This window comes from Nostoc paludosum FACHB-159, from assembly GCF_014698835.1.
Lineage (GTDB): Bacteria > Cyanobacteriota > Cyanobacteriia > Cyanobacteriales > Nostocaceae > Nostoc > Nostoc paludosum.
The window spans coordinates 1-46,343 of sequence record NZ_JACJTU010000053.1; the positions used below are offsets into that span (position 1 = coordinate 1).

36 protein-coding genes and 1 pseudogene are annotated in these 46,343 nt (G+C 41.9%); 27 read left to right on the forward strand and 10 right to left on the reverse strand.

The genetic code is table 11. From position 1 onward, the window contains the following. From H6H03_RS32105 to nifN, 5 genes are all read left to right on the forward strand, one after another. Positions 1-259: hypothetical protein (locus H6H03_RS32105; protein WP_190959120.1), on the forward strand; the 259-nt coding region annotated here is incomplete at its 5' end. A 134-nt stretch (positions 260-393) separates the two neighbouring features. Then, the gene (locus H6H03_RS32110; RefSeq protein WP_190959086.1) at positions 394-1,563 is read left to right on the forward strand and encodes a substrate-binding domain-containing protein; all 1,170 of its coding nucleotides are present in this window, start codon (positions 394-396) and stop codon (positions 1,561-1,563) included. Positions 1,564-2,356: 793 nt separating this feature from the next. After that, a complete protein-coding gene (nifH, locus tag H6H03_RS32115; RefSeq protein ID WP_190959087.1) occupies positions 2,357-3,325 on the forward strand; it encodes a nitrogenase iron protein in 969 nt (322 codons plus the stop codon). Between the two features lie 382 nt (positions 3,326-3,707). Beyond that, positions 3,708-5,087 (forward strand): nitrogenase iron-molybdenum cofactor biosynthesis protein NifE, encoded by a 1,380-nt coding sequence (gene nifE, locus H6H03_RS32120; protein ID WP_190959088.1) that lies wholly within the window; start codon positions 3,708-3,710, stop codon positions 5,085-5,087. Beyond that, a complete protein-coding gene (nifN, locus tag H6H03_RS32125) occupies positions 5,087-6,397 on the forward strand; it encodes a nitrogenase iron-molybdenum cofactor biosynthesis protein NifN (protein WP_190959089.1) in 1,311 nt (436 codons plus the stop codon). The genes nifE and nifN overlap by 1 nt, the downstream gene beginning before the upstream one ends. Before the next feature lie 44 nt (positions 6,398-6,441). Here nifN and H6H03_RS32130 read toward each other — a convergent pair whose 3' ends face one another. From H6H03_RS32130 to H6H03_RS32140, 3 genes are all read right to left on the reverse strand, one after another. Continuing rightward, complete coding sequence (locus tag H6H03_RS32130; protein ID WP_190959090.1) at positions 6,442-11,799, reverse strand: AAA family ATPase; 5,358 nt, start codon at positions 11,797-11,799, stop codon at positions 6,442-6,444. Positions 11,800-12,162: 363 nt separating this feature from the next. Then, on the reverse strand, positions 12,163-12,903 hold the full coding sequence (locus H6H03_RS40735) for a hypothetical protein (RefSeq protein WP_242057882.1): 741 nt from the start codon (positions 12,901-12,903) through the stop codon (positions 12,163-12,165). A gap of 161 nt (positions 12,904-13,064) precedes the next feature. Then, complete coding sequence (locus tag H6H03_RS32140; protein ID WP_190959091.1) at positions 13,065-13,559, reverse strand: NHLP leader peptide family RiPP precursor; 495 nt, start codon at positions 13,557-13,559, stop codon at positions 13,065-13,067. 715 nt (positions 13,560-14,274) lie between these two features. Here H6H03_RS32140 and H6H03_RS32145 point away from each other — a divergent pair. The 8 genes from H6H03_RS32145 (at position 14,275) to H6H03_RS32180 (ending at position 24,680) form a co-directional block, all read left to right on the forward strand. Next, positions 14,275-14,532, forward strand: coding sequence for a bacteriocin (locus H6H03_RS32145; RefSeq protein ID WP_190959092.1), 258 nt, complete (start codon positions 14,275-14,277; stop codon positions 14,530-14,532). Between the two features lie 502 nt (positions 14,533-15,034). After that, positions 15,035-15,280, forward strand: a complete 246-nt coding sequence (locus tag H6H03_RS32150) for a hypothetical protein (RefSeq protein ID WP_190959093.1) — start codon at positions 15,035-15,037, stop codon at positions 15,278-15,280. A 277-nt stretch (positions 15,281-15,557) separates the two neighbouring features. Continuing rightward, positions 15,558-16,562 (forward strand): radical SAM protein, encoded by a 1,005-nt coding sequence (locus tag H6H03_RS32155; RefSeq protein WP_190959094.1) that lies wholly within the window; start codon positions 15,558-15,560, stop codon positions 16,560-16,562. A 16-nt stretch (positions 16,563-16,578) separates the two neighbouring features. Next, entirely contained in the window at positions 16,579-17,634 is a 1,056-nt protein-coding gene (locus H6H03_RS32160; protein ID WP_190959095.1) for a hypothetical protein, read from the forward strand. Between the two features lie 29 nt (positions 17,635-17,663). Next, on the forward strand, positions 17,664-19,109 hold the full coding sequence (locus tag H6H03_RS32165) for an NHLP bacteriocin system secretion protein (RefSeq protein WP_190959096.1): 1,446 nt from the start codon (positions 17,664-17,666) through the stop codon (positions 19,107-19,109). Continuing rightward, complete coding sequence (locus tag H6H03_RS32170; RefSeq protein WP_190959097.1) at positions 19,096-21,357, forward strand: NHLP family bacteriocin export ABC transporter peptidase/permease/ATPase subunit; 2,262 nt, start codon at positions 19,096-19,098, stop codon at positions 21,355-21,357. The genes H6H03_RS32165 and H6H03_RS32170 overlap by 14 nt, the downstream gene beginning before the upstream one ends. A gap of 78 nt (positions 21,358-21,435) precedes the next feature. Continuing rightward, on the forward strand, positions 21,436-21,813 hold the full coding sequence (locus H6H03_RS32175) for a hypothetical protein (RefSeq protein WP_190959098.1): 378 nt from the start codon (positions 21,436-21,438) through the stop codon (positions 21,811-21,813). Then, the gene (locus tag H6H03_RS32180) at positions 21,807-24,680 is read left to right on the forward strand and encodes an NHLP bacteriocin export ABC transporter permease/ATPase subunit (RefSeq protein ID WP_190959099.1); all 2,874 of its coding nucleotides are present in this window, start codon (positions 21,807-21,809) and stop codon (positions 24,678-24,680) included. The genes H6H03_RS32175 and H6H03_RS32180 overlap by 7 nt, the downstream gene beginning before the upstream one ends. A gap of 219 nt (positions 24,681-24,899) precedes the next feature. Here the strand turns inward: H6H03_RS32180 and H6H03_RS32185 are convergent, their stop codons facing one another. From H6H03_RS32185 to H6H03_RS32195, 3 genes are all read right to left on the reverse strand, one after another. Continuing rightward, positions 24,900-25,991 (reverse strand): cyclic nucleotide-binding domain-containing protein, encoded by a 1,092-nt coding sequence (locus H6H03_RS32185; RefSeq protein ID WP_190959100.1) that lies wholly within the window; start codon positions 25,989-25,991, stop codon positions 24,900-24,902. A 76-nt stretch (positions 25,992-26,067) separates the two neighbouring features. After that, positions 26,068-26,853 carry a MinD/ParA family ATP-binding protein gene (locus H6H03_RS32190; RefSeq protein WP_190959101.1) on the reverse strand — a complete coding sequence of 262 codons (786 nt, stop codon included), beginning with the start codon at positions 26,851-26,853 and terminating at the stop codon, positions 26,068-26,070. A gap of 49 nt (positions 26,854-26,902) precedes the next feature. Beyond that, the gene (locus H6H03_RS32195) at positions 26,903-28,336 is read right to left on the reverse strand and encodes a HAMP domain-containing protein (protein ID WP_242057881.1); all 1,434 of its coding nucleotides are present in this window, start codon (positions 28,334-28,336) and stop codon (positions 26,903-26,905) included. Between the two features lie 929 nt (positions 28,337-29,265). On the opposite strand from H6H03_RS32195, the gene H6H03_RS32200 reads away from it, so the two are divergent. The 3 genes from H6H03_RS32200 (at position 29,266) to H6H03_RS32210 (ending at position 31,495) form a co-directional block, all read left to right on the forward strand. After that, complete coding sequence (locus H6H03_RS32200; RefSeq protein WP_190959102.1) at positions 29,266-30,105, forward strand: uroporphyrinogen-III synthase; 840 nt, start codon at positions 29,266-29,268, stop codon at positions 30,103-30,105. A gap of 146 nt (positions 30,106-30,251) precedes the next feature. Further along, the gene (locus tag H6H03_RS32205; protein ID WP_190959103.1) at positions 30,252-30,548 is read left to right on the forward strand and encodes a 2Fe-2S iron-sulfur cluster-binding protein; all 297 of its coding nucleotides are present in this window, start codon (positions 30,252-30,254) and stop codon (positions 30,546-30,548) included. Between the two features lie 626 nt (positions 30,549-31,174). Beyond that, a complete protein-coding gene (locus H6H03_RS32210; RefSeq protein WP_190959104.1) occupies positions 31,175-31,495 on the forward strand; it encodes a DMT family transporter in 321 nt (106 codons plus the stop codon). Between the two features lie 696 nt (positions 31,496-32,191). On the opposite strand, the gene H6H03_RS32215 is transcribed toward H6H03_RS32210, so the two are convergent. From H6H03_RS32215 to H6H03_RS32225, 3 genes are all read right to left on the reverse strand, one after another. Then, entirely contained in the window at positions 32,192-33,010 is an 819-nt protein-coding gene (locus tag H6H03_RS32215; RefSeq protein WP_190959105.1) for a type 1 glutamine amidotransferase, read from the reverse strand. A gap of 125 nt (positions 33,011-33,135) precedes the next feature. Next, positions 33,136-34,473 (reverse strand): MurT ligase domain-containing protein, encoded by a 1,338-nt coding sequence (locus H6H03_RS32220; protein ID WP_190959106.1) that lies wholly within the window; start codon positions 34,471-34,473, stop codon positions 33,136-33,138. A gap of 67 nt (positions 34,474-34,540) precedes the next feature. Beyond that, a complete protein-coding gene (locus H6H03_RS32225; RefSeq protein ID WP_190959107.1) occupies positions 34,541-35,017 on the reverse strand; it encodes a hypothetical protein in 477 nt (158 codons plus the stop codon). A 194-nt stretch (positions 35,018-35,211) separates the two neighbouring features. Here H6H03_RS32225 and H6H03_RS32230 point away from each other — a divergent pair, with 194 nt between their 5' ends. From H6H03_RS32230 to H6H03_RS32270, 9 genes are all read left to right on the forward strand, one after another. Next, the gene (locus H6H03_RS32230) at positions 35,212-36,060 is read left to right on the forward strand and encodes an STAS domain-containing protein (protein ID WP_190959108.1); all 849 of its coding nucleotides are present in this window, start codon (positions 35,212-35,214) and stop codon (positions 36,058-36,060) included. A 17-nt stretch (positions 36,061-36,077) separates the two neighbouring features. Then, positions 36,078-36,491 (forward strand): STAS domain-containing protein, encoded by a 414-nt coding sequence (locus H6H03_RS32235; protein WP_190959109.1) that lies wholly within the window; start codon positions 36,078-36,080, stop codon positions 36,489-36,491. Next, positions 36,478-36,876, forward strand: a complete 399-nt coding sequence (locus H6H03_RS32240) for an anti-sigma regulatory factor (protein ID WP_190959110.1) — start codon at positions 36,478-36,480, stop codon at positions 36,874-36,876. Before H6H03_RS32235 ends, H6H03_RS32240 begins: the two co-directional genes overlap by 14 nt. A 1-nt stretch (position 36,877) precedes the next feature. Continuing rightward, positions 36,878-37,885: an ATP-binding SpoIIE family protein phosphatase gene (locus H6H03_RS32245; protein WP_190959111.1), complete on the forward strand. Its 1,008-nt coding sequence runs from the start codon at positions 36,878-36,880 to the stop codon at positions 37,883-37,885. A 185-nt stretch (positions 37,886-38,070) separates the two neighbouring features. Beyond that, entirely contained in the window at positions 38,071-40,212 is a 2,142-nt protein-coding gene (locus tag H6H03_RS32250) for an ATP-binding protein (protein ID WP_190959112.1), read from the forward strand. After that, a complete protein-coding gene (locus tag H6H03_RS32255) occupies positions 40,205-42,193 on the forward strand; it encodes a response regulator (RefSeq protein WP_190959113.1) in 1,989 nt (662 codons plus the stop codon). The genes H6H03_RS32250 and H6H03_RS32255 overlap by 8 nt, the downstream gene beginning before the upstream one ends. A 137-nt stretch (positions 42,194-42,330) precedes the next feature. After that, positions 42,331-42,594 carry a hypothetical protein gene (locus H6H03_RS32260; RefSeq protein WP_242057880.1) on the forward strand — a complete coding sequence of 88 codons (264 nt, stop codon included), beginning with the start codon at positions 42,331-42,333 and terminating at the stop codon, positions 42,592-42,594. A 153-nt stretch (positions 42,595-42,747) separates the two neighbouring features. Then, positions 42,748-43,335, forward strand: a complete 588-nt coding sequence (locus tag H6H03_RS32265) for a thylakoid membrane photosystem I accumulation factor (RefSeq protein ID WP_190959114.1) — start codon at positions 42,748-42,750, stop codon at positions 43,333-43,335. 290 nt (positions 43,336-43,625) lie between these two features. Then, entirely contained in the window at positions 43,626-44,234 is a 609-nt protein-coding gene (locus H6H03_RS32270; protein WP_190959115.1) for a hypothetical protein, read from the forward strand. Positions 44,235-44,355: 121 nt separating this feature from the next. On the opposite strand, the gene H6H03_RS32275 is transcribed toward H6H03_RS32270, so the two are convergent. Next, positions 44,356-44,934, reverse strand: coding sequence for a Uma2 family endonuclease (locus H6H03_RS32275; RefSeq protein ID WP_190959116.1), 579 nt, complete (start codon positions 44,932-44,934; stop codon positions 44,356-44,358). Between the two features lie 333 nt (positions 44,935-45,267). Here H6H03_RS32275 and H6H03_RS32280 point away from each other — a divergent pair, with 333 nt between their 5' ends. Beyond that, positions 45,268-45,705 (forward strand): Hsp20/alpha crystallin family protein, encoded by a 438-nt coding sequence (locus H6H03_RS32280; RefSeq protein ID WP_190959117.1) that lies wholly within the window; start codon positions 45,268-45,270, stop codon positions 45,703-45,705. Between the two features lie 285 nt (positions 45,706-45,990). Continuing rightward, positions 45,991-46,343, forward strand: a pseudogene (locus H6H03_RS32285) (photosystem II q(b) protein); the annotation flags it as partial.

A 46,343-nucleotide genomic window follows, 5' to 3' on the forward strand; every position in this document is an offset into this window, starting at 1 on the left:
CACTCCCCACACTCCCCACACTCCCCACACTCCCCACACTCCCCACACTCCCCACACTCCCCACACTCCCCACACTCCCCACACTCCCCACACTCCCCACACTCCCCTCTCTCCCCACACTTCCCCATCTCCCCAGTCCCTATTCCCCAGTCCCTATTCCCCAGTCCCCAGCCCCTATTTTCAAGTCAGGTCTAATCTTCCGCAAAAAAAATTGCGCTTTGCCAGGAAAATTGCAAATTGTGTGATATTCTTTGAATAGAGGGAATCAAAACAGCGAAAGCAAAATCATGACTTCTAAGAGAAATGATATAAACTGCAAAATCATGCTTTCGCCTTGGCAGATACAAGTTAAATCCGCGCTCGGCTTTTTGAAACTTACAGAAGCTTAAGCCAATGAAGCAGGATAACGATCTCCGTAACAACTTGAAGTCAATTAGAACTCGCTTAGGCATGAGTCAACAAGATTTGGCTAACCTAGCTAGTGTGACTCGTCAGACTATTAGTGGTGTAGAGTCGGGACAATACGCTCCCTCAGTAGCCATAACACTTCGCTTAGCAAAGGCACTTGGCTGTCAAGTTGAGGATTTATTCTGGTTAGAGCGGGATTTACCTGAAATTGAAGCACTACTTTCCAAACCCGTCCCAAATGACCACCAGACGCGAGTTAGTCTGGCTAGGGTGGGAGGGCAATGGGTAGCTTATCCCTTAATTGGTAAGGATGCATTTCGCCAAGATATGATTCCCGCTGATGGTGAGGCGGTTGCCCTAAGTCACCTCATTGGTGAGGGCGAGGATGAGAGTCAGATAAATATAGATAAAGTTCGAGTCAGGCTCTTAGACGATAATCTGGAAACACTCCACAATACCGTTGTAATTGCTGGCTGTGCGCCCGTGATTTCATTATGGGCGAGGGCTACCGAACGTTGGCATCCCCAACTGCGAGTGCAATTTAACTTCGCCAACAGCATGTCTGCATTGCACAGCCTATGCCGAGGTGAGGCACACATCGCTGGGATGCACCTCTACGATACTGAAACTGGTGAGTATAATACTCCTTTTGTTCGAGATGTTCTGGCTGGAAGGCAAGCAGTTTTGATTACCTTGGGTGTTTGGGAAGAGGGACTTTTGGTTAAGTCTGGCAACCCAATGGGAATCAGAACAGTGACTGATTTAGTGTCACAGGGAGCTACTATCGTCAACCGCGAAATCGGTGCTGGTACTCGTTTACTTTTGGAACAAACACTCCAAAAAGAGCAAATACCGTTCCATGCTGTCCAAGGTTTTAACTATATTGTTCAAAACCACCAAGATGTTGCTCAAGCAGTAGCATTAGGAGCTGCTGATGCAGGAATGGGTACTGCATCTGTAGCTACTGCCTTTGGGCTGGGATTTATTCCTCTACATCAATCACGATATGATTTAGTGATTCTCAAGGAATATCTGGAAGAAGCACCAGTACAGCAGTTACTTAGTACTTTGGGACATCGGATGGTTCACTCACAATTTGAAATTCTCGGTGGCTACGATATCAGCAAAATTGGGGAAGTGGTAGCAACTGTTTAGAGTCGATCGCTTTTGTCAGGTTGGTTGTGTGGTTTCGGGAAAAGCTTTGCGTAAATTTGAATTCCTGCTGCGATCGCTTTTATAGAATTTTGGATTGTAAATTGCCTCTATTGACAAAGAAATCATCTGATATATCATGTCCGACTTCAGTTGTGATTGAAATCTTTGTGCGTCCCGATGTCTTTCCCTCATTCTAAAAAACAAGTCTTCAACTGATTTTCATATAACTGAGAGTTTGGAAATACTTGCAATATCCATTGAAGACTCGAAAAGAAGTATATCTGAACTGTTAGTGAGAGTTACAAATGTACCGTAACGCATCATCTCAAACCGTACATTTGATGCAATCTTATCATTAGACCTCTTGCAAAATTCCTTTCTTGTGTTCTCTTCTCTGTGCCTCTGCGCGACGCCACTTGCTACCCTACGGGTTCTCCGAAGGAGTACAAGTCGGGGAACCCGCCCAACGCAGTGGCTCCTCTGCGTGAGAGAAAAAAATATTTATGCAAGAGACTCCATGAACACAATTCACAACGAAGGAATGAAAATATTTCTTTCCTAGTCACCAGTCCCCAGTCCCTATTTTCAAGGCAGGTCTGTTAATCAGAACAAACGAAATCAAAAATTTCACAACAAATCGTATGTATTCAATAGTAGATGTTTTTGTTGTAGAGCGATCGCCACCGGTGCATACAACACCAACAACGACGTTCTTAACGAGTTCACATCTGTAACTTGACAGTGTGAAGCGAATCAAAAGACCCACCAAACAACAATTGCAGGAAAAATCATCATGTCCGACGACAAAATTAGACAAATTGCTTTCTACGGTAAAGGCGGTATCGGTAAATCTACCACCTCCCAAAATACCCTAGCCGCTATGGCAGAAGTTGGTCAACGCATCTTGATTGTCGGATGTGACCCCAAAGCTGACTCTACCCGTTTGATTTTGCACACTAAAGCTCAAACCACCGTGCTGCACTTGGCTGCTGAACGAGGCGCAGTCGAAGACTTAGAACTTGATGAAGTGGTACTAGAAGGTTTTCGAGGTATCAGATGCGTAGAATCTGGTGGCCCAGAACCGGGTGTAGGTTGCGCCGGTCGGGGTATCATCACCGCCATCAACTTCCTAGAAGAAAACGGCGCTTACAGCGGTGTAGATTTCGTATCCTACGACGTATTGGGTGACGTTGTGTGCGGTGGTTTCGCTATGCCAATTCGGGAGGGAAAAGCGCAAGAAATCTACATCGTTACCTCTGGGGAAATGATGGCGATGTTTGCTGCTAACAACATCGCTCGTGGCGTTCTCAAGTATGCTCACACGGGTGGTGTACGCTTGGGTGGTCTGATTTGTAACAGCCGCAAAACCGATCGGGAAGACGAGCTGATTACCACCCTCGCATCTCGATTAAGCACCCAGATGATTCACTTCGTCCCCCGTGACAACATCGTGCAACACGCAGAATTGCGCCGGATGACTGTCAACGAGTATGCGCCTGATAGTAACCAAGCTAATGAATACCGTACATTAGCAGACAAGATTATCAACAATAAAAATCTTGCTATTCCCACACCCATTGAAATGGACGAGCTAGAAGAATTGTTGATTGAGTTCGGTATTCTCGAAAGTGAAGAAAACGCTGCAAAACTAGCTGGTGTCAGCATAGCTGCTGAAGAAGTTGCTAAAAAGCAAGAAGACGCCCAAGGCGAAGCACTAGAAGCACTTGCTAAAGGCAATGTGGAAATAGTTTCTGGTAGCTAAAAAAGTTTGACTTTTGTTCTTGTTTAAGAAATAGCATAACTTCTTGAAGAACAAAGCAATTAAGTGAGTAATTAGCCCACTTTCTCTAAGTATCAAAATTATATGGAGGTTCAATCAATGAAATCAGCATAAGTTCTCTACAAATAACAGAGTGATTAATCCCAATTGCAGCTTTGCTATTTTGAGTAATTAATCTGTTACGCTTTCGTGGTTTTTTGTTTACTCCTTTTAGTAATTGGTTGGTCATTATCTAGGGAATGAAAAATTCTCTTTTCATTCCCTTTTATCTCATGCTAAAAACACCACCAATTAACTAAAAATTTTCCTCGATTATTTGGAATGCAGTTACACCTGTTCACTTCTATCTTTTTTCAGTAAAAAAATGAATCCTCAACCCAGAGAAATTAATGGTTCACTGAGTGAATCAAATGGCGAAAACCAACAGCAACGCCAGAAAAAAAAGCCTTCTACACAATTACCCCAGCCTGGAACTGCTCAAGGAAGTTGTGCTTTTGATAATGCAATGATGACTTTAGTACCAATCGTGGATGCTGCTCATGTAGTTCACGGGCCAAGCGGCTGTGCTGCTAGTATTTGGGGAAACTACACCAGTCTTTCTTCTGGTTCAATGCTCTATAAAATACGCTTTACTACTGACATAGATGAGAGTGATATTATCTTTGGTGGAGCGAAAAAGCTGTACAAAGGCATTTTAGAATTACAAAGACGCTACAAACCAAGTGCGATATTTGTCTACTCCACCTGCATCACTGCTTTAATTGGTGATGACATCGAAGGAATTTGTAAAGATGTGACTGAGAAAATAGGAATACCCATTATTCCTGTGCATTGTCCTGGATTTATTGGTAGCGAAAAAGGAGGCAGTCGTGTTGCTGGCGAAGCATTGCTAGAACACGTTATTGGAACAGCCCGACCAGATGTTACTACACCATTAGATATTAACTTGATTGGTGAGTACAATATCGCAGGTGCAATATGGAACTTTCTACCGTTGTTAGAGAAATTAGGTATCCGAGTTTTATCAAAAATTACAGGCGATGCTGTCTATAAAGAAGTTTGCTACGCTCATCATGCCAAGCTTAACGTTGTACTATCCTCAAAAGCGTTAATTAATGTAGCGAAAAAAATGGAGAAAGTCTATGGTATTCCATATATTGAGGAGTCTATTTATGGTGTTGAGCAAATTAATCAGTGCTTGAGAAATATTGCTGCAAATTTAGGAGATACTGATTTAGTAGAACGTACCGAAAAGTTAATTGCATCAGAAGCGATCGCCTTAGAAGAAAAACTCGCTCCTTATCGTAAACGATTGCAAGGAAAACGTATTCTTATTTCTATTAAAAGCTTCAAGAGTTGGTTGATTATCTTTGCATCTCAGAAATTAGGCATGGAAGTTATTGCTATCTGTACTAAAAATAATACAGAAGAAGAATTAATTACAATCAAAAGTTTGCTTGGTAAAGATAGCATCTTAAACTCAGAAACTCCTCAAAAAATATTGCAGTTAATCAATAATTATCAAGCTGACATTTTAATTACTGATGGTCGTTATCTAGAGGCTGCTTTAATAGCTAAGATTCCGTTTTTAGACATTAATATAGAACGAAATCATGCCTATACAGGTTATACAGGAATATTGGAATTGGCACGAGAATTATATACAACTTTTTATAATCCTGTGTGGGAGCAAGTACGCCAGCCTGCTCCGTGGGAAATAGAAAATTCATTGGAGGAAATCTAATGGCAATTGTTAGTATTACGAGTACATCAGTAGCAGTTAATCCTCTCAAGCAAAGTCAAGCTATAGGTGCAACTTTAGCCTTTTTAGGCGTTAAGGGAATGATGCCTTTATTACACGGTTCTCAAGGTTGTACAGCTTTGACAAAGACGGTGCTAGTACAACATTTTCATCAGACGATTCCGCTTTCTACTACAGCGATGACGGAAGTTGCAACGATTTTGGGCGGTGAGGAGAGAGTTGAACAAGCAATTCTTACTTTGGTAGAGAAATCAAAACCGGAAATTATCGGTCTTTGTACTACTGGGCTTGTGGAAACTAGAGGTGATGACATGGAACGCTTTGTCAAGGAGATTCGCCACCGCCATCCAGAATTAGATTATTTACCAATTGTGCTTGTCTCTACACCAGATTTTAAAGGTACATTACAGGATGGTTTTGCTAGTGCAGTCGAGAGTATAGTTAAGGAAATTCCTGAAAAATGCTCAAAGCAAAAGGCTTGCCCAACACAAATCACAATTTTGGTGAGTTCTGCTTTCACTCCTGGGGATGTACAAGAAATTAAAGAGATTGTTACCTCCTTTGGACTTGTACCAATTGTTGTACCTGACCTTTCTGGCATCCTAGATGGTCATATAGAAGATTCTTCTGGTGTCATGACAGCTAATGGCACGACTTTGGCACAGTTGCGCTCAATTGGCAGTTCTGCGTTCACTTTGGCATTAGGTGAAAGTATGCGCGGTGCAGCACAAATTTTAGAAAAAAGATTCAACATTCCTTATGAGGTGTTTGGCGAACTGACAGGATTAGTAGCGGTTGATACATTCTTGCAAGCATTGGCAGATATTAGCGGTGTCAGCGTACCAGAGAAATACCGCCATCAGCGCCGTCAGTTGCAACACGTGATGTTAGAAAATCACTTTTATTTTGGTTGCAAGCGAGTTGCTTTAGCCTTGGAACCAGATTTACTGTGGTCAGTAGTTTCTTTCTTGCAATCGCTGGGAGTGCAAATTCACGCCGCAGTCACGACAACGCGCTCTCCTGTACTGGAAAAACTATCTATTCCTAGTGTTACCATTGGTGATTTAGAAGACTTTGAGCAATTGGCGGTTGGTTCTGATTTGCTCGTTACTAATTCTCATGCAGTTGCGATCGCTCAACGGTTAAAAATTCCTCTAATTCGTCAAGGTATTCCCATTTTTGACCGTTTAGATGCCAATCAGTTTACCAAAGTTGGCTATCGAGGTACTATGCAGCTTTTGTTTGATATTGGCAACCTATTTTTAGAACAGGAGACAATAGTTAAACATTAAATCCAGCCAACCTCAATGTACATCTATATCTAGTGTTTAGTCCCTTAAAAGTTAACTATCTCGGTAAAAATCGATCCTGTTTGTTGTCCTAGCTGACAGCACTCAAGATACATCTTTGCGACTCGATCCCAAGGGTTTTGTTGTAAGCAATCTTGAAAATATTCGGCTGCTACTGCAAATTGTTGTTGTTCATAACACGCTAATGCTGACGCAAATATCTCTAAGGTAGCTGTTTTGCCTGCACCAATTTTTGGGGGATCGGCGGCAAACACTTCATGAACAGTCACAGCATTGGCCTTACCCTTCACCTTCACTTGGCCAACTACACGAATACCATAGCGATCGCGATGTTGTAAGCGTTGAAAAGTTTGGTCGGTAATTAGGAGTGGCGCGTTGAATGTTTTGGTCAATCCTTCGATGCGCGATGCTAGATTAACTGCATCACTAATCACTGTACTATCCATGCGATTCATCCCGCCGACTGTCCCCAAAATTAGCGAACCAGTATTAATCCCAATGCCAATTTGAATTGGTAAGTAACCCCTGGCTTGGCGTTCTTCGTTGTAGGTTGTTAAGGTCTGCAACATGGCAATTCCCGCTAGTACTGCATCATCGGCATCTCCGGCAAACAAGGCCATGATGGCATCACCAATATATTTGTCGATAAAGCCATTGTGTTGGAGAATAATCGGCTCCATGCGGCTGAGATAGGCGTTAATAAATCGGAAATTTTCGGCGGGAGTCATGCTTTCTGAAAGGGTGGTGAAGGAGCGAATGTCGGTAAATAAGACTGACATTTCCCGCTGCACCTGATCGCCTAATTGCACATCTATAATGCTTTGCTTATTGAGGAATTGCAGAAATTGACGCGGAACAAAGCGCTCGTAAGCTTTGTTGAGTGCGGCTAAATCCGTATACAAACGGGCATTTTCAATGGAAATCGCGGCTTGTGCTGAAAGCAGGTTGAGCAATTCCAAGCGATCTGGGGTAAATGCTCCTGTTGTCAAGTTATTTTCTAAATATACAATTCCGGTTAATTTTCCTTGGTTAATCAAGGGAGTACACAAAATCGATCGCGGTTGATGTTGGCGAATGTAAGGATCTTTGATGAATTCCCCAATGTCAACTGCTTCGTGGATGGCATCGTTAAGGACTACATTAGTTTTAGTACGAATTACATAGTTAACAATCGCTGTCGAGAGAGTTTGGCTATCTTCAATACTGAGTGATTCTAAAACCTGAATCCTATTTTCACCAACACTTCCTTGAGCTTCAATCAGAAATTTACCTTTGCTTTCCAACAGCAAAAACCCCCGTTGCGCTCCGGCATTTTCCATTAAAATTCGCATTAAATTAGATAAAAGTTTATCTAGGTGAATTTCTTCGGAAAGGGCTTGATAAGCTTTGATAACTGTCACTAAATCCAATGATTCTGAGCGACTGGTACTTGTAAGGCTGGTCTGGTTATAACTAGTGGTTGTTAACGATTTAATAACTTTTTCTGGAGAGCGCGTAAAAATTTCCGGATACTTGGCTTCTAAATCTTTCACCTTGGCGATCGCTCCCCACTGCAAATAAAGATAGCGGGCTTCTTGCAGATAAACTTGGGCAATCTTAAATTTGTTTTCAGCCAAGTAAAATTTAGCAGTCAATTCATTGGCGAGCGCCGCTTCATTCAAATACTGATTTGATTGGGCTAAGGCAATGGCTCGATCGTAACAGGCGATCGCCTGACTAGATTCTCCATGTACCCGATGCCATTCTGCTTCTACCAACGCCAATTTATGAGTATAGTTTACAGGAGAAAACTTTGCCCAAACTTGCAATTTTTTCTGATTTGCTGCTACTCGCTGGAGTAACTTTTGACGTTCTGCTGCATTAACAAAACAGGCTAAAGCCAGTCGTCCTAGTGAGTCATAAAAGTAGAACCATCCCACAATATATAAAGCTATAACCGCATCCAAATAAGGAATTGCCAAATCAGCATTATTGACGGCTGTGGCATAATCTTCAAACCAATAATTCAGCGTTAAGTGATTAGTATAAACATAAAAAATAGCTGTGCGATAATTACCCTCGATATGCTGGGGTAACATAACGGTTGCATCATAAAATTCTCCAACTAATTGACAGGGATTAGCATTTTTGCCCTGTAAATTAGCAACTACTTGGCGATAAAGTTGAGTGAGAGTAAAAATCGGTTGTTTCTTAAACTGGTGAACTGCCTCTCCGTAAATAGCTAAACATTCATCCAATTCAGCTAAATTCTGACCGCTAAAATAGGAATGCATAGAGCATGTATTGGCGCAAAATGCAGCATACTCAGTATCACCAGTATCGCGCCCAATCTGAAATGCGGCGTGCAGTGAAGAAATAGTATTTTGGAGTGGTTCTTGCCAGTGGCGGACAAAGGAATTAACTACAAATAAAGTTCTTGCTTGCAGATGCTTGGCATTAAAACGGTCTAGCACTTTCAAAGCTAACTCACCAAATTTATATCCCCCTGGCAAATCTCCCACAACGCCGCAGAGAATTAAGCCATAGGTAGCGTAGGCAAAGGCTGATTCCGCCGCATTGCCGTATTTAGCAGATAGTTCTACCTGTTTAAAGACGGTCAAAGGAAAAACATTCGGGGCTGCTAAGTAGGTCGCCGAGGCGATACTAGCAAGGATGCGAATTGCCGCTAATTTTGTGGGATTGGTGAGTTTTGGCAAGTCGGCTAAGGTGTGTACCTGCTTACCTCCCAAAGCGAGTTTAGTTTTTAACAATCCTAGTATAATTTGCGGTTGACCGGGGTTGTGAGCTAAGGGAATGCCCAGAAGTTGCATCACTTGTAGGCCGAGTTGAGAAGCTGCCAAAAGTCGATCGCGGGCGATGGCCGCTTGGATTTCGATGGCATAAACCTGCACCCGATCGATTGTGCTGCTGGTCTTTTGCAGTACTTCTTCTGTGAGTGCATCCATGCGCTCAAAGTCCCCACCCAGATAGGCAGCTTCGGCGGCGGCGGTATGCAATGCCAAAGCTAATTCATACTGTTCCTGCCAACAGTTAGTTGCTAAGCAGTTAATCCCCATTGTCAGATAATCCAAGGCTGGCTGATATGCTGCTGAGGCTTTGGCTTTGTTACCTGCTGTTAAGTTCAACTGAGCTAGTTCCTGTCGCTGTTGAGCATCTGTAATCAAATCGATGCCGAAATTCAGTTGGTTAACAATGTCAAAAATCTTTTCTTCTTGTTTGGAGGGGGTAATGCCTTGTAATAATAGTTGCCCAACCCGCAAGTGTACTGCCTGTTTTTCGTCAGTGGGAATCAGTGAGTAAGCTGCTTGTTGGACGCGATCGTGGAGGAATTTGTATACTACATCCAAATTTGTCAAGGCTGTTACTTCTCCATCGGCAACTTGCAAGAGTTGGTAGTCATTACCTTGGGGTGAAATTAGTCCTGTTTGCAAGGCTTCCCAGAGTTGGGCAGCTATATCTGCGAGGGATTTTGAGCTAGCGATCGCCAAAATATGCAAATCAAAAGTGTTACCAATACAAGCTGCTAATTTTAAAGCTTCTTGGGTTGCTGCTGGCAGCTTTTGAATTTTCAGCGCCATCAACTCAACTACGTTATCGGTAATCTGCGCTGCCTGGATTTTTGCCAGTTGCCACTGCCATGTCCGTTGAGTGAAATTAAACTGTAGCAATCCTTCTGTATACAGCGACTTCAAAAACTCATTCATGAAGAAGGGATTGCCGTTGGTCTTCTGCTGAAGCAGTTCTGCTAAAGGAGTAACTTCTGCTAAATCTGCATTGTTGAGGGTATCGCTCAAAAGTTGTTGAATTTGGGGCAATGCTAGGGGCGTTAAGGTCAGTTCGTGAATAGTTACCCCTGCTTGTTCTAAGGATGCGATCGTTGTCCGCAGGGGATGGGTTTTATCTACTTCATTATCGCGATAAGCACCAATCAGCAATAGATATTGACTGTCTGCTTGACTAATTAACAACTCAATCAGTTGGAGTGATGCACTATCCGCCCATTGCAGGTCATCCAAGAACATCACTAAAGGATGTTCTTTTTGGGTAAACACCTTAATAAAGTTTTGCAAGACTAAGTTAAACCGAGCTTGTGCTTCCTTGGGTGATAGTTCTACAACAGGTGGCTGAGTCCCAATAATCAGTTCCACCTCTGCAATCACTTCAATAATTACCCGACCATTGACACCAAGAGCATTTAATAATTTTTCGCGCCAAGTGGTAATTTCTGCTTCGCTGGTAGTTAACAGCTGGCGAATTAAAGCTTGAAATGCTTGAATTAAAGAACTGTAGGGAATGTTACGTTGCAACTGGTCAAACTTCCCGGAAATAAAATATCCCCGCTGTTGGGTAATTGGTTTATAAATTTCTTGCACCAGGGCTGATTTGCCAATTCCAGAATAACCTGCAATTAGCATCACTTCGCTTTGTCCGTAACTGGCTCGCTCAAAAGCTGCGAGCAAATGTGCCACTTGTGCTTCTCGTCCGTACAGTTTTTGCGGAATTTGAAATCTACCGGAGCGATCTTGCTGTCCTAGTTCAAATAATAGAATTTGCCCTGTACTATTGAACATCTCAAGGCATTGCTTTAAATCTGCCTGCAATCCAAAAGCACTTTGATAACGTGCTTCGGCGGTCTTTTCCAGCAGCTTCATCACAATTTGCGAAAGCGCTGGCGGAATTTGGGGATTGATTTGATCGGGCGGAATCGGCTGTTTGGCAATATGGCTGTGAACTAGTTCTACAGGATCGTCGCTAATAAAAGGTAATTGCTGGGTCAATAGTTCGTAGAAAGTAACTCCTAAAGAGTAAAAGTCTGTGCGATAATCAAGCGATCGATTCATCCGTCCTGTTTGTTCAGGAGAAATATAAGCCAGAGTCCCTTCTAAAACATTCAGATTTCGCAAGGTGGGATTTTCCCGTGACAGCCTAGTAGCAATCCCAAAGTCAATTATTTTCGTTTGTTGAGTCTTGGGATTGAGCAGAATATTGCCAGGATTAATGTCTTTATGAATAATCTGTTGCTGGTGAATTTCTTCTAAAGCTGTTGCTATTTGTATAGCCAATGACCAAAAATTTTGTATTGGTAAAGGCGATTGATTAAGTAACCCACGCAGAGGTTGTCCACCAAAATCCTCTAAAACTAACACGAAGGTGTTTTGATATTTTTTCAAGTCGTAGGCTTGAATAATTCCAGGCGCTTGAAAGCAGCGCGTCAGATCGTATTCAAGTTTAAACCGGGCGATCGCTTCTGGGGGTGGGTATTCTTGCCGCAGAACTTTCAGGACTACTGGTTGTCGATCTAACTCTCGATATCCTCGATAAACCTGAGAATTGGGGCTGGCGTGCAGTTCTGTCAGGACTTTATACCCTTCCAGTTCGATCATAAATTACTCAAGCGTTTGCTGTATTGTTAGGGTCTATTCAGTATAAATTGCTAACCTTGCAAGTGAACAGGTTGTAAATTACGTACCCATAACTTACGCGCTCAGCTACCCCAACCTTACCTGCTTGCAACACGTAGATGCGATCGCCATTACGAATTGTACTCAGCCGATGGGCGATCGCAATGCGATTGAACCGGGTGTGGGGACGGCGTTGGAAGGATTGCTATAGGGCTACTATTTGATTGCGTGAAAATATACGTAGGGTGCGTTAGGATGAAATCCGTAACGCACCCTACTGGACTGTTATCAATGGTTAATGTCTCGTCCTCTGGTTGTTCGTGGTAAGCTTTGGTTTGATTGGATTTACCGAATTTGCTTCGATGTCTGTTTTCTTACTTTAGGAAAAGAGCGATCGGATGCTACTTCGTGGAGAATCTGAGATGAGTAACTGTTATTGGTCACTATTTGTGGACAACGATAACACGCTGCTTTACCTTCCTGTTGCCACCAGCGACAACTAGAACGGATCTGGCAAGCTGGTAAAGTTTCCACAACAGTTGGTAACTGCTCAACGATACGCATGGCTAAACGACAGTTTGCACCATCAAAATGCTGACATGCGTTAGCTTGACAAGACGATGCGATCCTAAAAATTTCTGTAGGTTTAACCGGGCCTGATAAAGCTAAAATTTCCTCTGTAACTGGCTGAGATTCTTTTAAATAAGTGATGCTTGCTGCTTCGACAGTACCTCCTACTACACCAAACACAACAGTGTCACCTATTTTTGGTTGTCCACTAGGACATAATGGCAATTTTACTGAGTCCACTACATCTTGCGATACATTAGCAGCTTCCTCATAGTTTGTTTCAAATTCCTTGTATGATGTAATTGGAGACAAAGGTTGGCTAATATATTCTTCAAATAGGCTTTCCCAACCTCCAATTTCATAAAGTGACTGTGACTTTTTCCAAGGAGTAATCATTTGACGTGCTGCGATCGCTCTTTCTTTAGCATGGAGGGTAGCATTTTCTAATTCTTGTGTTTCAATGCTCTGAGGCTTCAATGTATATTGGTTGTGAGATAAATATATTGATTGTTGCATAGAGTTAATTTAATTTTTTTATCCTACAAACAAAAATAATTTTATTTCCCATTTCTGAAGTTATAGGGTGTTCGATAAAACGCGAACACCCTAAGTTAAAAATTGAGGAATAACCTATGTAACTCAATTGAAAAATGTTAGAATTTTGGAGTCAAAAATGTTCATAAAATATCATTGATAACCAGGCCTATAGTATGTCCGATACCACCTGCAACCATCATCAAGTCTAAATCATTTAGCTCTTCATTATTAGTATTAACTGGCACAACAAGATGTTTAATAGTTAGTGTGTCTTCGTAAACACAAATTTTTAAATTATCGGATAAATCTGTGCCTATTACTTTTTTAATTGTGTCTTTAGGATTTTGTAGCAACTGAGATTTAAAATTTTCATCTTGCCAAGCACGTTGTATTACTGCTTGGAATACAGGTACAGATTCTGCCAAGTTGCTTCCTTGAAATTTTGATTTTAACGGTAAAACTAAATTTTTTAAATCTAAACTATCCTCATGAACTTTGAGTTCAATTGTATCAGAAACATGAACACCCATCTCAGCAAATACAGGTTTGGGGTTGGCAATGAACTGATTTTTTAGTTTTTCGTCAGCCCACAAACATTGTAGTATAGCGTCATAGCTTTTGATTTGATTGTTCATGATAATTATCCCTATTTTTTGTTTTTGATTTGGATATGTTGTTATAAAATGACAATCAATTTTGTATACACTAATAAAATTTTATGCAGGCTTTATTAGCGATATAACATACTTATTGATTAGTTCTTTTAGCTATTGTATAACACCATATTTTGCAACGCTTAAAGCTTGTATTAACATGCTTAGCAATTATAAATTACTGTAAAATTTGTACACATAACAATGTGCAATTTTTAGGCAGTACTAACATTTTTTTATTTTTTGGGTTGGTGTTAATATTTAAATACTATAGGACTCATATTTGATTTATGAAAAAACTCGGTACACCTCAATTTCCGAAAATCTTATTGCCTGTTGTCTTTTGCCTCTTGCCTACCCACATATATAATTTCAGAAATCAAACCTGATTCCTATAGTACTTGAATTATATAAGACTCGTCTTTAATTTTTGAACAAAATTCCCTAACCTTTAATCTTCTATAAACCTCTTACCTATTGACTCTTACTTATCTACATAGAGAATTTCAGAAATCAAACCGGATTCCTATAAAAAGTCTTAAACTGCTATTAAATTACATTAAATAAAAGTTAAAGAAAATTTAATATATTGAAATAATCTAAAAAAAAGTGAGTCTGAGTCAAAAATAAGGCATTGTTATTTTATTTTTATAATTATTTAATTAATAATAATTATATTTCTCCAATGGAGCCACAAATGTCTACAACAATGAGCAAACAAGAGATTGAAGCAAAACTAGCTACTTTGGTTCAACAAGACGAGTCTTTCAAGCATAATTTAATTACCAATCCTAGACTTACTCTTGAAGAAATTGGATTAGGTTTTCTTCCTTCTGACATACAAATTATTGTTGCAGAATCTGGTAGCGAACAAGAGTTATCTGATAACGAATTAGAAAATGTATCTGGAGGAGCAGAAGTAAGCGTTGGTATTACAATTACAATCAAATTTTAGTGGTTAATTAATCGGCAAATTTTCTGTGTAGTAAGCATAGTTTATTCTCCTTAAGTATGTTCTTCGGAACTAAGTTAAGTCTTGGATATACTAAACTTTGTATAGAACAAGAACATTCTTAAGGATTCCGAGGTTATTTAATGTGGTAATTCTGATTTATTTAGCTCAGATTAGTTATTAAATTGAGCTAAAGTTTATTTTATTAATGTTTAGCAGTACGAATTTAGCAGAGTAAATAATAAAACTTAAAAAAGTAGAGCTTTATCTAAAATTTGTGTATTTCTTATGTCAGCTTTACCGCTTATTGTTATTACAGGATTTAAGAGTTAGTCTTCACTAAAAAAGCTTGCGATCGCCATTAGTTAAGATGATTTTATTTGTACAGTTGGGAAATATCATGTCTTGACTGCAAAATTAGATTTTTATTAGCTAATACAAACAGCTTTTTAAGTGTTATATATCTCAAAAATCTGAGCTTAACTAATCAAATTAGGAGTACATAATGTCTAACCCCAATGAAAATATCCAACCATACCAATCAAGAGAACTTGTAAATATTGATGAAACAGGAAGAGTAGTAATTAACAATCCTGAGTTAGGAAAGATGACCGATGAATTAAGCTTAGAAGAACTAGAGGCAGTATCTGGTAGTGGTCTTAACATCCATTGTCCAAGCACCACTAATTCTTCTCAGTGCCAATGTCCCAGTACAAAAGAAGTAAGCCAAGCTGCATTACAAGCAGAATAATTTGTGAAAGTTAAGGAGTACTGTTTGTCAATAACCAGTATTTCTCAAATATTGCTATTTAAAACCCCAACAAGATTAATATGAATATTAACTTTTGGGATTGAGAATAACAGCTACAAAGCTAAAAAATATTAAGCTTTGTAGCTAAAAATGATCTTTTTTCGCTGCGTGTAAGGGACTTCCAAATAAAAAAATATACAATTATTTCTTGGAAATCCCTAAACTGCATTGCTTTTTTCTTTTCACTAATTTTGACGCTCATTATAAGGATAATTCCATGACTGCAACAATTTCTCCATTCACTCAAAGCAATTTTGATAATTTGCGGCGGGCAGCATTAATATCAAATCGCTATTTAAAACTTATATTAATGCCCACAGAAAAATGTAACTTTCGGTGTACATACTGTTATGAAGATTTTACAGTGGGACGTATGAAGGAAGAAACCATTACAGGTGTTAAAGCATTAATTGATAGGCGCTCTATCGATTTAGAACACTTACAAATATCATGGTTTGGCGGAGAACCACTAATTGCTAAAGATATTGTATTTGAAATTTCTGAATATGCGATGAACTTAACTCGTAAGTATCCTAAATTACGTTATGAAGGTGACATGACAACAAATGCATATTTTCTAGATTATAATACAACCGTAGCTCTAGCAGATGTAGGAATTAAATCTTACCAAATTTCTCTTGATGGGCCTCGCGAAATACATAACAAAAGCCGAATTCGTGCAGATGGTAGTGGCACTTATGACAAAATTTGGGAGAATTTGCTAGCAATCCGTAATAGTTCATTACCAGTTTCTGTTGTACTTCGTATTCACTTCACTGTGGATACTATTCAAATGCTCGAACCGTTAATAGATAATATTAAAAAAGAATTTATTTCTGACTCTAGATTTTCTATATTTTTTAAGGCTATTGAACGTCTAGGTGGTTCTAATGATGAATCTATAAAAATATTATCTGAAGCAGAAAAAGAACAGGTGGTTCAATTATTAAAAAACAAGTTAGTTGGGGAAACTACACCATCAGAAAGTTTATTTGCACACTCACATATCTGTTATGCATCACAACCAAATTCTTTGGTAATTCGCTCAAATGGTGATGTAGGAAAGTGTACAGTAGCTCTTTACGATGAACGAAATAAAATTGCTTCTTTACAGCCAGATGGAATGCTAAAGCTAATACCAGGTCGTCTTGCTCCTTGGCTTCGTGGAATTGAAACACTTGACCCAGCTACACTCGCCTGTCCCCTTGTTAATTTAACCTAAAACAACAGCGAGAAAAATGGGTAGTATTTTATGTCAGTTAATAACTGATTCTTACAGTAAATTATTTTGGGCTACGCTGGAAAATTATCAGCGAGGTTGTGCAAAGCCTATTCAAATTACACCAGAGATTTCTGGTGATTTATTCAGCCGCAAAATGCAGCCTGTGACTGAGAGCTTGCCGCGCACTGATAAACTTCTGATGAATAAGTTTAATAATGCTCGCGAGCGAGGTCTAATTGCCACTCGCAGGGGAGATTTAGTAACAGCTGAACGTGCATTTTCAGCGGCGCGTGTACTCCTTGAGTTAGATAAGCTTTCACTTTCAGGTAGTTTACTTTACCAATCTTTCTTAGAGCAAGCAGAATCCTATCTCGACTATTGTCGTAGTGATTTCGAGCAAGCTCGTAACCGAATTTATGCTGCATTAGCAGTTGATGAAATTTTAGAGGAAGAATACAAATACAATATTTTGCTTATACATCGTATTCAACTCATCCACAATCTTGTGCGTGTTGATGCACGTTGTATGAACTTTGAAGGAGCTATCGAGCTTGCTTGTCAAATTCTCAGCTATCTGGAAGCAAAGTTGGAAGTTTTGCCCATTCCTGGAAATTGGGGTTATGAGCGTGTACTGCGTCAACCAGCAGAGCTTGTTGGTGCTATGTTTGCCCAAGTTACTGGTGAGGTTGCCCTGATTTTGGCAGGAAAGAACCGTCAGGTTGTCGGTAACTTGTTCGCAGTTGTTTCTAATAACTTACAGTTACAAATGAATGGTAACTGTCAGTGCCATCTGCGAGCAAATGCCTGGTTTTTTATTAAGAAGGCATTTGTTAGTAATGATGTTGTTCTATTTTTAGAACGAGTATCCCAGTTCTTATCTGAGGGACGCGCTGATACGCCATTGCTCTGGTATGCGACTGTGATTGATTTAATCGTGCTGTGCAAAGAACTTGATTTGCCAGACTCAGAATTGTTTATGCAGCAGGTTGCTAGAGATGCAGCCACTTGGGAACATCTACCCCAAAAGTTTTCTTCACTGCTAGGTGTTCATCCAAAAGCTGAGGCTGCATAAAAACACTGTCAAACACTGTCAAACAAAAAATGCTCCACCAAAAACGTACTATATTCCGCAAAGAATCCTTAGAGCGTCTATCTTCGCCTGAAAGACTAGACCAACTCATGCAGGTGGTCAGCCCCAGAAGTTGGCTACCTCTTGCCGCTTTGGGTTCTATTGTGGGAGTAGCTGTTATCTGGAGTATTTACGGTCGCATTCCCATCACCGTTGAGGGTCGAGGAGTACTGATTTATCCCAGCAATGTTGTGCCGTTGCAATCAAAAAGTGCTGGGCAATTAATGGCGCTCAATATCAAAGTTGGGGATGCAATTAAAAAGGGGCAAGTATTAGCAACTATTGACCAAGCTGAACTCCGCAAGCAACTGCAACAACAGCGGACTAAGCTGACAGAATTTCAGTCACAAGACCAAGCAGTTGGTTCGCTACAAGGGCAGAGGTTCCAACAAGAACAAAGGTCGCAACACCAACAACGCTTGTATCTCCAGCAACGGATACTGGAACTGCAAGCTATAACCCCTTTGCTCAAAACCAAAGGCAACACCTCAATTGCTCAGCAACGCCGAGGTCTACAACAACGCTTGCGGCAAGCCGAAGCTTTGACTCCTGTTTTTCTGCAAAGAATGGAAATTCGCAGACAGCTATTCAAAAAAGAAGGGGCGATTTCTGGTGATGAAGCTCTCACAGCTGAACAAGAATATTTGCAAAACCTGGAAAAAATTGCTGACATCCAAGCCCAATTAAAGGAACTAGATGTCAAGGAGACGGAAACGGAACAAAACTATCGTCAAAACCTAAGTACAATTTCTGACTTGCAAGCTCAATTGAAGGAATTGGACAGCAAACAGGCTTCTGTGGCTCAACAAGACCTGGAAAGTGTAACTGCCCGCAAAAAAGAGATTCAAGAAGTTAAACGGGAAATTGGACAACTGGAACTGCAACTAGGCGATAACAGCCAGATTATTAGCCAATACTCTGGGCGCATTTTAGAAATCACGCTGGTACCAGGACAAGTTGTCAACGCTGGAACTCGCTTAGCAACCATTGAGGTGGAGAATTCCAAAAACAAGCTAGTTGGCGTTACCTATTTTTCCGTTGCTGATGGAAAGAAGATTCAGCCGGGGATGACAATTCAAATTACTCCCCAAACTGTGAAGCGGGAACGCTTTGGTGGCATTGAGGGTAATGTCACCAGCATTTCACGTTTTCCCATTACCAAAGAAGCAGCCGCTAATGAAGTGGGGAATGCAGAAGTGGTAGAAGGTTTGGTGTCTCAACAACAAGGACTGATACAAGTATTTTCTGACATAGAGCCAGATTCCACAACGCCAAGTGGGTACAAGTGGTCTTCTTCTGGGGGGCCACACGTGAAAATTTCTTCTGGAACTACCACTGTTGTGCGAGTCAAGGTGGAAGAACGCGCTCCCATCACTTTTGTTTTACCCATCTTGAGGTCTGTCAGTGGTATCTACTAAATCTACTTTAGTAACACCGATTAATCTTTGGCAGTACTTACAAAAATTATTGTCACGTGGAAAGTTGCGGGTAAAAACGCCAACTCTTCTACAAATGGAAGCAGTGGAATGTGGGGCGGCTGCTTTGGGAATTATTCTTGGTTACTACGATCGCATTGTACCATTGCCACAACTGCGGCGAGATTGCGGAGTTTCCCGCGACGGCAGCAAGGCATCTAACATGGTGAAAGCTGCCAAAAACTATGGACTCGAAGCTAAAGGTTTTAAAAAAGAACTCAAGCACCTATGGGAACTGCGTCCGCCATATATTGTTTTTTGGAACTTTAACCATTTCCTTGTGGTAGAGGGATGGAACAAACAGCGAGTTTATCTTAATGACCCTGCTACCGGGCCGCGTCATGTATCTTTACAGGAATTTGACGAGGGGTATACCGGAGTTGTGCTGGTAATGGAACCAGGCGCCAAGTTTACTAAAGGTGGTAGTAAACCCAGCATGATTTTATCTTTGTGGTCGCGGCTACAGGGTGCTGGGGATGCCTTAATTTACTCCATAGTCGCGGGATTTTTGTTAACTGTAGTTGGGTTGGTAGTTCCCGTGTTCACCCAGGTGTTTGTCGATGACATTTTGGTGCAGGGACGACAATTATGGTTGCGTCCTTTGTTATTGGCAATGGCGATCGCTGCTATACTCCAAGGATCGCTAACACTATTACGGTTGCGGTATCTGCGGCGATTGAAAATTAAACTAGCCGTGGGTATGTCCAGCCGTTTTCTCTGGTATATCCTGCGGCTACCTGTGAGCTTTTACGCTCAACGATTTGCTGGAGAAATTAGTAACCGTACTACTCTCAATGACCAAGTTGCTGATGTTTTGGCAGGAAAATTAGCAACGACAATCATTGATACGCTCATGGTGGTATTTTATGCCTTAGTCATGATGCAATACGACTGGGTACTGACGTTAATTGCGGTGAGTTTTGCCGCCGTCAACGTCTTAACTTTACAGTGGATTTCCCGTCAACGCATAGATGCTAATCAAAGATTGATACAAGAATACGGTAAAGCCGCTGGGGCTTCCATTGCTGCACTCCAAAGTATTGAAACCCTCAAAGCATCAGGGCTAGAGTCAGATTTCTTTTCGCGGTGGTCGGGTTATTACACCAAAGCTCTCAATTCTCAGCAGGAACTAGGAGTAACAAACCAGACATTTTCAGTATTACCCGCGCTGTTATCCGCCCTTTCTTCGATGTTGTTGTTGGTAGTTGGTGGTTTACGGGTAATGGATGGACATCTGAGCATTGGAATGCTCATCGCCTTTCAAGGTTTAATGTTGGGTTTTCAACAACCCGTAAACAATCTTGTCAACTTTGGTACTACTCTCCAAGAATTAGAGGGGAATTTGATTCGGCTGGATGATGTGCTGGATAATTCCTTGGGGGAAGCAGAGGAGCAGGGGAGCAGGGGAGCAGGGGAGCAAATAGAAAATTCTTCTCCTGTGCCCCTTTGCACCTCTGCCCTTCTTGCTAAATTACAGGGTTATGTGGAGTTGCGGAATATCACCTTTGGTTATAGCCGCTTGGAATTGCCACTAATTGAAAACTTTAATTTGTCGATTAAACCAGGACAAAGGATAGCTTTGGTGGGTGGAAGTGGTTCTGGAAAATCTACTATAGCCAAATTGGTGAGCGGACTTTATCAACCTTGGACTGGTGAAGTTTGCTTTGATGGTCAACCCAGGAAAGAGATTCCCCAACAACTGTTGACTAACTCTGTGGCAATGGTGGAGCAGGAAATTTTGCTGTTTGGCGGTACGGTTCGGGACAATTTAACACTGTGGGATACTACTATACCAGATAAAAACCTGATGCGGGCTTGCCAAGATGCCGCGATCGCTGATGTAATTCTTTCTATGTCTGGTGGATTGGATGCCCAACTCATAGAAGGTGCTGCTAACTTAAGTGGCGGTCAGCGACAACGCTTAGAAATTGCTCGTGCTTTAGTGAATAACCCTTCGATACTCGTCATGGATGAAGCCACCAGCGCCTTAGATGCAGAAACAGAACAAATCATTGACCAAAATCTCCGTCGCCGGGGATGTACTTGCATAATTGTCGCCCATCGATTAAGCACTATCCGCGATTGCGATCGAATTATTGTTCTAGAACGTGGAAAGGTTATACAACAAGGCACTCATCAAGAATTGTGGCAAATGGAAGGTGTATATTCGCGGTTAATTCGTAATTCGTAATTCGTAATTCGTAATTCTAGCAGGAGGCAAAAGTATTACTATTCCTGGCATTCAAGCTTTTAAAATGTCCTAACCTATGTGACTACGGCTATAAATCACGAACCTCAGATATTTAGCGGCGAACCTCAGATATTCAACGACGAACCTCAGATATTCAGCGGCGAAGCTCAGATATTCAACGACGAACCTCAGATATTCAGCGACGAACCTCAGATATTCAACGACGAACCTCAGATATTCAGCGGCGAACCTCAGATATTCAACGACGAACCTCAGATATTCAACGACGAACCTCAGATATTCAGCGGCGAAGCTCAGATATTCAACGACGAACCTCAGATATTTAGCGGCGAACCTCAGATATTCAACGACGAACCTCAGATATTCAGCGGCGAACCTCAGAGGTTGAAAAGTTTTATTCTTATCTCCCCCAGTCCCCAGTCACCAATATGCTAATACACGGTCAAACTTACATAATTAATGGCAACGAACCAATTCTACTCAATGACCCTAGTCGAGTTTGGGTGGTTGAGTCTGGCTCTATGGCTTTGTTTGCTGTCAAAGTTGAAAATGGCGTTATTGAAGGAACTCGCCGTTATTTATGCAGTATTAATCAAAATGAAGCTCTTTTTGGAACTGCTAATCAACGATATCAAATTTTAGCAGTGCCCATTGGGGAGGCTCAATTACTACATTTACATCAAGAATGTTTTCAGGAGTTAGTAGTTAATGCAGATGCAAGGCTGTTTACTTGGCTAGAAAGTTGGCTGTTGCAACTCGGTGGCGTATTGTCTCAAGTTACTATGCCAAAAATTCAGGTGAAGGCTTCTGCACAAGCACGACTTTCTTTAAACAATGGTCAAACTTTCCAGCCAGAAGCAGGTGTAACTTGTTGGGTAAAGGTTCAGAAAGGAACAGTCCGTTTTTTGGGGTTTGAGGAAGTCACGCTCACAACAAGCACTGCAACTTTTCCTCTCACTGAAAAAATGTGGTTAGAAGCTGTGGAGGGAGTTCAACTTACTACTAATCCTACTGGGGAATTTCAACCAGATATACTACTGGCTGGATTATCTCAATTGCATACTCAATTCTTGCAATGCATCAATATTATAGATGAGCAAGAAGCACAAGCAGAAATAATCAGATTGGGCGATCGCCAACGCTTAAATCGTCAAGTTACGGCACAGGCTTTAGGCGAACTAGCATCAACGTTGAATTTCCAAGATGGGGATTTTTTCAATGAAGGTACTCCTTTGCTAGTGGCGGCTGGTGCGGTAGGTAGAGCAATGGGTATAAAAATTCGCCCCCCTTCTCGCTCTGAAAACCTGAAGCGGCTGAAGGAACCTTTGTCAGCAATTGTTCGAGCTTCCCGAATTCGGATGCGGCGGGTGCTGTTGCGAGATAATTGGTGGGAGAAGGATTGCGGTTCTTTAATAGCTTACACCCAAGACAATCGCCCAGTGGCGCTACTTTCTGTTTCGGCAACTCGTTATGAAATTTTTGACCCGGTTGAACGCACCCGTGTGAAAGTGGATGAACGTATAGCTGCAACTCTGACTCCTGTTGCTTATATGTTTTACCGTTCTTTGCCGGATAAAGCACTCCAAGCTATTGATATAGTCAAGTTCGCACTTCAAGGACGCAGCCAGGAATTGTTAGTAATTATATTTAGTGGCATTGCGGTGACGGTGTTGGGGATGATTACACCTTATGCCACGTCAGTTATTATAGACAATGCAATTCCCGATAGCGATCGCTCTTTATTATTGCAAATTGGATTAGGTTTGCTGGTTGCAGCTTTGGGTACAGCTTTATTTGGTTTGGCACAGGGATTTGCTTTGTTGCGAATGGAATCTGCTTCTGATGCTTCCACCCAAGCTGGTGTTTGGGATCGGTTGCTGAATTTGCCTGTGTCGTTTTTCCGACAATACACAACTGGAGATTTGCTTTCCCGCATTTCATCGGTGAGTACAATTCGTCGCCAACTCAGTGGTAGAACTCTTGTTAACCTAATTACCAGTTTGTTTGCTCTGTTTTATTTGGGACAATTATTTTATTACAACTACAAATTAGCTTTCATTGCTGTTGGGACTGCAATTGTGGCGATCGCCTTCACTACGCTTTCTGGTATGCTGCTGGTGTCTAAGGTGCGTCCGTTGCTGGAAGTCCGGGGTAAGATTTTTGGACAGACAGTGCAGTTAATTAATGGTATTTCCAAACTGCATATTGCCGGGGCGCAAGAGGGCGCTTTTGCCGCCTGGAGTAAAAACTATACTCGCCAAATTAAGCTGGAACTGAGTACGCAAGGTGTGGAAGATGCCGTTGTCCTGTTCAATACACTCATGCCCATACTCACTTCTGGAATACTTTTTTGGTTTACAATTAAACTCTTAGAAACTCCCCAAACTTCAGGACAAATAGAATTATCTCTTGGCAGCTTCCTAGCTTTCAACACAGCTTTTGGCAACTTTACTAGAGGCAGCACCAACCTCAGCAATACAGTTACAGAAATTTTACAAGTTATTCCCCAATGGCAACGCACCCAGCCAATTTTGGTAACCATCCCAGAGGTAGATCTGTGCAAAGCCGATCCTGGTAGACTCGTTGGTAAAATTACTGTAGACCGTGTAACCTTTTCTTATCGTCATGATGGCCCCTTAACATTGGATGATGTGACTATCTCTGCGGAACCAGGAGAATTTATTGCTTTAGTGGGCGGTTCTGGCAGTGGTAAATCAACATTACTGCGATTACTATTGGGATTTGAGACTCCACAAATAGGTAGTATTTACTACGATGGTCAAGATTTATCTGGGTTGGATGTGGACGCAGTACGCCGACAATTGGGTGTAGTTTTACAAAATGGTCAACTCAGTTCAGCTTCGATTTTTGAGAATATAGCAGGCGGCGCACAAATGACTTTAGATGAAGCTTGGGAGGCGGCGCGGATGTCTGGATTTGCTGACGATATCACCGCCATGCCTATGCAAATGCATACTGTAGTGAGTGAAGGGGGTAGTAATCTTTCTGGAGGACAACGCCAGAGGTTGTTAATTGCTCGTGCTTTGGCACTAAAACCGCGGATTTTATTTTTTGATGAAGCTACCAGTGCCTTAGATAATAAAACTCAGGCCATTGTCAGTGAAAGTTTAGATAAATTACAAGTTACCAGAATAGCGATCGCTCACCGCCTTAGCACTATCCGTAACGCTCACCGAATCTATGTACTCCAGACAGGCCGGGTTGTACAACAGGGAACTTTTGAGCAGTTAATAACTATGGACGGATTGTTTGCTCAGTTAATGGCTCGACAAATGGTATAGTATCGTGTCCGGTTAAAGACTTATCATTAAGATGGCAGGGGAGCAGGGGAGCAGGGGAGCAGGGGAGCAGGGGGAAAGAGGGTTTCCTGGTTTTTGCACATATGCACCGAATTATAACTAATTAGGCGGACATGATATAACCCGCATTTCTCCAAGTTTGAAATGCAGAGGGGCACAGGGGCAGAGGGGAAAGAACAAGGCACATTGAACATTGTTGAATCAACTTACCTTAAACTGCCCTAGCATCCAATCAAACCTTTTGCAAGCTAGTGCAACGCTATCTAAAACATTACTATTCAATTCATCTTCATATTCAACATTTTCACCTAACGGCAGACCTTTGCTATAAACCCGCCGACTGTAACCAAGTTGGCTGAGGATTCCTTGTAATCTATGAGAAAGTAAAGTAGCGATCGCTCGATAAAAACGTGATGCAAATCCTAGATCTTGCTGTAATTTTGCTGCTATTTTTTGGCGTTCAATTGATAACAAAATGGAGTCTTTAATTGTCTTAACTGTTGCAAAGGGTAAGCGGCCATCAATAAAGGGTGTTTCACCAATGATTTCGCCTTTAGATAATCTGGCTATTTCTCTACCAGAAATTTCTCTTTCTTCGATAGCAGCAAAAGCACGGGCTAAGGGATTACGTTCGTCAAGAGAAATAGACAAAGACATAGTTCCATCTAAAAGAATATATAGTGCATCTACAGGACTTCTTTCATGGAAAAGTACAGTATTAGCAGAAATTTTTTGTAGTGTCCCAGAAGACATCATCCAATCGATGTCGCCATCATGCAATTCTCCGAGGACAAATAGTACATCTCTAATTGGTTGACCTTGGGCAATTTTGTTCCGTCCAAGCTGATTAATGGCGCTTTGGATTCTATCGCAAAACATAATGGCGATCGCTCGATAAAAACGCGATGCAAAACTAACATCTTGTTCTAATTTTGCTGCCAATTTCTCTTGGGGAATTGACATTACTAAGGATTTTTCTACAGCCTGAATAGTAGTATTTATAAAAGGAATATTTAGTAAGGGAATTTCTCCCACTACCTCGCCGCTCGATAATCTGGCAATTTCACGACCTAATTCATTACCTTCAATCGCTGCAAAAGCACGAGTCAAAGGATTGTTATCTGGTTGAGAGATGTTAACTGTTAAGATACCATCTAATAAAATATGCAAAGAATCAGTAATTTTTTCTTCTGGAATGAGTAGGCTCCCAGCAGCTATTTCTCGACGATGGCCTGTAGCAATCATCCAATCAATATCGCTTTTAGTTAATTCTTTTAACAAAACTTCTGTCATAAACAACTACTAGAAAGATGAAGAAGCAAAAGAACGGAGTGGACAATAAGAACTTTTAACTGTTAAATCTTAACAATTAACTGACAGCTACACCAGCTATTTCCTCAGTAATTTGTTTGATTAACTGAGTGATGGGATGTGCAGGATAACGTAAACAAAAAACACCTTTGCTGCCTAGTTGTACCATATCTTCTGAAAGAGGTAAAATTCCAGCGACGGAAACGTTATAAATCTTCTCGATCTGTTGTTGTAAGTCAGCAAAATTCAAGCCTGGTAAGACTTTATTGATTACCAAAAACATTTTCTCTGTCTTCAATTTGTGAGCTACATCCACCGTCACAGCAGTTCCTTGAAAGTCTTGGCTATCTGGACGGAGCATAATTAATAGAACATTAGAAATACCAATGGAAAGTAAGGTTTCTTCATTTAGCCCAGGATGAGTGTCAATTAACAAATAGTCGAGTTTCAGGCTGCGGCTAAGTTCTTGAAAACCATCATTGAGGCGCACTACATCATACCCCTCACGTAAAACTCTGGCGATTTCAGGAGCCTTAATACTAGAAGGAATCAGATAAAGCCTACCCTTGACTTTACCTATATTTCCCGATTCTGCAATGAGAGCATCAGTAACATCATGGGCGCTGTCTTGGATATCACAGCGTCCCCACAAATAGTCATTAAGAGTCAGTTGTATATTGTCTTCTTTAAAACCAAAAATAATATGAATTCCTGGTGATTGGATATCAGTATCGATAATGCCTACACGTTGACCTTGTAACGTCATAAGAGTGGCTATATTCGCAATTAAATTTGATTTACCAGTACCGCCACGGAATGAGTGAACAACGATGATTTGTGCCATAAGTTATTTGTCATTAATCATTGGTTATTAGTCATCGATCGCTAGTCTATTAATCTTCATCAGCATCAACTGTTAAATTCAATTCTTCAACACAAAGCGATCGCTCTTTCAAAGATTGCACCTGGGTTTGTAATCTTTGGTAGTATTGTGTCTCTGTTTCGCTAACATTTGGTTTAAATTCTTTGAGTTTTAGAAGCTTTTTTTGTAACTGTCGAAAGTTTTCGTTTTCTGTAATTTCTGCAACGTCTGTGGCTCTTTTGCTTTCGTCAATCTCAATCCGAAGTTCCTGAACTTGCACTTTTAACTTCTGATCTCGCATTCTGACTTCTTCTGCCATCTCTAAGAAAACACGCACTAATTGACCGATATCATCTTGGCTATGACCGAATTTCGCCAAATTGTGATGTAATTCCAGTACATCTGCATCAAAATTGTCATACTCTAGTGCTTGGGCAGTAATAGTGAGGGCGTGAATCGGCTGAGAAATACTCAACCCTAACAACACTGCGATGATTACTGTAATTCCTCCCACAACCACTACACTAGTACCATGCAACCAAATTAGCCGATTCAAAGGAGCGATAAATTCTGCTTTGGGTTGGTTTACTCCTAATATCCAAGGTTGAGTTGCTAAGGGTGCAAAGCCTATTATCTGCGATCGCAATTCAGACGTGACGTGACCCGGCTGCTTAGCTCTCACCATCACCTCTAAGTCGGGAATATCTAAACTCTCAATCTGATTCAAACTATGGTGTTTATTCTCCACAACCTGCTTGAGATTATTACTTGACAAATAAGGAAGGTTATGGTTATCCAAATAATCTTCGGATTGGCTGATGATTATTCCCTGCTGGTCTATTAAAAAGACGTAGGACTCCATGCCTAGATGCAAGGCTTTAATAGTCGCCCAAATGTCTTGTTCGCGAATTTTGAGTAGGGTGGCTCCGAGAATCTCCCCGTTAGACGAGCGCACGGGTTCAGAAAAGAATATTCCTCGACTTTTGCTTGTTTCATCCAAAAAGATGCTAGAACCGTAAAAGTTGCCTTGGATGTGGGAATAGTTTTGTCCAATGAATTTTGCATCTGTCGCCGCTAGACATTGACCATTTTTATCTATCAACAAAACAGCATCAACGTCTGAATAAGAGCGAAACAGGTTTTCTATTGTTTGTTGTAAGTTGCGATCTTCAACTTCTGGCTTTTGGGACGTAGTAGCCGTAAGAAAATCTATGACATACCCATCGCTGCTAGCTTGAGTAACAACACGATGGCGATCGATAATTAACTGGTCGAAGCGAGTAGCAAAACTGCTGGCTAACAATTCTAGTTTGCTGTATTCGCCAGCTTCTACACTGTTTAAGCTCTGTTGTAGATTGTAGCAAGCAGTGAAGATCATCGGTATCAGCACAGCACAAACTAAGGCTATCGAAATTTTGGCAGCGATCGGCCAAGCTGGTGGGTAAAAAAACCAATGTTTGTGCATAGCCTGATTGTTGCCTATTGCCTGTTATAGTTAGCAGCTTAGGAAAAGCAAGCAATTACTTCAATGCACAATCTTTGTATAAGGCTCACACTTTTTTAGGTTTTAAGAATTCTCAGGACTTACGCACACTAGCAATCTTTAACCTTTCAATGGCGGTTTGAATGGTTGCTGCCAGATTAACTTGCGCCGCATCTGTGCAAAAATCCCAAAAGCCTAGTCTTTAAACGGACATGATATAAGAGGGCGGTTACACCATTGCACTTCCCACATTTTCCCCTAACATTTTAATAGACCTCTTGCAAAAGTGTTTTTTGCAAGAGGTGGGAAAAGGTAAAAGGTTAAAGGGGAAAGGAAAATACCAAACCTTTCCCCCTTTCCCTTTCCCCTTTTCCCTACTTCTGCAAGAAGTCTAATCAGCTATTTCCTGGCTATGTAATTGGGATTTTATAATTTCAGTTTGTACCCGCAAAGCAACGCTAATAATTTTGTCTTCAAGTCCTGCCTTGAGTGCAGCCACGACTTCGCTGCTGTATTCCGAAGTCGTTAGAAGATAACTAAGTATAAAAGTTTATGTAAATTTTTAATTTTGCTATAAAAAAAAATTATCATAAAGGAAAGGTAGTTAAATTTTTTTAAACAAATTCTACTAAATTGATTAAATTAATTTCCTGAATGTGAAGAATTTTTTATTTTCTTTGCAGAAATTTTAGTTAAAGGCAGAAGGCAGAGGGCAGAAGGTAAAACCCTCAATAGCAAAGGGTTTCGCTCAGCTGTATTTTACATTTAATTATGTCTGCTTACTTAGCATTTCCCAATCAAATGAGGTACCTGATTTGATTGGGAACCGCTATCAAGCTTTACCATCTTGTGATATCATTTGCGGCTAATCATAAGTGATTAACCGGACAGTTACCTGTTCCCTTTTAACAATGCACATTGAATCAACAGAAATTAATTTGCTCACTTCATCTAGCAAATTACCTCTACATAACAAGAGAATTGTAGTGACAGCACCGAGAAATTATGCTTGTAGGTTGTCTGAACAGATCATCAAAAAAGGTGGTTTACCTATTTTGATGCCTACTATCGAAACCTGTTATTTATCAAACTATACTCAGTTAGACAACGCTTTGAGCCGCATCAAAGAATTTGATTGGATTATCTTCACAAGCAGGAACGGAATAATTGCATTTTTTCAGCGCATGAATGATTTAGATATTCCTGTATCTGTGTTAGAAAATTGCCAATTATGTGCATTGGGAAAAGATTCAGAAAGCTTATTGTCGTTTAGTGGCAAGGTGGATTTAATTCCCAAAGAATCTAGCCCAGCTGGAATTGTCGCCGAATTAAAAACAATTGTCCAAATTGATGAAAAAAAAGTGCTGGTACCTGCTCCAGAAGTTGTGGGTTTGCCGGAACCTAATGTTATACCCAATTTAATTACAGACCTAGAGAATTTGGGCATAAAAGTGACTCGCGTACCTGCATATATTACCCAGGGTTTAGATAAAAATATTTACAGTATTGAATTAGACTTGATTCGTCAAGGAAAGATTGATGTTATTGCTTTTAGTAGCACGGCGGAAATAGAAAGCTTTTTGAGAATGGTCAACTCTCCAAGGGATTACGGAGATTGTGCGATCGCTTGCTTTGGCCCCTACACAACAGCCAATGCTCAAAAGTTGGGAATGACTGTCTCGATCGTGTCTCAGAATTATAGTTCATTTGAGGGATTTGCTGAAGCGATCGCCAAATTTTTCGCTCTGTGATTTTCCTGTCCACCTTATGGTAGATGTAAACTAGCTCCACTAGCTGCTTCTTAAATTTAGAAAACTCAACCACAATTAACTCTAGACTAGCTGCACATAAACCCGTAGTATCGAAAATGGAGTTTATATTAGTTAGGGATTTTTACATGGCAACTTACAAGGTCACATTAAAGACCCCAGATGGCGAACAAGTAATTGACGCTCCTGACGATCAGTACATCCTAGATACCGCAGAAGAGGAAGGAATCGACTTGCCCTACTCCTGTAGAGCTGGTTCTTGCTCTACCTGCGCTGGAAAACTGATTTCAGGTGAAGTCGACCAATCGGATCAGAACTTCTTAGACGACGATCAAATCAATGCCGGATGGGTTCTGACATGCTATGCCTATCCCGCTTCTGATTGTGTCATTGAAACCCATCAAGAGGAAGCGCTAAACGCTTAATTTAAGAAATCTGGATTTAATAAAGAGCAAGTTTTTAGCGTGCGTTACGGGCATTGTTCCTAACCCACCTAAAATCTTAAGTTGTGAGTTACCCTACGCGATAACACAACACCCTTTGGGTGACGCTCCTCCGTCGCTCTAAGCGTACCCCTGCGGGGAAGCAAGCTACGCGGTAGCGTCTCGTAGAGAAGCTATGCCGCAGGCTTTACCCTGCGCTAACACCAGTCGTCTAGAGAAGGAAACCTTCTTGCAGTGCTGGTTCACCAGCTACTACAGATTTGGCAACCAAAGCAACCCACTAGCTCACCTACAAGATTTAAAATTTTGCACTTTCCTAAAAAACCTGCATAGGTTCAGCAAATCACACGAAAAAGCGCTCTCTAAAAAGGAGCGCTTTTTATTGCAAATCTGATATACAGCAGCTACGCGTAGCGTGTCAAAAACAAAAGTTTGATCGCAAGTTCCCTGCGATCAAACTTTTCAATACGGATTTTGGATTGATAATTTCTTTTAAAGGGCAATACAGTTCAGTTAAGGAACTTGCCAATAAAAAAATATCTTTGCATTGAATTTTGGAATTTTTCTAGAGATAATAAAAGCCTTATAAGCAACTGCTCACAACAGATATGTCAATAAGTTGGATTTACCTCATTGCAGCAATTCTTTTTGAAGTTTCAGGTACAACTTGCATGAAATTATCAGAAGGATTTACTAAAATAGTCCCTTCAGTATTAATATTTGTTTTTTATGCACTTTGTCTTACTTTTTTGACTCTGGCTCTCAAAAAACTTGAAGTCAGTCTGGCTTATTCTGTTTGGGCTGGTTTGGGAACTATCCTAGTCGCGATGATTGGTATGATTTGGTTTCGTGAATCTGCAACATTAACCAAACTCATTTCCATCACCTTAATAATCATTGGCGTAATTGGTATAAATTCGAGTCGATGATTCAAAAAAGCTAAAACGTAATTTGGAAAGTTGTTTTGAATACAGAAATCTTTGCTTTAGGAAAGTAAAACCATAGTTCTACGGCAGATTGCAAGTTGGTGAGGTACAGGGGGAAAAGGGTAAAGGTTTTTTCTTTCCCCTTTTCCCCAAAACCCGACAAGTATTGAGATCGTAGTACAATGCGGTTCAGTTAAGAGCTAATTGTACAAAATTGTGGGTTTTACCAGACGCGATAAATCACCGTCTCTACAACTGTTCTGGCTTTATCTGAACTGTATTGGATCGTAGTAAGGGTGCACAGCTGTGCGCCCCTACCCGCGTACTTAATTTACCTGAAAAGCGCTGTATTTTTAAGCCTATTGCCTATTGCCTACTATATTTTTGGATTCAGCAATTAAACGATTTCCTCAAATAAAAATACCTCGTCTTTTACAGGGACGAGGGAAATTAACCAAAACTCATGATTCTGCTGATTGCTGGTGTAATGAATACATCAGCAATTTCTATTGTTCCTTTAGCAGAGCAAACTTAACTGAATGTACCTAAAAGTATAGTAAACCTCGGTAAATATAGCCCACAAGTAATTGACTTTTAATACTTTACCAAAGACAATCAAAATGATGCAGCCAAAGTGGCAAGTATTTTATACACTGAGCCAGAAAGAACATTCAGCAAGGGAAAAGTCAGGGCAAAAATTTAAACTTGCGTTGTCGCACGAGTTGGTAAACTAACTTTTAATCGCTGAAACATTGCTTCCCGTGCTTGGAGAGCAAGATTATCATCTAATGGTTCTAAAGTAATTGCCTGTTGATACTTTAGCCGCAATGCTGTTTGAATTAACCAATCAGCTACGAAGGGATTTTTAGGTAACAAAGGGCCATGAGAATAGGTAGCGATCGCATTTTGATAAAACGCTCCCTCTGTCCCATCTTCACCATTATTACCTAAGCCGTACACCACTCGCCCCAATGCTTCTACTTTTCCGAGTTTGGTACGTCCACCGTGATTTTCAAAACCTACCAAATACGGTGTACTACCTGTCATCTCTGCTAAATCTTGCGCCAAACGTGAAGCTGTAACTTCAATGACTAAATTACCAATACAGCGCTTAGTATTTTCACCAGGATGTACAGAAACTAAATCGAGTATTCCCAAGCCATCAATACGTTGTCCTAAGCCTGGTTCATAATAGTGTCCCAGCAATTGGGGAGAACCACAGGTAAAAACCCCTGGTGTCCCATTTTCAATTTTCTCGCGCATGGCGTCAGCTTTTGCACCTTGGAGATCGCGCATGACAATTTCTTGCTGACGGTCTTGTGCGCCACCACCAACTATGACATCTACAGATTTAATATCAGCTGCTGTGGCATTTTGGTCTAAGGGTAATATTTTAACAGTGTATCCCCGCCACTGAGCGCGACGTTCTATAGTAATTACATTACCGCGATCGCCATAGGTACTCATCAGCGTCGGATACAACCAACCAATTGTTAATTCTAAATTTTGTAAGCTCATATTCATAATTCGTAATTCGTAATTCGTAATTCGTAATTCGATTGGGTGCTGGGAAATAGGGAGTGGGGAATAAAAAATAATTTTTCTAATTTATAACTCCTCACTCCTAACTCCTCACTTCTAATTTAAAGAATTTTGCGACCAGTGAGAACTTCTCGCACTTCGAGCATGGCTGAATAAGTAGGGAGAATGTGCAAAGTTTCATTCTCTGGTGTATGCTCTAGGGCAGTAGCGATCGCTTGGCGCAAATCTTCTTGGACAATTAAATTTAATGTACTATCAGGAGATTTCTGGCTGTAACGCAGGCGTAGCGCCATATCATAAACGCGATCGCCACTTACTACTAAAGTTCCTCCACGTTCGACTAATTTCTCAGTATCCACGTCCCAAATCCAGGATACATCGGTGCCATCGGGTGTGCGATCGTTTAATACTAGCAGTGTAGTTTTATCTGTGCTTTGAGTCACTACGCGAATTGTTTCATTTGTGCCTACAGGATTTTTTGATAACAAAATCCGTACTTTTTTACCATTAATTACTAAATCTTCAGCACGACCAAAAGCGGCTTGGAAATTTTTAATAGTATCTTTAATTGTTGTTTCATCAACTCCTAATTCTTTAGCTGCTGTTACTGCTGCCAAAGTATTGTATTTGTTATATAAACCAACGAGAATTTGCGGCCATTCACTACTTTCCAGACTCGGTTGACTTTTACTAAAACCACACTTGGGACAAGTAAAATCTCCCAAATGCGACAAGTAGACACCTTTATAATCTAGGGAATGTCCACATTTTGGACAATAAATAGAATCAACAGCGTGAGGAATTGCTTCTAGATAATGTTCTGGTTCATTCAAGCCGAAGAATAACACCTTTTGGGGTAACTGCTGACCCAGATGAGATAAAGTTGGGTCGTCAGCATTAGGAATTACTACTGTTTCTGGCGGTAACGTAGAAATTACCTTTGTCCAACGCTTACTAATTGTGTCTACTTCCCCGTATCTATCGAGTTGGTCGCGGAACAAGTTTAAACAAAGAATAATTTGCGGTTGGAGTGGAGTTAATACTTTTGGAACAATATTTTCATCAACTTCCAAAATCGCATAATCAACATCTAGCGTTCCCACTAAATTAGTGCTTTCCAACAAAGCTGTTATCAAGCCGTTTTCCAGATTTGCACCTGTAGAATTATGAGCAATGCGATAACCTTTGTTTTCTAGTATCGTTTTTAAAAGTAGCGATGTTGTGGTTTTGCCATTAGTACCGGCAATTAAAATCACTCCCTTTTTAACTTGCTGACTCAATAATTGTAAAAGCCTCTTTTCAATGCGACGAGCAATTGAGCCTGGTAATACACTAGCAGCACCGAGACGCAGCGATCGCACTAAAAACGTCACACTTTTTGCTACTGACACCGCAAAACCCAATCGCACTCTATCTATGACTTGTATTTTGTTTCCCACATTCTTACCCTACTCTTCTGGCGGTTGCTAATTGAAAGTTTTTAGTTGCAAATTTAATTTTGTGAGTTTAGCGAATCCTAGCTGAAAATGCCAGTGTCAATATTAGGGGGCAGGGGGGCATGGGGGCAGGGGGGGCAGAGGGGCAGGGGGGCAGGGGGCAGGAAGTGAGGAGATGGGGAAGTGTTACAACTAGAAGTTTAAAGTTCAAAGGTTCAGCGACGAAGCTCAGATATTCAACGACGAAGCTCAGATATTCAACGACGAAGCTCAGATATTCAGCGACGAAGTTCAGATATTCAACGACGAAGCTCAGATATTCAACGACGAAGCTCAGATATTCAGCGACGAAGTTCAGATATTCAACGACGAAGTTCAAAGGTTCAGCGACGAAGTTCAGATATTCAACGACGAAGCTCAGATATTCAACGACGAAGCTCAGATATTCAACGACGAAGCTCAGATATTCAGCGACGAAGCTCAGATATTCAGCGACGAAGTTCAGATATTCAGCGACGAAGCTCAGATATTTAACGACTAACCTCATAGGTTACTTGTTGAACTTCTAAACTTTAAACTTTCAAATTTAACACTCCCCCCCTCTGCCCCTCTGCCCCCCTGCCCCCTGCCGCCTGCCCCCTGCCCCCTGCCCCCCTGCCTCTTTAACTTCTGCTTTCACCTGGCGCTGAATCGTCATACACTGATTTTGGAATAATCAAAAAGGTTGCCCTTAAAGGAACGATGAGCGAAAGTAAGATACCAGAGATCCTGGAAACTTTCGAGGCAGACATGCTTTCAGAGTGGACTCAAGAGCTAGCCGCTGTCAATATTCGCAGAGGCTTGATTAAAGAAACTGAGTTAAAGGAGGAGTGCCGGGAATTTCTTACCTTGTTTCGGATCGCCGTTGGGCAAGGGAACTTAACTAATATTCAGGCAACTACATGGCAGGATATGAGGGAGATGCTGACTAGCATTTCCCGATCGCGATCGCAAAGAGGTTTTACACCCTCGGAAACAGCTACATTCATTTTTTCCTTCAAGCAACCCCTCTTCAATCGATTGCGTCAGCAATTGCAAAACCCCATTGAGTTGGGTGAAGAAATCTGGCTAGCCACAAACTTACTAGATCAACTGGGATTGCTGATCGTAGAAGCGTATCAGAAGGCACGGGAAGAGGTGATTTGGCGGCAGCAGGAAGAGTTGCTAGAGCTGTCTATCCCAGTGGTTAAACTCTGGGAGGGAATTTTGGCATTGCCCATCATCGGCACACTCGATAGTGCCCGCACTCAAATAGTAATGGAGTCATTATTGCAGAAGATTGTTGAAACAGGTTCAGAAGTTGCGATCATTGATATTACTGGGGTTCCCACCGTCGATACCCTCACTGCTCAACATCTGCTTAAGACCGTTACCGCTGCCCGTCTCATGGGAGCAGATTGTATAATCAGTGGCATTCGTCCGCAAATTGCCCAAACCATCGTCTATCTCGGCATTGATTTGACTAATGTCACAACAAAGGCGACGCTAGCCGATGCCTTTCTCATGGCGTTAAAACGGATGGGAGCGACCATTCGCTCTCAGCCCCAATAGGTGGACACGACAAATCAATGGAACGCATTCCCATACTCAAAATGGGCGATCTCCTGCTTGTAACCATCCAGGTGGATATGCACGATCGCCTTGCTATGACGCTACAGGACGACCTGACCAACCGCATTACTCAAACTCGCGCTCGTGGTGTGCTGATCGATATTTCTGCATTAGAGATTGTTGATTCTTTTCTGGGGAGGATTTTAGCCAACATTGCCAAAATGTCACGGGTACTGGATGCCGAAACGGTTGTCGTGGGTATGCAGCCTGCGGTGGCAATCACCTTAGTGGAATTGGGGCTATCGCTGACGGGCATTCGCACTGCCTTAAACGTAGAAAAGGGTATGGCACTGTTGCGATCGTCACTCGATGAAACCACAAATCAAATGACTGCGACTAAATGGCGTGCAGATGACAATGCAGAAGACTGAAACGCTCGAAATTCAATCTTCTAGTGATGTAGTCTTAGTTCGGCAGGCAGTACGCCAGCTAGCTATGGAAATTGGCTTTGGCTTAGTAGACCAAACTAAAATTGTCACCGCCGCCAGTGAATTGGCACGTAATACCCTAGACTATGGAGGAGGCGGCACAGCCAAACTAGAAACCCTTGAGGAAGGGAGACGGCGAGGAATTAAACTGACCTTTGAAGATTGCGGGCCGGGAATTCCCGATATCGAGTTGGCACTCAAGGATGGATTTACCACGGGCAGCGGATTGGGTATGGGACTGAGCGGTGCCAAACGACTTGCCAACGAGTTTGAGATTCAGTCTGCGGTGGGAGAAGGAACGCGGGTAACAATTATACGATGGAAATAAAATGATCGAATCTGTCGCCGTCACAATTACTGAATCCAGCCAAACCGGGGAAGCCCGACGCTTAGCGATGGCTTTGGTAACTAGGCTCGGCTTTCAGGAAACCCAACGGGGCAAGGTTGGTATTGTAGTGACAGAGATTGCTAACAATTTGGTGCAGCACGCTCGTGGTGGAGTAGTGCTGCTGCGATCGCTCAAGCAGAATTTAGCCGTCGGCATTGAGGTTTTATCGCTGGATAAAGGGCCGGGGATGGTCGATGTAGATGAGTGTTTGCAAGATGGCTTTTCCACAGCCGGAACATCAGGCAACGGATTGGGCGCAATTCTTCGCCTCTCTAATTTATTGGAAATTTACTCGATTCCCAAGCAAGGGACAGCACTCCTGGCCCACGTTTGGTCAGACTCGGCATCCCATCCGCCAGAAAAGACCTTAGAAATTGGGGCGATCTGTTTGCCCAAACCAGGAGAGGACATTTCCGGAGATGCTTGGGCATGTGAAGTCGATGCTAGCCGCAGTTTATTGCTAGTAGTTGATGGCTTGGGGCATGGAACTGCGGCTGCCACTGCTGCTTCCCAAGCCCTCAGAATATTTCAAGACCATCATCATCTTTTTCCTGGGGCGATCGTTGAAGCTGCCCACGCCGCCTTGCGAAGTACGCGAGGAGCAGTGCTGGCCATTGCCGAAATCGACTTTGAACAACAGTCTGTCCGCTTTGCTGGAATTGGCAATATTTCTGCCAGCATTTTCTCGTTTACCAAACACCACAATCTGGTATCTCATAACGGTACGGTGGGGCATGAAATCCACAAAATTCAAGAGTTTAGCTATCCCTGGTATGGTAACGGACTTTTAATTATGCATTCTGACGGATTAGACGCTAAGTGGCGGCTCGATCGCTATCCCGGTTTGAGTCAAAAACATCCCAGCCTGATTGCAGGTATGCTATACCGGGACTTTAACCGAGAACGAGACGATGTAACGGTGTTAGTGGCTAAAGGAATGAGCAGATAAGTAGGAGGCAGGGGGCAGGGGCAGGAGGCAGGGGGCAGGGGGCAGGAGGGAAAAGGCTGTTTTGATAGGGGTTTTTAAACTTTTGTACTTTATATTTAATTATGTCTGCCTACTTACTAATTCGTAATTGAAGGAACAAGCGGCAAAGGAAGTGCAAGTTTGAATTGGAGCGAACTGACTTGACAATGCTTTTCAGACTCGAAATTCACTACGAACAGGATGTTGTGCAAGCTCGGCAACGAACTAGGGAAATCGCCGAGCAGCTGGGCTTTGATGCTCAAGATCAGGCACGATTGGCAACAGCAGTTTCCGAAATCGCCCGCAACGCCTTTCAGTATGCTAAAGGCGGAATGGTGGAATTTTGTGTCGAAGGAGAGCCGCAAGCTTTTCTGATTCGAGTTGAGGATCGAGGTGAGGGCATTCCTCATCTGGCAGACGTTTTGGCAGGACGCTACAACTCTGGCACAGGAATGGAACTGGGCATCGTCGGCACCCGCAGACTAATGGATTTTTTTGAGATTGAATCGCTACCGGGACAAGGAACAACGGTGGTGATGAGTAAAAGGTTATCGAAGCGATCGCCTAGTTTCAGCGATTCGCAATTGCAGGAGATTCGAGAAACCGTTATTGGGCGATCGCCTCAAAATCCCTATGAAGAAATCCAGCGGCAAAACCAGGAATTACTCCGAGCAATGGCAGAACTGCGGAAGCGCGAGGAAGAACTGATCTATCTCAATCGAGAACTAGAAGATACCAATCGCGGTGTAGTTGCCCTCTACGCAGAACTGGATGAAAAGGCAGACTCGCTGCAAAAGGCAAACGAGCTAAAAACCCGCTTTCTCTCGAACATGAGCCATGAGTTTCGCACGCCGCTCAACTCCATTTTGTCGCTTTCTCGGATGCTGCTGGCGCGGATGGATGGCGATTTGACCGCCGAGCAAGAAAAGCAAGTAACATTTATCCAAAAGGCAGCCAGCGGATTATCAGAATTGGTCAACGACTTGCTGGATTTGGCCAAGGTGGAAGCTGGAAAAATTGAAGTACGCCCCAGTTCCTTTGAAGTCAGCGACTTGTTTGCCACATTGCGGGGAATGCTGCGCCCATTATTGGTTCAAGGCTCCTCTGTGGCACTGATTGTCGAGGAACCCAATGTTATACCTCCGCTTTATACCGATGAGGGCAAAGTCGCCCAAATTCTGAGAAACTTTGTCTCCAATGCCCTCAAATTTACTGAGGAGGGAGAAGTGCGCGTCAGTGCTATGCAAACAGGTCATACCGTGACCTTCTCCGTATCCGATACGGGTATCGGTATTGCTCCAAGCGATCGAGAGCGGATTTTTGAGGATTTTGTGCAAATTGAGTCCTCTCTGCAAAAGCAGGTGAAGGGAACTGGCTTAGGGTTGCCGTTATCGCGCAAGCTAGCGGAGCTACTCGGTGGCAACATTTCGGTTAAAAGCGAGCTGGGTCAAGGCTCCACCTTTACAGCATCGATTCCCATCGTCTACCCACATGCAACTGAATTTCCCACCCTACAGCAACCCGCACCACTTGAGCCAAATCGCCTGCCCATTCTCGCGGTTGAAGATCATCCCGAAACGCTATTTATTTACGAAAAGCACCTTCAGGAGTCAACCTATCAATTGATTCCAACCCGCACCTTAGCTCAGGCAAGGCTTGTGTTAGAACAAGTTCGACCGATGGCAATTATGTTAGATATTATGCTAGAAGGGCAAAACGGCTGGACGTTCTTGCGAGAACTCAAAGGAGACGAAACGACTCGTAGCATCCCTGTACTCGTTATTACCATCATTGATAACGAGAAACAAGCACTGGCGCTAGGAGCGGACGGCTTTCTAATTAAGCCCGCAGACAGATTGCCGCTGTTGAATAAACTCAATACGCTGATTAATAAGAATAGTCTTCAAAAAATTTTATTAATTGACGATGACCCCGCCTATCGGTATCTTGTAAAACAGCTGTTGGTAAATACACCATTGAGTATTTTAGAAGCCGCGAATGGAGAAGAAGGATTAAATTTGGCACAAAGCGAGCATCCAAGTGCCATCGTGCTGGACTTGGAGATGCCAGAGATCGGGGGGCTTGATGTACTTGAGCAGCTTAAAAACAATTCCGTCACTCAGTCGATTCCTGTAATCATCCACTCGTCTGCTCAACTGGATGTAGAAGTGCACAGACGGTTAGAAAAACAAAGTATTGCCATTCTTTCCAAAGAAACAGGCTCTCAAACGGCAGCGATCGCCCAACTTCAAGATGCGCTCGTGAAAGCCGGAATTGTTCTGGATGTTTGGAGAGAAAACAATGTCTGATCTACACGTAACGATCCTGCATGTTGACGATAACGCAGCCAATCGTTACGTTGTCACCCGGATTTTGAAAAATGCAGGGTTTACCGTGTTGGAAGCAGCAACTGGAGCAGCTGGATTAAAGGCAGTTGTTGAATATCAGCCTGCTTTGGTAATTTTGGATGTCAAATTACCTGATTTGAGCGGCTTTGAAGTCTGTCGCCAAATCAAGGCAAACCCCGAAACGACTTTTATTCCGGTGCTACACCTGAGTGCAAGTTTTATCCAAAGCCAGGACAAAGTAGAAGGCTTAGACAGCGGTGCCGATGCCTATTTAGCACAACCAGTCGAACCCATTGAATTGGTTGCTACAGTGCGATCGCTACTGCGAATTCGACGGGCAGAAGAATCTGCTTTTTCCTCAGCGCGGGAGTGGCAAAGCACCTTTGACTCCATCAACGACGGCGTATGTCTGGTAGATCGAGAAGGTATAATTCTGCGCTGTAATCGCGCGATGATAGAGATGGTTGACAAGCATCAGAGCGAAATTTTGGGTCGTCTCTACCATGAGTTGATTAACTCCCAATGGGGAATCGGTGACGGCATTTGCTTTCGCCGTGCTAAAGAAACTCACCAACGGCAAGTTCTAGAATTTCAGTCTCAAGGACGGTGGTTTGCTAAAACCATCGACCCGGCATTTAATCAACAGGGAACTCTCACAGGTGCCGTTTTCATCCTGTCAGATATTACCGAGCGCAAACAAGCAGAAGCTTTACTGCAAGAACAGAACGATCGCCTCAATGAACTGATGGTCTCTTTGCAGCAACAGACTGAACAAGCACAGCAAGCCAACCGAATTAAAGATGAGTTTCTCGCAGTCTTGTCTCATGAATTGCGATCGCCCCTGAATCCGATTCTGGGTTGGGCAAAAATTCTGCAAACAACCCACCCAGACACAGCCAAAAGTCAGTACGCACTAGAAACCATCGAACGCAATGCCAAATTGCAAGCACAACTAATTGAAGATCTGCTGGATGTGTCGCGCATTCTCCAAGGCAAGTTAAGTTTGAAGACAATTCCAGTCAGTCTAACTTTTACCATCAAAGCTGCCCTGGAAACCGTCCGCCTCGCAGCTGAAGCTAAATCCATTCAGATTGAAACAGTATTTGAACCGAACATTGGTCAAGTACTCGGTGATTCTGCTCGTTTGCAACAGGTTATTTGGAATTTACTTGCTAACGCGATTAAATTTACCCCACAAGGTGGTCGAGTCAAGGTGCAGTTAGAAAGCATCGAGGATGAAAGAGAAGGGAACCTTTCAAAATACGCTCAGCTCACTGTTAGCGACACTGGTAAAGGTATTAATAGTAACTTTCTGCCCTACGTCTTTGATTACTTCCGCCAAGCTGATGGGACAACCACCCGAAAATTTGGCGGCTTGGGTTTGGGGTTAGCGATCGTGCGTCATTTGGTTGAACTGCACGGCGGAACCGTTGAAGCAGCCAGTCTAGGAGAAGGACAAGGAGCAACGTTTACAGTCAAGCTTCCACTGATCGCTGCGGCAAAACTGAATCAAGATGATACTGCCTCTGATAATTCCTCAGACTTGAATTTCAATGGATTGCAAGCATTACTTGTAGATGATGACAGAGATTCACGGGAGTTCATCGCCTTCGTTTTAGAACAATACGGGGTGCAAGTGACTCAAGCGGACTCTGCTAGTGAAGCTTTGAGCAGTTTGGGGCAAGGAAAATTTGATTTGCTAATCAGCGATATTGGTATGCCTGATATCGATGGCTACACACTAATCCGCCAAATTAGAAAGCTCTCACCCAATCGCGGCGGAGAAATTCCGGCCATCGCCCTCACTGCTTATGCTGGAGACAGCGATCGGCAACAAGCACTAGCAGCCGGATTTCACCACCATATTTCCAAGCCAATTGAACCAGAAGTATTAATACAGGCTCTTTTGAGCATATTAGGCATTGAGCCAAAATATGTGTAGTTTACTGCAAGATCTTCGGATTCTGCGGTGTTTGGAATAGTGCCTTGCCTTCGATTCATCAAGAGAATGGGTCTGAAATCCCGCCGTTCTACGGCGGCTTTACATGGTACATTTGGATGAGTATTTAACCCATCCAAATGCAAACGATATCTGTTAAATGCAAGCTTCAAGTCCCCATAGAGTTGCGCTCTGAAATAGACCGCACGTTGCTCTTATTTGCTGAAGCTTGCAATCAGATATATGAGATTGCAAAACGCGAAAATTGCTGGAACACAACCAAACTTCACCACAAGGTTTATAAGCCTGTAAAGGAAGCTACGGGTTTGAAGGCAAACCATGTCTGCCAAGCAATTCGCCGTGTGATTGGTAACGCTAAGGCGGTTAGTTCGGTGATGATTTAAATCTGAGGTTAAAGCCCTGTACCTTCAGGTTGGGGTAAGCTTACCAATACAAGTTATCTTAAAAAATAGTGCGCGGGCGTAATTATATATCCAGCCCAGTTTGCCGATTTCAGCACAACTCACGACAAGTAGTAGCTTGCAAGGTTTATTTTGATGAATAGCATAAAGTTTCTTTTTTTACATAAAAGATTTACTGGCTGGCCAAAATTCCTGTCCAAATGCATATTCTTGGTTGTTTGTCTGTTCATTATAAGTATGCAACCTGCATATGCTGGTCTCAATGATGATAGATATGATGGCAATATGTTTGTGGTTTACGCTGGTAATGGTTCATTAGTCCCTTCTAGACTGACACTGGCACAGTCTCTAGCAGAACATAAACCCGTATTTTTGGCGTTTTATCTCGATGACAGCAGCGATTCCAAAAGATATGCCATTTCCATTTCACGAGTACAGGAATTATATGGTCGGGTAGTAGAGATTATCCCTATTAGTGTAGATAGCATCCCACCCAAACAAACCTACGATCCCACAGAACCAGGATATTACTATTCTGGGAGCGTTCCTCAGGTTTTAGTGTTTAATCAATCAGGTCAAGTAGTCCTGAATAAAACGGGTCAAGTACCTTTTGAAGACATAGACGATGAATTTCGTAAAATATTCGATTTATCACCACGCACCGAAACAGCACAGCTAAAGCGACGGGCTTTCAATGAGTTCAGTAGTGAGTTAGCTAAGTAACTTATCGGGTAGGCCAATTGGTCTGCCCTAAATTTTAGTGCTGTCTGTTACTGCATTGTTTTCCATGCCAAAGCATAATCAATATAAGACAGCAGGCAAGAGGCATAAGGCAGAAGGTTCTAAACTAAATTCTTTACCTATTCTCTTTTTATCCCTTATTTGTCTGCACAGCTCATGACGGCTACTTATTGAAATATTCTGTATAACACGTTAAAAAGTTAATTCATAGTCTATAGTTCATAACTAATGACAAATGCCCAATAACCAATGACTAACCAAAGTGTATTCTGATGTCAAAGGTTTACACCACTCAAGAACTAATCCAAATTTTGGCAGACGAACGCCAAGCTTGCCTCAAAGGAAAACGCTTGAAATTAGAGGTAAAAGTTTCTGGTAATCCCGTAATTGACCAGTTTATCAGAACTGATGGTTTGCAAAAGTTCACAGCCTACCAAGATTTCAAAGCGGCAATTCACGATTACCAAAGAGAAAATCAAGTGTCAGGTATTATCTGGCGGGAAATGACAGTCAAAGGGAAAACCTTGCATTATCCCGAAGTAGATACCGAATTAATAGCCCTTACCAGTGATTTAGAGATTTTAAAAGCCGCTAAAAATTCGATTTTAGAATTTTGGTATGAAGTCACTACAGGGATGGACTTGTATTTAAGTTTTAACAATAGTAAACAACACGAACAAATTGCTATACCTGATGTTGAAAGAATTGCTCAAATCACAGAATGGGCAAGTTTATGGAAGTGGGAAAATTCTAGCTTTTTGGAAATAATTTTGCAGCTTGGATGGGGTAAACCAGAAGAGGCTTATTATAAACGAGGAAGACCGCGATCGGGTAGTGAATATATTCATGCAGTCAATCCTGGCAATCGCCCCATTGGTTGATGCATCTAGTAGCCAGAGTAGATTTCATATTGATGAAGTACACAAATTAAACATACTAACTAGATATAAAAAGCATGTTTTACTATTGAATTCATCAATCTGAATTCTCCTTTATAAAATATTAGACTTGTCCGGCCGCTAATATTTGGTCTGCTGTCAAATTCAGCAGTGGAAAAGTAGCTGACTGAATAATTTCTGTCCCCTGAAACACAGTTTCTTCATACAATCCATCAACCAAAGTCAGTAGAGTAATTTTAGCTTTCTGGGCATCAACAATCCAGTATTCAGGAATACCCCGTGCTGCATACTCAGAACGTTTATAGCGGTAGTCTCTATCCTCGTTGACTTTTCCTGGGGAGACAACCTCAACTACCATTGTTGGGGAAGGCATATCTGGAGTGATTGTAGCTCGTCCTCCGGCGATCGCCTCTAATAACTCCTGCGTTAATATCATTAAGTCAGGTAATCGAACTCGTGTGCGATTACCTATGACCACGAGTTCGGTATCTTTATGCCGGATAAGCTGAATCGGAACAAACTTGAGAAACTGCGAGAGTAAATAAAGAGAAATTAAATTATTCCTATCGCTTTCCGGCGGCATTTCCACCAACTCTCCATCTACAAGTTCGTAACGAGTATCTGTGCCATCATCATAAACAAGATACTCTTCCAACGTGAGTCTCTTGACTACTGTGGTCATAAGCCTTTTCATTTATTGCCACTCTCAATTGATATTTTACCTTTATTGTGTAAACCTAAATCATTTGTAAAAAATCTATTCCCTATTGCCTATCGCCTGTTGCCTATTAATTATTGCGTTTTATTTCTAAATTCTTACACAGGTTTCGGTTTACCGAACATAAAAATGAGAGTAAACCGGAATTTTTTCTTGTCGCTAATGTGTGCGGTAATCATCAATATTGTTGGTGATAATAACCGAATCTACAGCAGTTTAACCATGCGTAATATTAAAAATAAGCACAAGCCCAAGTGCAAAATTTATTAAACAAATAATTAATTGCGAGGAAGAGTTATGGCAATAGTTCGTTGGAATCCTTGGAGAGAAATCGACACTCTACAACGTCAAATTAATAATTTATTTGAAGACACCAGAGTACCATCTGGATTGCTTGATAGAGATTTTATCAAAGTTCCAGCTGCTGAACTTCAAGAAACTGATGATGCTATTTATCTGAAGCTAGAACTGCCAGGAATCGAAGCCAAAGATTTAGATATTCAAGTCACTGAAGATGCTGTTCACATCAGCGGTGAACGCAAGTCTGAAACTAAAACCGAAGAAAAGGGTACTACCAAGACCGAATTCTACTACGGTAAATTCCACCGTGTAATTCCTTTATCTGCTCGGATTCAAAACACCAATGTCACCGCAGATTACAAAGATGGCATCTTGCACCTAACATTACCTAAAACTGAGCAAGAAAAGAACAAAGTTGTCAAGGTTAATCTCTAATCAGCTTTGCTTAATCGGTTGCGATCGCACTAGTTTACCTCCTTTGATAGATTGAGATAGCTAAAAGCCCAGTCCCACTGGAAACTGGGCTTTTTCATCACAATTTTTTGTACGTATGGGCGAGTGTGCGATCGCCTCTTATAATATAAGTAAAGCTTATATTTTACATAAGTTTTACTGTCTTAATAAAACTTGATTAAATTACGTAAAGCAATGTAAATTACATTCACAGGCGAAAACAAATCGCCTAATTCATTCGGTAAAAACAACCGCATTTATAAAACAATGACAGCAACCATTCAACGTCGCGAAAGCGCCAACGTATGGGAGCGGTTCTGCAACTGGATCACCAGCACCAACAACCGCCTCTACATCGGCTGGTTCGGCGTCCTCATGATCCCCACCTTGCTAGCCGCCACCGCCTGCTTCGTAATCGCCTTCATCGCAGCACCTCCAGTAGACATCGATGGTATCCGCGAACCAGTAGCAGGTTCCTTACTCTACGGAAACAACATCATCTCTGGTGCAGTTGTACCTTCCTCCAACGCCATTGGTTTACACTTCTACCCAATTTGGGAAGCAGCATCTCTTGATGAGTGGCTGTACAACGGTGGTCCTTACCAATTGGTAATTTTCCA

Excerpts from the sequence above, each read along its gene's own strand:
- H6H03_RS32225 (WP_190959107.1), bottom strand. The coding sequence starts at position 35,017 with ATGAGGTTAGTCGTTAAATATCTGAGCTTCGTCGCTGAATATCTGAAC.
- H6H03_RS32140 (WP_190959091.1), bottom strand. The coding sequence starts at position 13,559 with ATGAACAATCAAATCAAAAGCTATGACGCTATACTACAATGTTTGTGG.
- H6H03_RS32185 (WP_190959100.1), bottom strand. The coding sequence starts at position 25,991 with ATGACAGAAGTTTTGTTAAAAGAATTAACTAAAAGCGATATTGATTGG.
- H6H03_RS32200 (WP_190959102.1), top strand. The coding sequence starts at position 29,266 with ATGCACATTGAATCAACAGAAATTAATTTGCTCACTTCATCTAGCAAA.
- nifH (WP_190959087.1), top strand. The coding sequence starts at position 2,357 with ATGTCCGACGACAAAATTAGACAAATTGCTTTCTACGGTAAAGGCGGT.
- H6H03_RS32130 (WP_190959090.1), bottom strand. The coding sequence starts at position 11,799 with ATGATCGAACTGGAAGGGTATAAAGTCCTGACAGAACTGCACGCCAGC.
- nifN (WP_190959089.1), top strand. The coding sequence starts at position 5,087 with ATGGCAATTGTTAGTATTACGAGTACATCAGTAGCAGTTAATCCTCTC.
- H6H03_RS32210 (WP_190959104.1), top strand. The coding sequence starts at position 31,175 with ATGTCAATAAGTTGGATTTACCTCATTGCAGCAATTCTTTTTGAAGTT.
- H6H03_RS32245 (WP_190959111.1), top strand. The coding sequence starts at position 36,878 with ATGATCGAATCTGTCGCCGTCACAATTACTGAATCCAGCCAAACCGGG.
- H6H03_RS32260 (WP_242057880.1), top strand. The coding sequence starts at position 42,331 with ATGCAAACGATATCTGTTAAATGCAAGCTTCAAGTCCCCATAGAGTTG.
- H6H03_RS32195 (WP_242057881.1), bottom strand. The coding sequence starts at position 28,336 with ATGCACAAACATTGGTTTTTTTACCCACCAGCTTGGCCGATCGCTGCC.
- H6H03_RS32150 (WP_190959093.1), top strand. The coding sequence starts at position 15,035 with ATGTCTAACCCCAATGAAAATATCCAACCATACCAATCAAGAGAACTT.
- H6H03_RS32255 (WP_190959113.1), top strand. The coding sequence starts at position 40,205 with ATGTCTGATCTACACGTAACGATCCTGCATGTTGACGATAACGCAGCC.
- H6H03_RS32155 (WP_190959094.1), top strand. The coding sequence starts at position 15,558 with ATGACTGCAACAATTTCTCCATTCACTCAAAGCAATTTTGATAATTTG.
- H6H03_RS32240 (WP_190959110.1), top strand. The coding sequence starts at position 36,478 with ATGCAGAAGACTGAAACGCTCGAAATTCAATCTTCTAGTGATGTAGTC.
- H6H03_RS32235 (WP_190959109.1), top strand. The coding sequence starts at position 36,078 with ATGGAACGCATTCCCATACTCAAAATGGGCGATCTCCTGCTTGTAACC.
- H6H03_RS32110 (WP_190959086.1), top strand. The coding sequence starts at position 394 with ATGAAGCAGGATAACGATCTCCGTAACAACTTGAAGTCAATTAGAACT.
- H6H03_RS32180 (WP_190959099.1), top strand. The coding sequence starts at position 21,807 with ATGCTAATACACGGTCAAACTTACATAATTAATGGCAACGAACCAATT.
- H6H03_RS32190 (WP_190959101.1), bottom strand. The coding sequence starts at position 26,853 with ATGGCACAAATCATCGTTGTTCACTCATTCCGTGGCGGTACTGGTAAA.
- H6H03_RS32270 (WP_190959115.1), top strand. The coding sequence starts at position 43,626 with ATGTCAAAGGTTTACACCACTCAAGAACTAATCCAAATTTTGGCAGAC.
- H6H03_RS32230 (WP_190959108.1), top strand. The coding sequence starts at position 35,212 with ATGAGCGAAAGTAAGATACCAGAGATCCTGGAAACTTTCGAGGCAGAC.
- H6H03_RS32275 (WP_190959116.1), bottom strand. The coding sequence starts at position 44,934 with ATGACCACAGTAGTCAAGAGACTCACGTTGGAAGAGTATCTTGTTTAT.
- H6H03_RS32215 (WP_190959105.1), bottom strand. The coding sequence starts at position 33,010 with ATGAGCTTACAAAATTTAGAATTAACAATTGGTTGGTTGTATCCGACG.
- H6H03_RS32250 (WP_190959112.1), top strand. The coding sequence starts at position 38,071 with ATGCTTTTCAGACTCGAAATTCACTACGAACAGGATGTTGTGCAAGCT.
- nifE (WP_190959088.1), top strand. The coding sequence starts at position 3,708 with ATGAATCCTCAACCCAGAGAAATTAATGGTTCACTGAGTGAATCAAAT.
- H6H03_RS32145 (WP_190959092.1), top strand. The coding sequence starts at position 14,275 with ATGTCTACAACAATGAGCAAACAAGAGATTGAAGCAAAACTAGCTACT.
- H6H03_RS32265 (WP_190959114.1), top strand. The coding sequence starts at position 42,748 with ATGAATAGCATAAAGTTTCTTTTTTTACATAAAAGATTTACTGGCTGG.
- H6H03_RS32280 (WP_190959117.1), top strand. The coding sequence starts at position 45,268 with ATGGCAATAGTTCGTTGGAATCCTTGGAGAGAAATCGACACTCTACAA.
- H6H03_RS32205 (WP_190959103.1), top strand. The coding sequence starts at position 30,252 with ATGGCAACTTACAAGGTCACATTAAAGACCCCAGATGGCGAACAAGTA.
- H6H03_RS32165 (WP_190959096.1), top strand. The coding sequence starts at position 17,664 with ATGCTCCACCAAAAACGTACTATATTCCGCAAAGAATCCTTAGAGCGT.
- H6H03_RS40735 (WP_242057882.1), bottom strand. The coding sequence starts at position 12,903 with ATGCAACAATCAATATATTTATCTCACAACCAATATACATTGAAGCCT.
- H6H03_RS32160 (WP_190959095.1), top strand. The coding sequence starts at position 16,579 with ATGGGTAGTATTTTATGTCAGTTAATAACTGATTCTTACAGTAAATTA.